This is a genomic window from Streptomyces sp. NPDC031418, assembly GCF_055581605.1.
The window spans coordinates 56079-108371 of sequence record NZ_JBVIJC010000015.1 but is presented as its reverse complement, the minus strand read 5'-3'; the positions used below and the strand labels follow the sequence as shown (position 1 = coordinate 108371).

Here is a 52293-nt window from a genome sequence, read left to right as displayed (position 1 = left end):
TCAGACGCCCCGAAGCGACCGGCCACCGACACCACAGCCACGCCAAACGCCCCGAGCCGACCTGTCACCGACACCGCAGCCACGCCAGAAACCCCAAGGCGACCAGCCGCAGAAACGGCCGACACGTCAGACGCCCCGAAGCGACCGGCCACCGACACCACAGCCACGCCAAACGCCCCGAGCCGACCTGTCACCGACACCGCAGCCACGCCAGAAACCCCGAGGCGACCAGCCGCAGAAACGGCCGACGCCTCAGACGCCCCGAAGCGACCGGCCACCGACATCGCAACCAGGCCAGACACCCCAGGGCGACCAGCCACAGCGACGGCCGACACACCAGACACCCCGAGCCGACCAGCCACCGACACCACAGCCACGCCAAACGCGCCAAAGCGACCGGCCACGAACACGGCCGACACGCCAGACACCCCGAGCCGACCACCCACGGCGACGACCCGCCCAGCCGGCACCGCAGCCGCGCCGCCGATCACCGCCGTACGACGCCCGCTCCCGGCGCTCCGGCCACAGGCGCCCCCGCCCGCACCCACCACCCCACCGCAGCCGGTGCCACCGGCACACCCGCTCGGGCCGGCCGGGGCCGGATGCCGAGGAGGGGGTGCCGAGGGGGTAGCCGTGGGCGGCGCGGGCGCCGCCGAGTCGCCCGGCCGCCATCGCCGATGCCGCCGATGCCGTTGCCCGTCGGGGGTGCCGGGTCCCGGGAGGCGGCCGGTGCGCTGGCGCGCCGTCCGCCCCGCAGGGCTGTGCATGTCCTACCGGACCAGACCCCAGCGGAAGCCGAGCGCCACCGCGTGGGCCCGGTCCGAGGCGCCGAGCTTCTTGAACAGGCGCCGCGCGTGCGTCTTCACGGTGTCCTCGGAGAGGAACAGCTCACGGCCGATCTCGGCGTTGGAACGGCCGTGGCTCATGCCCTCCAGCACCTGGATCTCGCGCGCGGTGAGCGTGGGCGCGGCGCCCATCTCGGCCGAGCGGAGACGGCGCGGCGCGAGGCGCCAGGTGGGGTCGGCGAGCGCCTGGGTCACCGTGGCCCGCAGTTCGGCGCGCGAGGCGTCCTTGTGCAGGTAGCCACGGGCGCCGGCGGCGACCGCGAGGGCCACGCCGTCCAGGTCCTCGGCGACCGTGAGCATGATGATGCGCGCGCCGGGGTCGGCGGAGAGCAGCCGGCGGACGGTTTCGACACCGCCGAGGCCGGGCATGCGCACGTCCATCAGGATGAGGTCGGAGCGGTCGGCGCCCCAGCGGCGGAGGACTTCCTCGCCGTTGGCCGCCGTCGTCACGCGCTCGACGCCGGGCACGGTCGCGACCGCGCGGCGGAGCGCTTCTCGGGCAAGCGGGGAGTCGTCGCAGACGAGGACGGATGTCATGACCGCCCTCCGCAGCTGATGCGCGTCACCTTGAGCCTCCAGGCTGGTACGGAATCGTCACCTGTGCGGTCGACCGCCTCGGACGCCTGCCCGAGCGCTTGTGTTCTCAACCGCCTCCGCACTCTCAACGACGGTCACTCGAAAGAGTTACGGGCCCGCGTGCCGTCTTCGGCACTCTACGTGAGGGGCCCGACACGGTGCAGTCACGAGCAAGAGACCCTCAACTTTTCATCACAACCTATGCCCCATTCGGACCCTTTTCTTCCCGTTTCGTGGTGTCCGAGGCTAGATTCGCAATGAGTCATATTTTCATCTCCTTAGACCGGAGATGTACGGTCGTTGGCACCGTATCCGCCCAGAACGGCTACAAGGGGTCACGTAATGGCAGATTTCTCCCGCCTTCCCGGACCGAACGCGGACCTGTGGGACTGGCAGCTGCTGGCTGCCTGCCGCGGGGTGGACAGCTCGCTCTTCTTTCACCCGGAAGGCGAGCGCGGGGCGGCACGGAGCGCTCGCGAGAACTCGGCCAAGGAGGTCTGCATGAGGTGCCCGGTCCGTGCGGAGTGCGCGGCGCACGCGCTGGCGGTGCGCGAGCCGTACGGAGTGTGGGGCGGCCTGACCGAGGACGAGCGCGAAGAGTTGATGGGGCGGGCACGCAACCGCCTGGTGCCGGCCTCGGCCGGCTCCGGCGGCACCGCCTCGACCGCCTGAGAAGAGCTTGAAGCACGCCTGAAGGAACGTTTCTGCGAAGAAGTACGCACACAGCAGGCCGCGCAGAAGCCGCACCCGCGGCTCCGGGTTCCTCCGGCCCCTACGGCCGCCGGGCCGCGCGGGCCAGCTGCTCCAGCGTCGCCGCCACGGCCGGCACCTGTGCCAGGTCGGGCAGGGTGAGGGCGACGATCTCCCGCCGTACCGCCGGTTCCAGCCGGACCGCACGCACCCCCCTGGGCCGTACCGACTCCACCGCCAGCTGGGGCAGTACGGCGACTCCGAGGCCCGCGCCGACCAGGCCGACCACCGCCGGATAGTCGTCCGTGGCGAAGTCGATGCGCGGGCTGAAGCCGGCCCCCTCGCACACCTCCACCAGCTGGCCCCGGCAGCGCGGGCAGCCCGCGATCCAGGGCTCCTCGGCCAGCTCGCCGATGGCGACGGTCTCCGCGCGCGCGAGGCGGTGCCGTTCCGGTACGAGGGCCACCAGACGGTCCGTCAACAGGGGGCGGACGACGAGGTCGTCCCAGTCCTCGGCGACGGCCGCGCCCTCGTAGCGGAAGGCGAGCGCCAGGTCGCAGTCGCCGTCCCGGAGCAGGGCGACGGACTTCGGGGGCTCGGCCTCCTCCAGCGAGACACGGGTGCCGGGGTGGGCGGCGCGCAGGGCGGCCAGGGCGGTGGGGACCAGGGTGGAGCTGCCGCTGGGGAAGGAGACCAGCCGGACCCGGCCGGCCCTCAGGCCCGCGATGGCGGCGACCTCCTCCTCGGCGGCGGTGAGTCCGGCGAGGATGCCGGAGGCGTGCCGGACGAGGGCCTCGCCGGCCTGGGTGAGGCGCATCTCGCGGCCGCTGCGCACCAGCAGCGGGGTGCCCACGGAGGTCTCCAGGGCCTTCATCTGCTGGCTGACGGCGGGCTGGGTGCAGCCCAGTTCGCGCCCCGCCGCCGAGAAGGACCCGGTGGCGGCTACGGCGCGCAGGACGCGGAGATGACGTGCCTCGATCACCCCTTGAGCATAAGGCAGCCTTAGGGAAAGCGCCCAATAATCGCTCGACGCTTTGAGGCAGGCCCCGTACCGTACCGGCATGAAGCTTCTCTCCCTCAACCTGGGCCGTCCGCAGCGGGTGCCGTACACGAGCCAGCGGGACGGCGTGACGGGCATCGACAAGAAGCCGGTCGACGGGCCGGTGCAGGTGACGGCGCCGGGGCCCAAGGGGACCGGCGCGAGCGGGCTGGCCGGGGACGCGGTGTGCGAGCTGCGCCACCACGGCGGCGACGACCAGGCGGTGTACGCCTACGCGCGCGAGGACCTCGACGACTGGGAGCGCGAGCTGGGCCGACCGTTGGCCAACGGTTGCTTCGGCGAGAACCTCACGACGATCGGGCTGGAGGTCTCCCGGGCGCTGGTCGGCGAACGCTGGCGGATCGGCGCGGAACTGGTCCTGGAGGTGACCGCCGGGCGGATCCCGTGCCGCACCTTCGAGGGCCATTTGGGCGAGCGGGGATGGGTGAAGAGGTTCACCCGGAAGGCCGCGACCGGTGCCTACCTGCGGGTGATCGAGCCGGGTGAGATCCGCGCGGGCGACGCGATCGAGATCGTCCACCGGCCGGACCACGGGGTGACGGCGGAGATGCAGTTCCGCGCGGCCACCACGGAGCGGGAACTGCTGCCGCGGCTGCTCGCCGCGGGCGAGGCGCTGCACTCGGAGTCGCTGGCGGCGGCCCGCAAGTACGTGGCGGAACAGGCCGGCTGAGGGCCGGTCACCGGCAGCGGGCGCTGTCGGTGCGGGTCACTACCCTTGGGCCATGACAACGGCTCTGATTACGGGATCGACCGCGGGGATCGGTGCCGCGTTCGCGCGGCGGCTGGCGGCGGACGGACATGACCTGGTCCTGGTGGCCCGGGACACCCGCCGACTGCGCGAGCAGGCGACGGAACTGCACGACCGGCACGGCATCGAGGCGGAGGTGCTGACCGCCGACCTGTCCGAGGACAAGGGCATCGAGGCGGTGGCCGACCGGCTCGGCGACCGGAAGAACCCGGTCGACCTGCTGGTCAACAACGCGGGCTTCGGCAACAAGGGCCGCTTTCTCGAGGTGCCCATGGCCGACGAGCTGAAGATGCTCAAGGTGCACTGCGAGGCGGTGCTGCGGCTGACCTCGGCGGCGGTCGAGGGGATGCGGGAGCGCGGCCGGGGCGGGGTCGTCAACGTCGCCTCGGTGGCGGCCTTCGTGCCCCGGGGGACCTATGGCGCCTCCAAGTCGTGGGTCGTGCAGTTCACCCAGGGCGCGGCGCGGGACCTGGCGGGCAGCGGGGTGCGGCTGATGGCGCTGTGCCCGGGCTTCGTGCGCACGGAGTTCCACCAGCGGGCCGGGATGGGCACGGACAACATCCCGGGCTGGCTGTGGCTGGACGCCGACAAGCTGGTCGCCGCGGCGCTCGCCGATCTCGCGCGGGGCCGGACGCTGTCCATCCCGGACCCCCGGTACAAGGCGCTTATGGGCCTGGTGAAGGTGGCGCCCCGGGGGCTGCTCGGCGGGGTCACCTCGAAGACGGGGCGCAAGTACGGGCCGCAGTAGTGCCCGAGGGCCGCACCCGTCGGTGAACGGGTGGCGCCGTCGCCCCGGTGGGAAGATGGGCCTGACGGAAACCGGGCCAGGGGGGCCGGGAGGCGGCGTCATGACCTTCGTACAGCTCATCGAGTGCAGGACGAGCCGGCTGGACGAGATGAACCGGCTCATGGACGACTGGGTCGAGCAGACCAAGGGGAAGCGGACGGCGCGGCACGCGCTGGTCGGCAAGGACCGCTCGGACGCGTCGCACATCGTGGAAGTGGTGGAGTTCTCCTCCTACGAGGAGGCGATGCGGAACTCGAACCTGCCGGAGACCGACCGGATCTTCGAGGGGATGGTCGCGCTGTGCGACGAGATGCCGACCTTCGTCGACCTGGACGTCGTACGGGACGAGCGGCTGGCGGAGGACGCCGTCCGCAGGTTCTTCGCCGCGTTGGAGCGGGCCGGCGAGCTGGCTCCGTTCAACGACCTGCTGGAGGAGGACATCCACAGCCATGACCCGGTGAACCCGCAGGACACCATCGGGCTGGACAACGTCCGCAGCGAGTTCCGGATGTGGCGGGGCGCCTTCGACTTCACCTGGTCGCTCGAGGACGTGTTCACCGAGGGCGACCGGGCCTGTGCGCGGTGGACCTGGCGGGCCACGCACACCGGCGACTTCCTGGGCATCCCGCCCACCGGCCGGAAGGTCACCATGACCGGGATGACGCTGTTCCGGTTCGGTGCCGGCGGAAAGATCGCCGAGCTGTGGTGGCAGCACGACCAGCTGGGGCTGATGCAGCAGCTCGGCGCGCTGGACGAGCTGGAGCAGTGAACGGCCGATGGCCCGGCGCCGCAAGGGCGGCACCGGGCCATCGTCAGGGTCTGCGCGTCACAGGGCGCGCGGTGACCGGTTCGCTCAGTGGGCGTGGCCGTGGCCGTGGCCCGCGGCGGCCGGCTCTTCCTCTTCCTTCTTCTCGACGACCAGGGTCTCGGTCGTGAGCAGCAGGGAGGCGATGGAGGCGGCGTTCTCCAGGGCGGAGCGGGTGACCTTCACCGGGTCGATGACGCCGGCCTTGACCAGGTCGCCGTACTCGCCGGTGGCGGCGTTGTAGCCCTGCCCCTTCTCCAGGTCCTTGACCTTGGAGACGATGACGTAGCCCTCCTGGCCGGCGTTCTCGCCGATCCAGCGCAGCGGCTCGACCACGGCGTTGCGGACGACCGCGACACCGGTGGCCTCGTCGCCGGTCTTGCCGAGGTTGCCCTCGAGGACCTTGGAGGCGTGCACCAGGGCGGAGCCACCACCGGAGACGATGCCCTCCTCGACCGCGGCGCGGGTCGCGGAGATGGCGTCCTCCAGACGGTGCTTCTTCTCCTTCAGCTCCACCTCGGTGGCGGCGCCGACCTTGATCACGCACACGCCGCCGGCCAGCTTCGCGAGGCGCTCCTGGAGCTTCTCGCGGTCCCAGTCGGAGTCGGTGTTCTCGATCTCGGCCTTGATCTGCGCGACGCGGCCGGTGACGTCCTCGGACTTGCCGCCGCCGTCGACGATCGTGGTGTCGTCCTTGGTGACGGTGACGCGGCGGGCGGTGCCGAGCACGTCGAGACCGGCCTGGTCGAGCTTGAGGCCGACCTCCTCGGAGATGACGGTGGCGCCGGTGAGGACGGCCATGTCCTGGAGCATCGCCTTGCGGCGGTCGCCGAAGCCGGGGGCCTTCACCGCGACGGCGTTGAAGGTGCCGCGGATCTTGTTGACGACCAGGGTCGACAGGGCCTCGCCCTCGACGTCCTCGGCGATGATCAGCAGCGGCTTGGAGGCGCCGGCCTGGATGACCTTCTCCAGCAGCGGCAGCATGTCCTGGATGGAGGAGATCTTGCCCTGGTTGATCAGGATGTAGGGCTCGTCGAGGACGGCCTCCATGCGCTCCTGGTCCGTGACGAAGTACGGCGACAGGTAGCCCTTGTCGAAGGCCATGCCCTCGGTGAAGTCCAGCTCCAGACCGAAGGTGTTGGACTCCTCGACGGTGATGACACCGTCCTTGCCGACCTTGTCCATGGCCTCGGCGATCAGCTCGCCGACCTGCTGGTCCTGGGCGGACAGCGCGGCGACGGCGGCGATGTCGGACTTCTCGTCGATCGGACGGGCGGTGGCCAGCAGGTCGTCGGAGACGGCCTTGACCGCGGCGTCGATGCCCTTCTTCAGGGCGGCCGGGGAGGCACCGGCGGCGACGTTCTTCAGACCCTCGCGGACCAGCGCCTGGGCGAGGACGGTGGCGGTGGTGGTGCCGTCACCCGCGATGTCGTTGGTCTTGGTCGCCACCTCCTTCACCAGCTGCGCGCCGAGGTTCTCGTACGGGTCCTCGATCTCCACCTCACGGGCGATGGTGACACCGTCGTTGGTGATGGTGGGGGCGCCGAACTTCTTGTCGATGACGACGTTGCGGCCCTTGGGGCCGATCGTCACCTTCACCGTGTCGGCCAGCTTGTTGACGCCGCGCTCGAGGGCGCGACGGGCGTCCTCGTCGAACTTCAGGATCTTCGCCATGACAGCGGGAGCCCTCTCGGAAATCTGTGGGTGAAAAACCGAACTGCGCCCCGGGCGCCCGGCTTCGTTATCGGTCGCGGGGGCCAGGGGCGCAGCTCAGAATGCTTGAGGTGGTCTTACTTCTCGATGATCGCGAGAACGTCGCGAGCCGAGAGGACGAGGTACTCCTCGCCGTTGTACTTCACCTCGGTGCCGCCGTACTTGCTGTAGAGGACGACGTCGCCGACCTTGACGTCGAGCGGCAGACGCTCGCCGTTCTCGAACCGGCCCGGACCCACGGCGAGGACGGCGCCCTCCTGGGGCTTCTCCTTCGCGGTGTCCGGGATGACCAGGCCGGAAGCCGTGGTCTGCTCGGCGTCGAGCGGCTGGACCACGATGCGGTCCTCGAGCGGCTTGATGGCAACCTTGGAGCTGGCGGTCGTCACGATCCGACCTCCCCCTTCGGAGATCTCACGGGGTTAACTGTCTGAGGTGGCGACCAGGTCGATCCGTCGTCGCGGGTGCCGGACCTGCCCGTCGCGTTTGTTGGCACTCTCCGGGGGGGAGTGCCAGAGCGAGACTATGACCGCGATTAGCACTCGGTCAAGCCGAGTGCCAATTCCGGCCGCGCGTCGCCCCACAGGTCCGGCCGAGCACACCGCGGCACGCCCCCCGTGGGCCGGCCCTAGAGGTAGTCCTCCAGCCGTCCGACCGTCAGTCCCCGTCGCTGGATGCGGCGCAGCAGCCGCGCGGTCCGCCGGCGCAGCGACGGGCCCGTCGTCCCGTCCGGGCCGACGAGGACGATGTCGCCGGGTTCGAGCCGGTGTTCGCCGTGCGTGTAGACGAGGTCGGCCGGGGTCATCACGGCCCGCCACAGCACGATCGCGGAGATGCCGCAGTCGGCCGCCGCGCGCAGGGTGACCGTGTCGTACGTGCCGTGGGGCGGGCGGAACAGCCGGGGGTGGACGCCGAGGCGGGCGGCGAGGCGGCTCTGCTGGCCGCAGATCTCGGCGCGCTGGCCGGCGTACGGCACTCCGCGCAGGGCACGGTGGTCCAGGGTGCGGTTCTCGATGCCGGCGCCGAGCCGGTGCAGCCGGGCGACGTGCGGGTAGCCGGGGCCGGCGACGCCGTCGGTGAGGAAGAGGCTCACCGGGAGCCGGAGTTCGCGGACCATGGCGAGGAAGCGGGGGTCGCGCTCGGCGCCGTCGTCGTAGGTGAGGAAGACGACCCGGTCCCGGGTGGGGACGTGGTCCAGGACGGGCGGGGTGGCGCGGCCGCCCGGGCGCGCCGCGAGCGGGCGGCCGGCGGGCGGTGCGGGGGGCCGGGCGAGCGGTTCGCTCAGCCCCCAGTGGCGGTACGGCTGGTCGGGGGCGGGGCCGTGCGGGCGCACCTCCTGGGCGGCTTTTCTGCCCAGGCGTTCGATGGGGTCGACGGACTGGGCGCAGCCGGCGAGGAGGGCGGCCGCGAGGAGGGCCGCGGCGAGGACCGCGGCCGGGCCCCGCCGCGGCCTCACAGGTAGTCCTCCAGGCGGGCCACCGCGTAGCCCTCGCGCGTGATCCGGTTCAGGAAGCGGCGCATGTCGTCGACCATCGTGCCGTTCCAGTCGGAGCGGCCACGGAAGTGGGTCAGGACGATGTCGCCCTTGCGGAACTGCTGGTCGTCCTCGCGGAACTCCCAGTGGTCGACGAAGACCTCCTCGTTCCAGATCGGCGCGTATCTGATGCCGCAGGCCTTGGCGGCGCGCAGGGTGTCCTGGTTGTAGTTGCCGTAGGGCGGGCGGAAGACGGTCGGGCGCTTGCCGAACTCCCGCTCCATGATGTCCTGCATGCCGCAGATCTCGTCCTTCTGCTCCTCGTAGGACAGACCCGGCAGGTAGGGGTGGTGCAGGGTGTGGTTGTTGAGGGTGTGGCCGGAGGACTGCATCTTCCGGAAGTAGCCGTAGTCGTCCTTCACCAGGTAGTTGCTGAGGAAGGCGGTGTACGGGATCTTCAGGTCCTGCATCATCTTCAGGAACCGGGGATCCTTCTCCGAGCCGTCGTCGATCGTGAGGAAGACGACCTTGTCGCGGGTCGGGATCGTGGTGAAGACCGGGGGCAGGTCCCAGTCCTCCTGGTGGTCGACCTCGAAGCCGGGGCGTGCGGTGATCTCCGGCTTCTTCCTGGGCGGGGCGGGCGGGGTGAGCGGGACCTCGTCCAGCCCCCAGCGCCGGGCGGCGGCGACCAGCCGGGCATGTTCGGCGGCCCGCCGGGCCTTCGGGGACAGCACGTGGGCAGGGCCGCCCTGGCCGGGGGCGGCGGGGGCCGCGGGGGCGACGGAGTCGGGACCGGCGCAGCCGGCGAGGAGCGCGGCCGAGGCCAGCGCGGCGGCGGCGCAGCCGAGGGCCGTCCGGCGGACGCGGGCCCGGGGACCGCATCGCAGTCCGGCCCGATTTTTATCGTTTTGTACGACTACTCGCATGGTGCCGGATCCTCCCAGGCCCCACCCGGCCACCCCGCCCGACACCACCCACCGCACGCGCACCATCCACCGACTGGCCCACAATGACCCGGTGAACGACCTCGCTCTCCTCCTCACCCCCGAAGGCCGTGCCCTCCTCGCCGAGGTCCGCGACACCGCCCCGGCGGACGAACTCGCCGTCGCCACCCGGCTGCGCCGCGACCACCCGGCCGAGCTGGTGTCGGCCGCGCTCGGCCAGGCCCGGCTGCGGCAGCGGGCGGCGGCGAAGTTCGGCGCGGCGGACGCCCAGCGGATGTACTTCACGCCCAACGGGGTCGAGCAGTCGACGCGCGCGAGCGTGGCGGCGTACCGGGCGGCCCGGCTGAAGGAGCTGGGCGTCACCTCGGTGGCCGACCTGTGCTGCGGGATCGGCGGGGACGCGATCGCGCTCGCCCGGGCCGGGATCCGGGTGCTGGCCGTGGACCGGGACCCGGTGACGGCGGCCACGGCGCGCGCCAACGCCGAGGCGCTCGGGCTCGCCGGGCTGATCGAGGTGCGGGAGGCCGATGTCACGGAGGTGGACACCACCGGGTACGACGCGGTGTTCGTGGACCCCGCCCGGCGCGGGGGCCGCGGGCGGATCTTCGACCCGGAGGCGTACTCACCGCCGCTGTCCTGGGCCGTCGGCAAGGCCCTGGCGGCGCCCCGCGCCGCGCTGAAGATCGCGCCCGGCATCCCGCACGAGGCGGTGCCCGCCGAGGCCGAGGCGGAGTGGATCTCCGACGGCGGCGATGTGAAGGAGGCGGTGCTGTGGTTCGGGACCGGGGCGCCCGGCACGGTCCGGGCCACGCTGCTGCCCGGCCCGCGCACGCTGCTCGGCCGGGGGCTGCCCGATCCCGCGGTACGGCCGGTGGGGCGCTATCTGTACGAGCCGGACGGCGCCGTGATCCGCGCGCACCTGGTCGCCGAGGTGGCCGAGCAGGTCGGCGGCGGACTGATCGACGCGACCATCGCGTACGTCACCGCCGACGAGCTGCGACCCGTGCCGTACGCCTCGGCCTACGAGATCACGGACGTGCTGCCCTTCAACGTGAAGAAGCTGAAGGCGCTGCTGCGGGAGCGGGAGGTCGGCACGCTGACCGTGAAGAAGCGCGGGTCGGCCGTCGAGCCGGAGGAGCTGCGCAGGAAGGTCAAGCCGCAGGGCCCGAACGCGGCGACCGTCTTCCTGACCCGGGTGGCCGGCGCCCCGACCATGCTCGTCGGCCGCCCCGCCTGATCCGAAGACCCCCTAGTCCGGCGTCTCGGCGGCGCGGCGCAGCAGCAGGGTGCGTTCGCGTGCGTTGCGGGTGAGGGCGGCCGCGCGCGTGAACTCGGCCCGTGCCTCCGTCGTACGGCCCAGCCGGGACAGCAGGTCGCCGCGGACGCTGGGCAGCAGGTGGTAGTCGCGCAGGGCCGGTTCGCCGGCCAGGGCGTCCACCAGCGCCAGGCCCGCGGCGGGGCCTTCGGCCATCGCGACGGCGACCGCGCGGTTCAGCTCCACCACGGGGGACGGAGCGCGGGCCGCGAGCAGGTCGTACAGGGTGGCGATGGTGGGCCAGTCGGTCTCCTCGTACGTGTACGCGTGCGCGTGGCAGGCGGCGATGGCCGCCTGGAGGGCGTACGGGCCCGGGGCGCCGGGGGCCAGGGCCTCGGCGCGGGAGAGGGCCTGCACGCCGCGGGCGATGAGCAGGCGGTTCCAGCGGCGCCGGTTCTGGTCCTGGAGCAGCACCGGTTCGCCGTCCGGTCCGGTGCGGGCCGCCGTGCGGGAGGCCTGGAACTCCAGCAGCGCGGTCAGCGCGTGCACCTCCGGTTCCTTGGGCATCAGCGCGGACAGCACACGGGCCAGCCGCAGGGCGTCCTCGCACAGCCCCGGGCGCAGCCAGTCGTCGCCCGCGGTGGCCGCGTACCCCTCGTTGAAGATCAGGTAGATGACGTCCAGGACGGAGCCGAGGCGGGCCGCGCGGTCCGGGCCGTACGGCACCTCGAAGGCGACGTTCCGCCGGGCCAGGGTGCGTTTGGCGCGGACGATGCGCTGGGCGACCGTCGGCTCCGGGACCAGGCAGGCGCGGGCGATCTCGGCGGTGGTCAGACCGCCGAGCAGACGCAGTGTGAGCGCGGTGCGGGCCTCGGCGGACAGCACCGGGTGGCAGGTGGTGAAGACCAGCCGGAGCAGGTCGTCGTCGATGTCGTCCGGGTCGGCGGGCTCGTCGTACGCCGGCGGGGCCGTCCGCAGGTCCCGGCCGATCTCGGCGAGCTTGCGGGCGTAGGTCTCGCGGCGCCGGATCAGGTCGACGGCGCGGTGCCGGGCGGTGGCCATGAGCCAGCCGCCCGGGTTGTCGGGCACGCCGTCCCGGGGCCACTGCTCCAGGGCCGCGACCAGCGCGTCCTGCGCCAGTTCCTCGGCGAGGCCGACGTCCCGGACGATCCGGGCGACGCCGGCGATCACGCGCGGGGACTCCAGACGGAAGACGGTCTCGATGGCCTGGGCGGTGTCGCGCCGGGCGGTGTCGTACGCGACGGGCTCGGGGTGTGCCGGGGTGGGCTGTGGTTCCACAGCCCACCATGCAACACCCCCGTACCGCACCGCGCCAGGCGCCTCAGCCCTCGGCGATCTCGCGTACCTCACAGGTCACGGTCCAGTACTCCTCGTGGGCCTTGAGGAACCGCTTGGTCCACTCGATGGCCTCGTCCATGTCCTTGCACTGCATGAGGGCGTATCCGCCGACGACCTCCTTCGACTCGGTGAACGGCCCGTCCGTGACGGTGACCTGGCCGCCCTCCCAGCGCACCCGCCGGCCCTGGCTGTGCGGGGTGAGTCCGGCGGTGTCGAGCATGACGCCCGCCTTGGTGATCTCCTCGATCAGCGCGCCCATGCGCTCCATCAGCTCGGGGCTGGGGCCCTCGGCCGGGGCGGTGGACTCGTCGACGCGCACGATCGACAGGTAGCGGGGCATGGTGCACTCCTTCGGTGGTGGGCGGGGCCTCTCCCCCGCCGCTCACCTGTGTGTCGAACGGGCCCCACCCCGAATCGACACCCCGCCGAAGTTTTTTTCCGGCTGCCGGCGACGGCGCCTGACGGTACACGTGACTCCGAAAGTTTCGACTGAGCAACCGATTGACTTCGGAGGAATGTCGGGGCACCCATCCAACCCGTCAAAACATCAACTTTCGGCCACCGGCGCCGCCGTACTCGACCGCACCACCAGACTCGTCGCCAGCTCCACCCGGCTCGCCGCCGGCTCCTGCTGCTCGCGCCCCAGCTCCAGCACCAGCCGGGCGGCCGCCTCGGCCATCTCGGTCAGCGGCTGCCGTACGGTCGTCAGCGGCGGGCCGACCCAGCGGGCCACCGGCAGATCGTCGAAGCCGACCACGCTGAGGTCCTCCGGGATGCGCAGTCCCAGCTCGCGGGCGGCCTCGTACAGCCCGAGCGCCTGGAGGTCGTTGCCCGCGAAGACGGCCGTCGGCCGGTCCGGGCGGCGCAGCAGCTCCAGGCCCAGCCGGTAGCCGGCGTCGTGGTGGAAGTCGCCGGTCAGCACGAGCGAGGGGTCGACGGGCAGGCCGGCGGTCTCCAGCGCCGCCCGGTAGCCGTCGACCCGGGCCCGGGCGCACATCATCCGGGACGGCCCGCTGAGCGCGCCGATCCGGGTGTGCCCGAGGTCGACCAGGTGCCGGGTGGCGGCGAGCCCGCCCTGCCAGTTGGTGGCCCCGACGGACGGCACGTCCGGGCCCGGGTCGCCGGCCGGGTCCATCACCACGAACGGGATGGACCGGCTGGTCAGCAGCGCCCGCTGGGACTCGTCGAGCCCGGACAGCACCAGCACCACCCCGTGCGGCCGGCGGGCGGCGACCTGGTCGGCCCAGGTGCGGCCAGGGGTGAGCCGGCCGGCCGACTCGGACAGCACCACGCTCAGCCCGGCGTCCCGGGCCACGTTCTCCACGCCCCGGATGACCTCCATCGCCCAGGCGCTCTCCAGCTCGTGGAAGACCAGGTCGATCAGCGGGGAGCGGGAGGCCTCGGCGCGTCGGCGCCGGTAGCCGTAGGCGCGCAGCAGTTCCTCGACCCGGGTGCGGGTCGCCGGGGCCACGTCGGCACGGCCGTTGAGCACCTTCGAAACAGTCGGAGCGGAGACCCCGGCCTCACGGGCGATTTCGGCGAGGGTCGCCGTCTGCGTTTCTGCGGGCTTCGAAGGCTTCATGCCCGCGATCGTATCGCCGCAGCACCCCTTGACGAAGGCCTTCGCGAGCCATAGGTTCCCGGAACATTCGCTATACACTTCGAAACATTCGTAGTCGCCGTACAGAGAACCGAACAGCCACAGCCAAGAGTCCAGCTGAGTCAGACGGGAGTTCCATGACCACCGCCCCTTGGCGCGACCCCGACCTGCCCGCCGGCGCCCGCGTGGACGACCTGCTCTCCCGGATGACCCTGGAGGAGAAGGCCGCCCAGCTGTACGGCGTGTGGGTGGGCGCCGCCACGGACGGCGACGGAGTCGCCCCCCTGCAACGCGAGATGAGCGCCGCCTACGACTGGGACGAGCTGATCACCCTCGGCCTGGGCCAGCTGACCCGCTCCTTCGGCACGGCCCCGGTCGAGCCGGACGTCGCCGCCCGGGCCCTGGCCCGCGCCCAGCGCCGGATCGCCGGGGCCGGCCGGTTCGGCATCCCGGCCGTCGCACACGAGGAGTGCCTGGCCGGGTTCACCGCCTGGCAGGCGACGGCGTACCCGGTGCCGCTCGCCTGGGGCGCCTCCTTCGACCCGGAGCTGGTCGAGGAGATGGGCCGGCACATCGGCCGTGATCTGCGCTCGGCCGGGGTCCACCAGGGCCTGGCACCGGTGCTGGACGTCGTCCGCGACCCGCGGTGGGGACGGGTCGAGGAGACGATCGGCGAGGACCCGTACCTGGTCGGCACGGTCGGCACGGCCTATGTGCGCGGCCTGGAGTCGGCCGGCGTGGTGGCCACGCTCAAGCACTTCGCCGGCTACGCGTCCTCGGCGGGCGCCCGCAACCTGGCGCCGGTCCGGGCGGGCGTCCGGGAGTTCGCGGACCTCACCCTGCCGCCCTTCGAGATGGCCCTGCGCGAGGGCGGCGCCCGGTCGGTGATGGCGGCCTACACGGAGACCGACGGGGTGCCGGTCTCCGCCGACCCGCGGCTGCTGACCGATGTGCTGCGCGAGGAGTGGGGCTTCACCGGCACGGTGGTCGCCGACTACTTCGGCATCGCCTTCCTCCAGACCCTGCACCGGGTGGCGGCGGACGAGGAGGAGGCGGCCCACCGGGCGCTGGTGGCGGGCATCGATGTCGAGCTGCCCACCCTGAAGTGCTACGGCACCCCGCTGGTGGCCGCCGTCCGCGCGGGCCGGATCCCGGAGTCGCTGGTGGACCGCGCGGCCCGCCGGGTGCTGGTGCAGAAGTGTGAACTGGGCCTGCTGGACGAGGACTGGCGGCCGGAGCCGGAGGGCCCGGTCGACCTGGACTCGGCGGCGAACCGCGCCCTCGCCCGCCGGCTGGCCGAGGAGTCGGTGATCCTGCTGGACAACCCGGGCGGCGCGCTGCCGCTGGCCCCCGACGCCCGGATCGCGGTCGTCGGGCCGCGTGCGGCGGACGCGTTCGCCATGCTCGGCTGCTACTCCTTCCCCTCCCATGTCCTGCCGCAGCACCCCGAGGTCCCGCTGGGCATCGAGATCCCGACCCTGCTGGACGCGCTGCGCGGCGAACTGCCGGACGCCAAGGTGACGTTCGCCGAGGGCTGCGGCGTCGCGGAGCCGGACACCGCCGGGTTCGCGGAGGCGGTGGCCCGGGCGGCGGAGGCGGACGTGTGCGTGGCGGTGCTCGGCGACCGGGCGGGCCTGTTCGGCCGGGGCACCTCGGGCGAGGGCTGCGACGTCGCCGACCTGAGCCTGCCGGGCGTGCAGGGGGAGTTGCTGGACGCGCTGGTCGAGACCGGCGTCCCGGTCGTCCTCGTGCTGCTGACCGGACGGCCGTACGCCCTCGGCCGCTGGCACGGGCGGCTCGGCGCGGTGGTCCAGGCCTTCTTCCCCGGGGAGGAGGGCGGCCCTGCGGTGGCCGGGGTGCTGTCCGGCCGGGTGAACCCCTCCGGCCGCCTGCCGGTGAGCGTGCCGCGCGTGCCCGGCGGCCAGCCGTGGACCTACCTCCAGCCGCCGCTCGGCCTGCCGAACGACGTCAGCAGCCTGGACCCGACCCCGCTGTACCCCTTCGGGCACGGCCTGTCGTACACCACCTTCGCCTGGGAGGACGTCCAGGCGACGGAAACAAGTGTTTCCACGGACGGCACCTGCGACCTCTCGCTGACCGTCCGCAACACCGGAGAACGTGAGGGGGCGGAGGTCGTCCAGCTGTATCTGCACGACCCGGTGGCGAGCGTGACCCGGCCCGACGTACGGCTGATCGGATACCGGCGGGTGGACCTCGCCCCCGGCGCGTCCCGCCGGCTCACCTTCCGCTTCCACGCCGACCTGTCCGCCTTCACGGACGGCACGGGGACGCGGGTGGTGGAGCCGGGCGCGCTGGAGCTGCGGCTGGGCGCCTCCAGCGCGGAGATCCGGCACACGGCGCGGCTCGAACTGACCGGGCCGGTGCGGGTGGTGGGCGCGGAGCGCCGGCTGCGCTGCGAGACGCTCCTCGACGGGTCCTGAAACGACGAGACCCGCCTCCGAAGATTCGGAGGCGGGTCTCGGATGGAGCGCCGGGCAGGCCTTGCACCTGCATCTCCCCGCAGGAAGCGGGACGTCTTTCCTTGGACCACCAACGCACTGCGTCCGGGCCGGTGTTCCGGCCGTTCGCGGTGAGATGATCATAGCGGAAGTGCGGCCCGGTCCGTCAACTCACCTGCTCGAACCGCCAGCGGTGCACCGCCCGGGTCACCAGCTCCGGGTCCGGCTCGGGCAGTTCGGGCAGCTCCGCGTCGTACGGCGCGTCCCACCAGGTGATGACCAGCACCCGGTCCTGCGGCGCCCGGAAGGTCTCCCGGCGCACCGGCTCGGCGGCGAGGGGCTGCGCGCGCACCCAGTCCAGCAGCCGCCCGCCGCGCCCCTCGGCCGCCCGGGCCTCCCACATCAGCGCGACCGTCACGAGTACAGGTTCTCCTTGCTGACCTCGTGCACATGGTCGTGGTCGTGGCCGGGCACGTGCGGCTCGGTCACCGGCAGGGAGGAGTCGGCCGACAGGTCCCAGGCGGAGGCGGCCCGGTTCCGGGCGACCATCTCGGCGCCCAGCGCGGCCACCATCGCGCCGTTGTCCGTGCACAGCTTGGGGCGCGGGACGCGCAGCCGGATGCCGGCCGCCTCGCAGCGCTCCTGGGCGAGGGCGCGCAGCCGGGAGTTGGCCGCGACCCCGCCGCCGATCATCAGGTGGTCGACGCCCTCGTCCTTGCAGGCGCGGACGGCCTTGCGGGTCAGCACGTCGACCACGGCCTCCTGGAAGGAGGCGGCCACGTCCCGGACCGGGACCTCCTCGCCGGCCGCGCGCTTGGCCTCGATCCAGCGGGCCACGGCCGTCTTCAGACCGGAGAAGGAGAAGTCGTAGGCGGGGTCGCGCGGGCCGGTCAGGCCGCGCGGGAAGGCGATGGCCTCCGGGTCGCCCTCGCGCGCGTACCGGTCGATGACCGGGCCGCCGGGGAAGCCCAGGTTCAGCACGCGGGCGATCTTGTCGAAGGCCTCGCCGGCCGCGTCGTCGATGGTCGAGCCCATGGGCCGTACGTCGGCGGTGATGTCCTCGGACAGCAGCAGCGAGGAGTGGCCGCCGGAGACCAGCAGGGCCATGGTCGGCTCGGGCAGCGGGCCGTGCTCCAGCTGGTCGACGCAGATGTGGGAGGCGAGGTGGTTGACGCCGTAGAGGGGCTTGCCGAGGGCGTAGGCGTACGCCTTGGCCGCCGAGACCCCGACCAGCAGGGCGCCCGCGAGCCCGGGACCGGCGGTGACGGCGATGCCGTCCAGGTCCCGGGCGCTCACCCCGGCCTCCTTCAGCGCGCGGTCGATGGTCGGGACCATCGCCTCCAGGTGCGCCCGGGACGCCACCTCCGGTACGACACCGCCGAAGCGGGCGTGCTCGTCCACGCTGGAGGCGACGGCGTCCGCCAGCAGGGTGGTGCCGCGGACGATGCCGACGCCGGTCTCGTCGCAGGAGGTCTCGATGCCGAGGACGAGCGGTTCGTCAGCCATTGATCTCGGTTCCTTGTACAGATGAGGCGGGGTCGGTCAGGCGCATGACCAGGGCATCCACGTTCCCCGGCTGGTAGTAGCCGCGTCTGAACCCGATGGGGGCGAAGCCGAAGCGCTCGTAGAGCTTCTGGGCACGGACGTTGTCGACCCGGCACTCGAGCATGACCTCGGTGCACTCGAAGGCGGTCGCGGCCCGCAGCAGCTCGGTCAGCAGCCGGGCGCCGAGGCCGGTGCCCTGGAGGTCGCGGGCGACGGCGATGGTCTGGATGTCACCGACCGCGGCGGAGCCGCTGTCGGACCCGGTGCCGGAGGCGGCGAGCCCGGCGTATCCGACGATCCGGCCGTCCTCCGCCGCCACCAGGTACCGGCGGCTCGCCTCGGGGCCCCGCGCGTGCGCCAGCTCGGACCAGAACATGCCCCGGGACCAGGCGTCCTCGGGGAACAGGTCCTTCTCCAGCTCCAGGACCGGGTCGATGTCCCACCAGCGCATCTCGCGCAGTCGTACCGTCACTTCGGGGTGACCACCTTGTAGTTCTTGGGAACCTGGGCGTCCGGGCGGCGCAGATACAGCGGGCGGGGCGCCGGCAGCTCCTCGCCGGCCGCCAGCCGGGCCGCGGCGAGCGAGGCGAGCGCGGCGGCGGACACGTGCTCGGGCTCGTGGACGCTCGGGAAGGTGTCCGGGTAGAGCAGCGCGCCCGCGCCGACCGCCGGAAGCCCGGCGACCTGCTCGGCGATGTCCGCCGGGCGGTCCACCGCCGGATCGGTCAGCCGGGTGTGCGAGTCGGCGTACTTCGCCCAGTAGACCTCCTTGCGCCGGGCGTCGGTCGCCACGACGAAGGGGCCGGTCTCGATGTCGGCGGCGTGGGCGAGGCCGTCCAGGGTGCAGACCCCGTGCACGGGGACGCCGAGCGCGAGCCCGAAGGTGTCGGCGGTCATCAGCCCCACGCGCAGGCCGGTGTAGGGGCCGGGTCCGATGCCGACGACGATCCCGGTGACCGCCTCCAGCTTCAGCCCGGCCTCGGCGAGCACGCGGTCGACGGCCGGCAGCAGCAGCTCTCCGTGCCGGCGCGCGTCCACCTGGCTCGACGAGGCGATGACGTCCGTGCCGTCGTGCAGCGCGACGGTGACGGCGGGTGTTGCGGTATCCAGAGCGAGCAAGAGCACGCGAACAGCCTACGGCGCCCGCGGCTCGCGCACGCCCGTCCGGGGCGCACGGTCACCGGCTGCTACGGTCTGTACGGAGTACGTCACGAAGTACGACATATGACAACTCTTGTCCGGCAATCCTGTCCGGCATTTCCTGTCCGGCATTTCTTGTCCGGCATTCGGTGCGAGCAGAGGTGGGCGCAGGTGGCAGGGACCAGCTCGGGGATCGTGGCCGCTCTCACCGCGGCGGCCGTCGGCGCCGTCGGCTTCCTCGCCTACCAGGCCCAGGCGACCGTGCCGGCGGGCCTGGGCGGCAGGCCGGCGCCGGGCGCGTCCGCGTCGGCGGCCGCCAGCAAGGCGCCCCGGGACCGGCACAACCCGACCGCCCTGCCGAGCGGCTCCGGCGCGGGTGAGCGGGTCGTGTACTCGGTGGACGACGACCGGGTCTGGCTGGTCGGCGAGAGCGGCCGGGTGGAGCGCTCGTTCCCGGTGTTCCCGGGCACCCTGGACCCGCTGCCGGGCACCTACTGGGTGTCGTCCCGCTCGAACGCGATCACCGGCACGGACGGGCTGCCCGTCGAACACGTGGTGCGGTTCACCAGCGTGGACGGGGTGGCGATCGGCTTCAGCGCGGCGGTCGGCAGCGGCGACTCCGGCTCCGGCGCGGGGCCCGAGCCGGGCGTCAAGACCGGTGGCATCCGGGAGAACCGGGAGGACGGCGACGCGATGTGGAAGTTCGCCACGATCGGGGTGCGGGTGGTCGTGATCCGCTAGGCGGCGTCACGGTGGGCACGGTCGGCAGGGTCGCGGTCCGCAGGGCCATGGTCCGCAGGGCCATGGTCCGCAGGGCCATGGTCCGCAGGGCCATGGTCCGCAGGGGGCTGCGGGGGTGTCCCGCCTTCGGGGGGTTCCGGAGCCCTCGAAATCGCGTCCGCCGCCGCGCACGACGCCAGCAGGTCGCTCATCGACACGTCGGTCATGGACGCCTCCTGAGGTGCGGGGGCGGGCGCGGTTAGGCATACCTAACCAAGGGCTGGATACCATGTCATCACGCCCGGAGGTCCCGCGCAACAGGTTGCCGACGGCCTGTCGGAAAAGGTCGGACGCCGAAAGGGTCGGACGCCGAACGGGTCAGACGGTCAGGGCGGCCAGGTCCGAGCCGGTCCACCGCGCGCCCAGCCCGGTCAGCGTCACATGCCGTACCTCGTCGGTGGTGTCGCCGACGGCACGGTGGATGACGACCTGGAGGCGGTCCTCGGTCAGCTCCTCGACCTTGCCCTCGCCCCACTCCACGACGATCACCGAGTCGGACAGCGAGACATCGAGGTCCAGGTCCTCCATCTCGTCCAGGCCGCCACCGAGCCGGTAGGCGTCCACGTGGACCAGCGGCGGACCGTCGCCGAGCGAGGGGTGCACCCGGGCGATCACGAAGGTCGGCGAGGTGACCGCGCCGCGCACACCCAGGCCCTCGCCGAGTCCCCGGGTCAGCGTGGTCTTGCCCGCCCCCAGCTCACCGCTGAGCATCACCAGGTCGCCCGCGCGCAGCAGCGCGGCCAGCCGGCGGCCCAGCTCGCGCATCTGCTCGGGCGAGGTGATCGTCAGGCGGGTCTCAGCGGGGAGGTGCGGTGCTGCTGGTGCTTCCATAGCCCATAACCGTAGCCCCTGCGGGTACCGCACCCGCGCGGGTGAGCAGGTCGGCGAGGCGGTCGGTGACCACTTCCGGGTGTTCCAGCATCACCAGGTGCCCGGCGTCCGGCACCAGCACCAGCTCGGCGTCCGGGAGCAGGCCGGCGATGGCCTCGCTGTGCTCGCTCGGCGTCACCAGGTCCTGCATCCCGGCCAGCACCAGCACCGGCAGCTCCCGGAAGCAGGCCAGCGCCTCGGTCTTGTCGTGCTCGGTGAAGGCCGGGTAGAACTCGGCGACCACGTCGATCGGGGTGGACTCGATCATCCGCTCGGCGAACCGCTCGACCGCCGGATCGACGTCCCGCCCGGCGAACGAGTACCGCTTGATGATCCCGGCGAACAGGTCGGCGGTGGCCCGGCGCCCCTTCTCCACCAGCTCCGCCTGCTGCCCGAGCGCCCTGAGCACCCCCGGGAGTATCCGGCGGATCGCGTTGACCCCGGCCATCGGCAGCCCGAAGTTGACCTCGCCCATCCGGCCGGAGGAGGTGCCGACGAACGCGGTGGCGACGACCCGGTCCCGGATCAGCTCGGGAAAGTGCGCGGCGAGCGCCATCACCGTCATCCCGCCCATCGAGTGGCCGACCAGCACGATCGGCCCCTCCGGTACGGCGGCGTCCAGGACGGCCTTCAGATCGCGGCCGAGCTGGTCGATGGTGACGGGCACCCGGTCCCGGGTCTGGGCCACGCCCCGCCCGGAGCGCCCGTGGCTGCGCTGGTCCCAGTGCACGGTCCGGACCACCCCGCGCAGCGCCGCCCGCTGGAAGTGCCAGGCGTCCTGATTGAGGCAGTAGCCGTGGCAGAAGACGACGGTGACCGGGGCGGGCGCCTTGCGGCCGAACAGCCGGCGCCGGCGCGGCGAGACCTGCGCGCCGGAGTCGGGCTCGACCTCGTCGACCTCGTAGTACAGCTCGGTGCCGTCGTCGGCGACGGCCTTGCCCGGGGTGCCGCGCAGGGTGCCGTACGGCCCCGCCGAGTCCAGCGCCAGCCGTGCTTTGCGGCGCACCCCGCGGCCGACCGTCATCCGCTCCAGGGCGACACCGGCCGCCGCTCCCGCGGCCAGCACGCCGATCGCGGCTCCGGCGAGGCCGGTCGCCCTGCGCCAGCTCCCGGCCGCCCCCGCGGCGGAGGCGGCGGCCGCCGAGGCCACGACGTCCGCCACGGCCTCCGCACTGCTCTCGCTCACGTACCGCTCCTCTTCGCCGTACCGCAGTTCGCCCGGACGGGTTACGCGTGCTCGTTCACATAGACGCGCGGAACCCGGGTTCCGATGCGCGTCACGATCTCGTACGCGATGGTGCCGCAGGCCTGCGCCCAGTCCTCGGCGGTGGGCTCACCGCGGTCCCCGGGCCCGAACAGCACGGCCTGGCTGCCCACCGCGGGCTCGTCGCCGCCCAGGTCCACCACGAACTGGTCCATCGCGACGCGCCCGGCGACCGTCCGCCACTTGCCGTCGACCAGCACCGGGCCGGTGCCGGAGGCGTGCCGCGGGATGCCGTCCGCGTACCCGACCGGGACCAGGCCGAGGGTGGTCTCGCCGGGGGTGACGTAGTGGTGGCCGTACGACACCCCGTGGCCGCCCGGGACATGCTTGACCAGCGCCAGCGAGGCGCTGAGCGTCATCACCGGGCGCAGCCCGAAGTCGGCGGGCGTGCCCAGCTCCGGGCTCGGCGCGATGCCGTACATCGCGACGCCCGTGCGGACCAGGTCGAAGTGGGTCTCGGGGAGGGTGAGCGCGGCCGCGGAGTTGGCGATGTGCCGCACCTCGGGGCGCACGCCCTGCCGCTCGGCGTACGACACCATCTCCCGGAAGCCGGCGAGCTGGGCGGCGATGGACGGATGGCCCGGCTCGTCGGCGCAGGCGAAGTGCGACCACAGGCCGGTGACCCGGACCAGCCCGGCGGCCTCGGCGCGCAGCGCCTCGGCGACCAGTTCGGCCCAGTCGGCGCCGGGCTGGCAGCCGTTCCGGCCGAGCCCGGTGTCCGCCTTGAGCTGCACCCGGGCGACCCGGCCGGCCTGCCGGGCGGCCGCCACGACCTCCTCGAGGGCCCACATCCCGCTCAGCGACACGTCGATGTCCGCCTCGATCGCCTGCCGCCAGGGGCCGCCGGGCACCCACAGCCAGCACAGGATCCGGCCCGGCAGCCCGGCCGCGCGCAGCGCCAGGGCCTCCTCGGGCGTGGCCGTGCCGAGCCAGGTCGCACCGGCCTCCAGGGCCGCGCGGGCACAGGGCACCGCCCCGTGGCCGTAACCGTCGGACTTGACGACGGCCATCAGGGCGGCGCCGTTCACCCGGGCGCGCAGGGTCCGCACATTGGCGCGCAGGGCGCCGAGATCGATCTCGGCGCGGGCGCGCAGGGGGGCGGTCGGCACAGCTGCTGTCTCACTCATCGCGCCCCCAGTCTCTCAGAGGCCCGAACGGGGCCTCGGGTGCCGTCTCAGGTACCCGGGCGCCGCCCCCACACATACACGTGGTCGCCCTTCTTCGTGACATCCCACAGCTTGCGCGCGTCGGCGAGCTTGAGGTTGACGCAGCCCATGGAACCGACGGTGGTGTAGATGCTGCCGTAGACGGCGTGGAAGGCCTGGCCGCCGTCGAAGAACTGGGCGTACGGCATCGGCTGGTTGTAGAGGGTCGAGACATGGTTCTTGTGCCGCCAGTAGATGGTGTGCCAGCCCTTGCGGGTGACATATCCCTTGCGGCCGCTGCGGATCGGCACCGGGCCGAACACCACCTTCGACCCCTTTTGCACCCAGGTGAGCTGACGGTCCAGATCGACGCAGGCGACCCGGTACGACCGCACCGGGCACTTCTTGGCCGCGTTCGGGTTCTTCTTCGCCGAGAGCAGCATCATGGTCGACCAGGTCACCGGCCCGGCGAAGCCGATCGCGGGCTTGATCTTGTAGGTGATCTGGAAGGCGCGGATCGCCTTGCAGTCGGAGGCGGACTGCTTGCCGTCCACCTTCAGCTTCAGCCAGCGCTCGACCTGGCGCTGGTAGGGGCCGGCCTGTTTGCTGCACGTCACCTTGGCGACGGCGTCGTTCAGGGGCACGTACTCGATGAGGTCGTACGTCCCCGGCGCCGCGTCCCTGGGCTCTACGGCGTCCTCCTGCCGGCTCGGCGTGTACACCTTCGGCGGCAACGCCTGGTCGGGCGTGTCGATCTGCCAGGGCTGACCGGGACGGGGGGCGACACCCGGGACGAGGTCGGTGGTGGGGGTCGGGGAGACGGGGTGCGCCGCCGCGGGCTCGGCGGCTGCGGTGAGGGCCCCGGCGGGAAGGGTCACCGCTGCCGCGAGCAGCACGGCGAGGCCTCGCTGTGCGATTTGTCTGCTGATCACCTCTTCAGCCAAGCGTGGGGCTCCGCCGGTTCAGCGGTGGCGCGCGGGAAGGTCACCCGGGTGGAGCGGAGCCCGAGCTGCGGGCAGTCGTGCCGCTGGGGCGGCACGGGTGGGCGCAGCGGCACCTCTCAGCGAGCAGCGCCCTGTCCCACCCCCGCCCAACCACAGCACCGCGCACACCCTCACACGCCCCGCACATCACGCCACGCCTCCGGGATGCGGTCCGAGACGTCATGCGCCCCCACCGGCGCCCCCGCCGCCGCGAACCGCCCCGCCAGGCCGTGCAGATACGCGCCCACACTCCCCGCATCCCGCGCCGACAGCCCCGCCGCCAGCAAGGAGCCCGCCAGCCCGGACAGCACATCCCCGCTCCCGGCCGTGGCCAGCCACCCCGTGCCCGTGGGGTTCACCCGCACCGCCCCGGCGCCCCCCGCCTCGGCGACCAGCGTCGTCGACCCCTTCAGCAGCACCGCCGCCCGGTACCGCGCCGCCAACTCCCGTACCGCCGCCAGCCGGCCGCCCTCGACCTCCTCCCGCCGTACCCCCAGCAGCGCGGCCGCCTCCCCGGCGTGCGGCGTCATCAGGGTCGGCGCCGTACGCCCCCGTACCGACTCCGGCTCCGCCAGCCGCAGCCCGTCCGCGTCGAGCAGGACCGGCACATCCGCCGCCAGCACCTCGGCCACGGTCGCCGCGTCCTCGCCGGCCCCCGGTCCGACCACCCACGCCTGCACCCGCCCGGCCTTCGCGGGTCCGGCGTCGGACACCAGCGTCTCGGGGAACCGGGCGATGACCGCGTCCCCGGCCGGCCCCACATAGCGCACCGCCCCGGCCCCGCCCCGCAGCGCCCCGGAGACGGCGAGGACCGCGGCCCCGGGATACCGCGCGGATCCGGCGGCGATGCCCACCACCCCGCGCCGGTACTTGTCGCTCTCCGCCGCCGGCACCGGCAGCAGCCGCGCCACCTCGGCGTGCTGCAAGGCCTCCAGCTCGCCCTCGGCGGGCAGTTCGAGCCCGATGTCGACGAGCCGTACGACACCGGCGTACTCCCGCGCGGGATCCACCAGCAGCCCCGGCTTGTACGTCCCGAAGGTGACGGTCACATCGGCCGCGAGCGCGGCGCCCCGCACCTCGCCGGTGTCCGCCTCCACCCCGCTGGGCAGGTCCACCGCCACCACCGCCGCCCGGGACCGCGCCACCACCCCGGCCAGCCGCTCGGCGTCCGGCCGCAGCCCGCCTCTGCCGCCGATCCCGACGATCCCGTCCACCACCAGATCGGCCCGCAGCAGCAGGTCCTCGGCGCGGTCCGGGGAGGTCACCGTCCCACCGGCCCGCCGCAGCGCGGCCAGGCCGCCGGCGTGCGTCCGGTCCGGCGCGAGGAGCACGGCGGTGACCCCGGCGCCGCGCCGGGCCAGCCGGGCTCCCGCGTACAGCGCGTCCCCGCCGTTGTCGCCGCTGCCCACGAGCAGTACCACCCGGCTGCCGTACACCCGCCCGAGCAGTTCGGCGCAGGCGGCGGCCAGCCCGGCGGCGGCCCGCTGCATCAGCGCGCCCTCCGGCAGCCGTGCCATGAGGGCCCGTTCGGCCGCCCTTACCGTCTCCACGCTGTACGCAGTACGCATGGAACCGAGTCTGCCCGGTATCCCCCGCCCGCCACACCCGGTCCGGGCCGCTCAGCCCTCCGCGACCACCACCGCGGAGGCGACGCCCGCGTCATGGCTCAACGACACGTGCCAGGAGCGCACTCCCAGCTCCGCCGCCCGGGCGGCCACCGTCCCGCGCACCCGCAGCCGGGGCTGCCCGCTGTCCTCCACGTACACCTCGGCATCGGTCCAGTGCAGTCCCGGCGGCGCCCCCAGCGCCTTGGCCAGCGCCTCCTTCGCCGCGAACCGCGCCGCGAGCGAGGCGATGCCGCGCCGCTCCCCGCCGGGCAGCAGCAACTCCCGCTCCACGAACAGCCGGTCGGCCAGCCCCGGCGTCCGCTCCAGGGACGCCCGGAAGCGGTCGATCTCGGCGACGTCGATGCCCACCCCGATGATGCTCATGCCGAGAACCCTAAGGCGCGACCGGGCAACGCACCCTCGGCGCGGCGCCGTAGAGTGACCGGATGTCCGAGCCCTCCCGTCCGCCCGCCGACCCGGGCACCGCCCCGGAGCAGTTGTACGAGCTGGCCCTGGCCGCGCCCGACCGGTACCGGACCGCCGAGCTGTCCCGCGCCCTCGCCGAGCACTACGCGCAGGAGTCCGCCGACTGGGCCGTACGGCTGGCCGCGGATCTGGCCGCGGTGCGGGACCCGGAGTCCTGGCGGCGGCTGGTACGGCAGATCGCCTGGCAGCTGTCCCGGCGGACCAGCCTCGTCACACTCCGGCCGCTGTTCGAGACCCACTCCCCCGTCGCCCTCGACGACCCGGCGACCGAGGCCCGCGCCTGTCTGCTGTACGAACTGGCCCTGCGCTCCGGCTTCCACCACCCCCGCCACCACGCGGCCTACCTCGCCTACGGCGCCGGGCTGCGCGACCTCGGCCACCCGCTGGCCTGGCTGCCGCTCACCTCGTACCGCTTCGAGCAGGTGATGCGGCTGTCCAGCCGTACCGAACACGGTGCCGTCGGCTCGGACGGCCCGGAGCGCCTGCGCGCCGGCTACCCCGAGATACCGCCCACCGCCGGCGGGGCCCGCGCCGGACGGGCCGCACACCGGATCGCGGACCCGGCCCGCACCACGGCCGCGGCCGGCGGCTTCGGCCAACTCGCCCAGCAGGAAGCGGTGTTCTACGCGCTCCCGGAGCCCCTCGACCCGGCCGACTTCAACGGCGCCCTGCTCGCCGAGCTGGACGCGGAGTGCCTGGAGGCCACCACCGGCGACACCGTCACCACGGTCCACACCACCGCGGACGACCTCGCCGGCGACCTCTTCCTCGCCGATTTCGGCGGCGGCTGCTACGGCGAACCGCAGTACGGCGCCTACGCCCGGCTGCACGCCTGGCAGAGCCTGTACGCGGTACTGGACCTCGGTCCGGAAATCCCGCACGCGGAGGCGATCCGCCGCGCCGCCGACTTCCGCTTTCTGCGTTTCGCCCTCCCCCAGCACTCCGACAACCGCTGGTTCACCTGGGACTTCACGGACACCGCGTTCGCCTGTCTGGACCCGGACCGCACCCGGGTCACCGTCCTCGCGGCGAGCGAGACCGACTGACGGACCGTCCGGCCCCCTCGCCCGCACACCCCTTAGCCTGCAGGCATGACGCCGCAGACGTATCTCTCCGAGTTGTTCTCCCTCGAGGGCCGGGTCGCCCTCGTCACCGGCGGCAGCTCCGGCATAGGCCGGGCCATCGCCGAGGCGCTGGCGCTGGCCGGCGCCCAGGTGGTGGTCGTCGCCCGCGGCAAGGAACAACTGGCCGCCACCGTCGAGGAGTTGCGGGCGGCCGGCGGCCGGGCCGACTGGGTGAGCGGGGACCTGACCGACCGTGCCGGGGTGCGGGCGGCGGCCGAGGAGGCGGCCGGGGTGTTCGGCGAACCCGACATCCTCGTCAACTCCGCCGGGATCAACCTGCGCCCGCCGATGAACGAGCTGGACGAGGACGTCTGGGACACCACCATGGCGGTGAACCTGACGGCGCCCTTCCTGCTGGGACAGCGGTTCGGCCCCGGCATGGCCGAGCGGGGCTTCGGCCGGATCATCCACATCACCTCCCAGCAGGCGCACCGCGCCTTCGTACAGAGCGGTGCGTACGGCGTGTCGAAGGGCGCGCTGGAGTCGCTGGCCCGCTCCCAGGCCGAGGCCTGGTCCCCGCACGGCGTCACCGTCAACACCCTGGTGCCCGGGTTCGTGATGACGCCGCTCAACCGGCGGCTGTCGTCCGACCCGGAGCGGGTCGCGGCGCTGGCCGCGCGCACCATGACCGGCCGCAACGGCCTCGCCGAGGACTTCGCGGGCGCCGCCGTCTTCCTCGCGAGCCGCGCCTCCGCCTACCTCACGGGCCAGTCGATCTGCGTGGACGGCGGCTTCTCCGTCCACTGACCACGCACACCGACCGCGCTCCCCGCCGCTACTCCACCGTCACCGACTTCGCCAGGTTCCGCGGCTGGTCCACGTCGTTGCCCCGCGCCGTGGCCAGCTCGCAGGCGAAGACCTGGAGCGGCACGGTGGCCACCAGCGGCTGGAGCAGCGTCGGCGTGACCGGGATGCGGATCAGGTGGTCGGCGTACGGGACCACCGCCTCGTCGCCCTCCTCCGCGATGACGATCGTGCGCGCACCCCGCGCCCTGATCTCCTGGATATTGGAGACGATCTTGTCGTGCAGGACCGAGCGGCCGCGCGGGGACGGTACGACGACCACCACCGGCAGGTCCTCCTCGATCAGCGCGATCGGGCCGTGCTTCAGCTCGCCCGCCGCGAAGCCCTCGGCGTGCATATAGGCGAGTTCCTTGAGCTTCAGGGCGCCTTCCAGGGCGACCGGGTAGCCCACGTGCCGGCCCAGGAAGAGGACCGTGTCCTTGTCGGCGAGGGTGCGGGCCAGCGCCCGTACCGGCTCCATCGTCTCCAGGACCCGGTCGACCTCCTCCGAGATGCGCGAGAGGTCCCTGATCACGGCCTGGATCTCGTCGCCCCACTTGGTGCCGCGCACCTGGCCCAGATAGAGGGCCACCAGATAGCAGGCGACCAGCTGGGTCAGGAACGCCTTGGTGGAGGCGACCGCCACCTCCGGGCCGGCGTGCGTGTACAGCACCGCGTCCGACTCGCGCGGGATCGTCGAGCCGTTGGTGTTGCAGATGGCCAGCACCTTCGAGCCCTGCTCGCGGGCGTGCCGCAGCGCCATCAGGGTGTCCATGGTCTCGCCGGACTGGGAGATCGCGATCACCAGAGAGCGGCTGTCCAGGATCGGGTCCCGGTAGCGGAACTCGCTGGCCAGCTCCACCTCGCAGGGGATCCGCGTCCAGTGCTCGATGGCGTACTTGGCGATCAGGCCGGAGTGGAAGGCCGTACCGCAGGCGACGATGACGACCTTGTCGATCTCGCGCAGCTCGGAGGGGCTGATCCGCACCTCGTCCAGCGTCAGCGAGCCGGACGGGTCGATCCGGCCGAGCAGGGTGTCGGCGACCGCCTTGGGCTGCTCGGCGATCTCCTTGAGCATGAAGTAGTCATAGCCGCCCTTCTCCGCCGCCGACGCGTCCCAGTCGACGTGGTAGGAGCGGACCTCCGCCGGGCGGCCGTCGAACCCGGTGACCGTCACGCCGTCGCGGCGCAGCTCCACCACCTGGTCCTGGCCCAGCTCGATCGCCGAGCGGGTGTGGGCGATGAACGCCGCGACGTCGGAGGCCAGGAACGCCTCACCCTCGCCGACACCCACCACCAGCGGCGAGTTGCGGCGCGCGCCGACCACCACGTCCGGCTCGTCCGCGTGCACCGCGACCAGCGTGAACGCGCCCTCCAGCCGTCGGCACACCAGCCGCATCGCCTCCGCCAGGTCGGCGCAGGAGGAGAACTCCTCGGCGAGCAGGTGGGCGACCACCTCGGTGTCGGTCTCGGAGTTCAGCTCATGACCGCGCTCGGCCAGTTCGGCGCGCAGCACCGCGAAGTTCTCGATGATGCCGTTGTGGACGACGGCGACCCGGCCCGCGTTGTCCAGATGCGGGTGGGCGTTGGCGTCGGTGGGGCCGCCGTGGGTGGCCCACCGGGTGTGACCGATGCCCGTCGAGCCCGTCGGCAGCGGCCGCTCGACCAGCTCCTTTTCCAGGTTGACCAGCTTCCCCGCCTTCTTGCCCGCGGCCAGCCCGCCGTCGGCCAGCACGGCGACGCCCGCCGAGTCGTACCCCCGGTACTCCAGCCGCTTCAGCCCGGCCATCACGACATCGAGCGCCGACTGCGATCCCACGTATCCCACGATTCCGCACATGCGCCGCAGCCTACGGTCCACACGGCGCCGGAAACCGCTTCCGCGTGCCCGAATTCGGAAATTCCCACCGCCATACGAGCGCTCCGGCAGGCGTGACGGACCCCACCTCCCCGCGCCGTACAAACTCCGTTAACAATGGAATGTGATCTCACCGGTCTCCTCGATGCCCCGGAGCGCCCACCGGCACAGGCCGGAGGCGACTCCCTACGTCGACCTCACCCGCGCCGAGTGGAGCGCGCTGCGTGACAAGACGCCGCTCCCCCTCACCGCCGAGGAGGTGGAACGGCTGCGGGGCCTGGGCGATGTGATCGACCTGGAGGAGGTGCGGGACATCTACCTCCCGCTCTCGCGCCTGCTGAATCTCTACGTCGGCGCCACCGACGGCCTCAGAGGCGCGCTGAACACCTTCCTCGGCGAGCAGGGCTCCCAGTCCGGCACCCCGTTCGTCATAGGGATCGCCGGCTCCGTGGCCTGCGGCAAGTCGACCGTCGCCCGGCTCCTCCAGGCGCTGCTGTCCCGCTGGCCCGAGCACCCGCGGGTGGAGCGGGTCACCACCGACGGCTTCCTGCTGCCGACCAAGGAGCTCCAGGCCCGCGGCCTGATGTCGCGGAAAGGTTTCCCCGAGTCCTACGACCGCCGCGCCCTGACCCGGTTCGTCGCCGACATCAAGGCCGGCAAGGACGAGGTCACCGCCCCCGTCTACTCGCACCTGATCTACGACATCGTGCCGGGCGAGAAGCTCGTCGTCCGCCGCCCCGACATCCTGATCGTCGAGGGCCTCAACGTCCTCCAGCCCGCCCTGCCCGGCAAGGACGGCCGCACCCGGGTCGGTCTCGCCGACTACTTCGACTTCAGCGTGTACGTCGACGCGGCCGCCGACGACGTCGAGCGCTGGTACCTCAACCGCTTCCGGAAGCTGCGGCAGACCGCCTTCCAGGACCCCAACTCGTACTTCCGCAAGTACACCCAGGTGTCCGAGGAGGAGGCCCTCGACTACGCCCGCACCCAGTGGCGGACGATCAACAAGCCCAACCTGGTCGAGAACATCGCCCCCACCCGCGGCCGCGCCACCCTGGTCGTCCGCAAGGGCCCCGACCACAAGGTGCAGCGGCTGAGGCTGCGCAAGCTGTAGTCCACAGGGTTGGATGGGCGCCATGCTGCATCTGCGCCTGATCACCCCCTCCGACACGACGGACGAGGTGGTGCGGCTGATCGAGAAGACGGTCGGCACCGCCCACCTCGTCGTCCTGCCGGGAGCCGCCCGCAATCCCGTCGGCGACGTGGTGCTCTGCGACGTCGCCCGCGAGGCCGGCGACGAACTCCTCACCGAGCTGCGCCGCCTGGAGCTGGACCGCACCGGCTCCATCGCGGTGGAGAACATCGACCTGTCGCTGTCCCGCCGGGCCGACAAGGCGGAACAGGAGGCGCCGGGCGAGGGCGCGGACGCCGTGCTGTGGGAGGGGCTGACGGACGCCACGCACGAGGAGTCCACGCTCTCCGTCACCTACGTCGCGTTCCTGGCCGTGGCCACCATGCTCGCCGCCTGCGGTGTGATGCTGGACAACGCGATCCTGATCGTGGGCGCGATGGCGGTCGGCCCGGAGTTCGGTCCGCTCGCGGGCATCTCCACGGCCCTGGTGCAGCGGGCCCCGGCCCTGGTGGCGCGGTCGCTGTGGGCGCTACTGGCCGGATTCGCCGCCGCGATGGTGCTGACGGCGGGCTTCAGCTGGCTGATGGACCAGCTGGGGTACTTCGACCGCTCCATGGTGGAGGCGGCCCGCCCGAACACCGGGTTCATCTGGAAACCGGACGCGATGTCCTTCGTCGTGGCCTTCCTGGCCGGCATCGCCGGAACCCTGTCCCTCACGTCCGCGAAGTCCGGTGCGCTGATCGGCGTGGCGATCTCGGTGACCACGGTTCCGGCGGCGGCGAACGCGGCGGTGGCCCTCAGCTACACCGACTACTCCCAGACCTGGGGCTCGACCTGGCAGCTCCTCGCCAACCTCGGCGGCATCGTACTGGCCGGCACCCTCACGCTGCTGGCCCAGAAGTGGTTCTGGGCCAGGCAGCGGGCACGTACCGCGAAGACCGGGAGCTTCTCGTAGTGCAGCGCGCGGTCCGGGCCGATGCGGCCACCGGGCCGTCACTGCCCACCGAGTCACTCCATGCCGGCTAGCCCAGCGCCGACTTCACCGCATCGGCCAGCCGGCCGGCGACCGAGCGGGCCTGCTCGATGTCCGCGGCCTCGACCATCACCCGCACCAGCGGCTCGGTCCCCGAGGGACGCAGCAGCACCCGCCCGGTGTGGCCCAGCTCCCGCTCGGCCTCGGTGACGGCTGCGGCCAGGTCGCCGGACGTCTTCACCCGCGACTTGTCCACGTCCGGCACGTTGATGAGCACCTGCGGCAGCCGCTCCATCACCGACGCCAGCTCGCGCAGCGACCGCCCGGTCTCCGCGACCCGCGCCGCCAGCAGCAGCCCGGTCAGCGTGCCGTCCCCGGTCGTCGCGTGATCGAGGATGATCACGTGCCCGGACTGCTCGCCGCCGAGCGCGTACCCGTGCTCCTTCATCTCCTCGAGCACATAGCGGTCGCCCACGGCCGTCTGCACCAGCTGGATCCCGGCCCGCTCCATCGCCAGCTTGAAGCCCAGGTTGGACATCACCGTGGCGACGACCGTGTCGCTGCGCAGCGCCGACCGCTCCCGCATCGCCAGCGCCAGGACGGCGAGGATCTGGTCGCCGTCCACCTCGGCGCCGGTGTGGTCCACGGCCAGGCACCGGTCGGCGTCACCGTCGTGCGCGACCCCGAAGTCCGCGCCGTGCTCCACGACCGCGGCCTTCAGCCGGTCCAGATGGGTCGAACCGCAACCGTCGTTGATGTTGAGCCCGTCCGGCTCGGCGCCGATCGTCACGACCTGGGCACCGGCCCGCGCGAACACCTCCGGCGAGACCCCCGAGGCCGCGCCGTGCGCTTCGTCCAGGACGATCTTCAGTCCGTCGAGCCGGTTGGGCAGCACCGACAGCAGATGGCCGACGTACTGCTCGAAACCCTCGTCGTAGGGCCGGACGCGGCCCACCCCGGCGCCCGTCGGGCGCTCCCAGGGCTCACCGTGGCGGTGCGACTCGTAGACCGCCTCGATCCGGTCCTCCAGCTCGTCGGCGAGCTTGTGGCCGCCGCGGGCGAAGAACTTGATGCCGTTGTCCGGCATGGCGTTGTGGCTGGCGGACAGCATCACGCCCAGGTCGGCACCGAGCGCACCGGTCAGGTACGCGACCGCCGGGGTCGGCAGCACGCCGACCGTCAGGACGTCGACGCCCGCGCTCGCCAGACCGGCGACCACGGCCGCCTCCAGGAACTCCCCGGACGCCCGCGGGTCCCGTCCGACCACGGCTTTCGGCTTGTGGCCCGCGAAGGTGCCCGCCTCGGCCAGCACATGCGCCGCGGCGACGGAGAGGCCGAGCGCCATCTCGGCCGTCAGATCCGCGTTGGCGACACCGCGCACGCCGTCCGTGCCGAAGAGTCGTCCCACTTGTCCTCCATCCGATCACACAAGCCGGTCACACAAGCCTCTGAGCGCCTGAACGTCTTGTGTCGTTATACGCCCTTGGCTTGGATAAACGAACGCCCCGACGGCACAAGTGGCGTGCCGCCGGGGCGTTCGGAGTACGCAGGGGCCGAAGCCCGTACACGTACGAGCAGGCAGCGAAGCTTAGCGCTTGCTGTACTGCGGAGCCTTGCGGGCCTTCTTCAGACCGGCCTTCTTGCGCTCGACCGCACGGTCGTCGCGCTTCAGGAAGCCGGCCTTCTTCAGCGGGCCGCGGTTGTTGTCGACGTCGGCCTCGTTCAGCGCACGGGCGACACCGAGACGGAGCGCACCGGCCTGACCGGAGACACCGCCACCCGCGATGCGGGCGATGACGTCGTAGCGGCCCTCCAGCTCGAGCACCTTGAAGGGCTCGTTGACTTCCTGCTGGTGCACCTTGTTCGGGAAGTAGTCCTCGAGGGTGCGGCCGTTGATCTTCCACTTGCCGGTGCCCGGAACGATCCGGACGCGGGCAATGGCGTTCTTACGGCGGCCCAGGCCGGCAGCCGGCTGGGGCTCACCGAAGCGCGAGGCGAGGGACTCGGAGGTGTACTCACCCTCCACCGGAACCTCGGACTCGGTGGTGTAGCTGTCGATGTCAAGCTCTTCGAGCGGCTGCTCGGCAGTGGTCTCGGCCACGATTCTCCTCAGATTCTCTTCAGTCTTAGGGGGTGGCCGGACTTACTGCGCGACCTGGGTGATCTCGAACGGCACCGGCTGCTGGGCAGCGTGCGGGTGCTGGTCACCCTTGTAGACCTTCAGCTTCGAGAGCATCTGACGGCCCAGGGAGTTCTTGGGGAGCATGCCCTTGACGGCCTTCTCGATCGCCTTCTCAGGGTTCTTGTCGAGAAGCTCGTCGTAGCGGACGGAACGCAGACCACCCGGGTAGCCGGAGTGGCGGTACGCCATCTTCTGGGTCCGCTTGTTGCCGGACAGGTGCACCTTGTCGGCGTTGATGATGATGACGAAGTCACCAGCGTCGACGTGCGGCGCGTAGATCGGCTTGTGCTTGCCCCGGAGGAGGGTCGCAGCAGTGGTGGCGAGACGGCCCAGGACGACGTCCTGAGCGTCGATGACGTGCCACTGGCGCGTCACATCGCCGGGCTTGGGGCTGTACGTACGCACGGTTCGTAGCCTTCGCTTCGAGTGAATGGTCCTGAACAGGTCACCGAAACGATCACGACAGCCTTGACCGCACTGCGGTGACGCAAACCGCGTGCTGGTCGCTGGTCATCGGCCCGGTGGACCGGTGTAAGGGCCCGTCCCGTGAGAATGAGCAAGCCAATACACAACGAAGAAGCAGGTTACCTGGCTGGCCCCGGACGGGTCAAAACGAGGCAGGCCGTACGACGGACCCCGCACCACACGCCCCCCGTCTAAGATGCGCCCCATGAGTTACGGGCAGGGGGGACCCCAGTCTCAGTGGGATCCCTGGAAACCTCAATCCCAGCAGCCGTGGAACAGCGGCGGCGACGACGGGACTCCCGACTGGGCCGCGCTGGCGGAGGCCTCGGAGACCCGCACCAAACGCCGCAAGGTGCTGTTCATAGCCGGCGGCGCGCTCGCCACGGTCGCCATCGGCGCCGTCGTGGCCATGGCCGTCGTCAACGCCAACAAGCACGACGACCCGGTGGCCGGCCCCACAGGCGGCCCCCATGGAGGCTCACTGCCCAGCGGCTCGGCCACCCCCTCCTTCGCGCCCACCAGCGCCCCGCCGCCACTGGACCCGAAGGAGTTCATCTCCAGCGCCAAGAAGGACACCGCCCCGCTCAGCGCCGACACCCTCTTCCCGGGCACCCGGCTGACCGAGAACGGGACGGTGTACAAGAAGGGCCTCACGGCCGACACCACCCGCTGCACCACGGCCGCCGGCGGCACCCTGCCCAAGATCCTCACCGCCAACGGCTGCACCCGGCTGCTCCGCGCCACCTACACCGACGGCTCCGGCATCGCGGTCACCGTCGGCGTCGCCGTCTTCGACGACCAGGCGCAGGCCACCAAGGTCAACAAGCAGGCCACCAAGAACGCCATGGTCCGCTCCCTGCCCGGCAAGGGGGTCAAGGACTTCTGCGACTCCGCGGTCTGCCTGACCACGACGAACGCCGTCGGCCGCTACGCCTACTTCACCACCAGCGGCTTCACCAGCGGCAAGAACGTCACCGACAAGGACACCAAGGTCTTCCGCGTCAGCAAGGACCTCCAGCAGTTCATCTTCAACCAGATCTACCGGCGCGGTCAGGCCCAGGCCTCGGCGGCCGCCAACCAGTAGGTCAGCAGCACCCCGCCGACGGCAGCGAGCGCTTGTTCCGCGCCTCCCTGCTGCGCGCCGCCAGCAGCTCGTCGGCGGGGTAGCCGACCTCCTCCAGGGTCAGCCCGTGCGGCCGTACGACATGGACGGCCGAGTCCCGCACCCCCGCGGCCAGCACCTTCCCGGGCCACTCGGGATCCCGGTGCCCGTCCCCCACGAACAGCAGCGCCCCGATCAGCGAGCGCACCATGTTGTGGCAGAACGCGTCGGCCCGCACGGTGGCGGTGACGATCCCGTCGGCGCCCCGCTCCAGGCTCAGCTGCTGCAAGGTGCGGATGGTGGTCGCGCCCTCCCGCTTCTTGCAGTACGCGGCGAAGTCGTGCTCCCCGAGCAGCGCCCGCGCGGCCTCGTTCATGGCGTCCACGTCGAGCGGCCAGTCGTGCCACAGGACGTGGTTGCGCAGCAGCGGGTCCACTCCGCCGGGGTTGTCGGTCACCCGGTACGCGTACCGCCGCCAGATCGCCGAGAAGCGTGCGTTGAAGCCGCTGGGCGCCTCCCGCAGCGCCCACACCCGCACATCCTTGGGCAGCCGCCCGGCCAGCCGCTTGAGCAGCTTCTCGTGATGCTCGCGCCAGACCGCCTCGGGCAGATCGACATGCGCCACCTGCCCCCGCGCATGCACCCCGGCATCGGTCCGGCCGGCCACGGTCAGGTCGTAGTTCTCCCGGGACCGGGTGACGGTCCGCAGCGCATCCTCGATCTCGCCCTGCACCGTCCGCTTGCAGCCGGCCTGCTTGGCCCAGCCGTGGAAGTCCGTGCCGTCGTAGGACAGGTCGAGGCGGACACGTACGAACCCGGGCTGTACTTCTTCGCTCACGTGCACATCCTCTCAAGTACGCGAAAGCGGGCCCGCCCCGTAGGGCGGACCCGCTCAGGCGTCAGGCAGAGCCTCAGGCCTCGGTGGCCTCGTCCGCGGCCGGAGCCGCGTCCTCGACCTTGGTCTCCTCGACCTTGGTCTCCTCGGCCTCCTTGACCGCACGCTTGGTGGCGGCCTCGGCCTCACCCACGGCGGTCTGCTGCACCGTCAGCGCCTCGACCAGCTCGATGACGGCCATGGGCGCGTTGTCGCCACGGCGGTTACCGATCTTGGTGATGCGGGTGTAACCACCGGGACGGTTCTCGTAGCGCGGGCCGATCTCGGCGAAGAGCGTGTGGACGACGCTCTTGTCCGTGATGACCTGGAGCACCTGACGGCGGTTGTGAAGGTCGCCCTTCTTCGCCTTGGTGATCAGACGCTCGGCGTACGGGCGCAGGCGGCGGGCCTTCGCCTCGGTGGTGGTGATATGGCCGTGCTCGAAGAGGCTCTTCGCCAGGTTGGCGAGGAGCAGCTTCTCGTGCGCGGCGCTGCCGCCCAGACGGGCACCCTTGGTGGGCTTCGGCATGTTCATTCTCCTGTGTGTCTGCCCCGGCCGTGTCAGGTACCGGGGTCAGGAACCCGATGAGCGGATGCTCACCGGCAACGACCGGTCAGTACGGTCAGTACTGCTCGGTCTCCACGAAACCCGCGTCCGCGTCGTCGTCGGCGCCGAAGGCGTCGGCAGCGGCCGTGGGGTCGAATCCGGGCGGGCTGTCCTTCAGGGCCAGGCCCATGCCGGCCAGCTTCGCCTTGACCTCGTCGATGGACTTCGCACCGAAGTTGCGGATGTCCAGGAGGTCGGCCTCGGAGCGGGCGACGAGCTCACCCACGGAGTGGATGCCCTCACGCTTGAGGCAGTTGTAGGAGCGGACCGTGAGCTCCAGCTCCTCGATCGGCAGCGCGAGGTCGGCGGCCAGGGCGGCGTCCGTCGGGGACGGGCCCATGTCGATGCCCTCGGCGTCGATGTTCAGCTCGCGGGCGAGACCGAACAGCTCGACCAGGGTCTTGCCGGCCGACGCCATGGCGTCACGCGGGCGCATGGCCTGCTTGGTCTCGACGTCGACGATCAGCTTGTCGAAGTCGGTGCGCTGCTCGACACGCGTGGCCTCGACCTTGTACGTGACCTTCAGCACCGGCGAGTAGATGGAGTCGACCGGGATACGGCCGATCTCCTGGCCCGCCTGCTTGTTCTGCACGGCAGAGACGTAACCGCGGCCGCGCTCGACCGTCAGCTCCATCTCCAGCTTGCCCTTGCCGTTGAGCGTGGCGAGGACGAGGTCGGGGTTGTGCACCTCGACACCGGCCGGGGGCGCGATGTCGGCGGCGGTGACCAGACCCGGGCCCTGCTTGCGCAGGTACATCACGACCGGCTCGTCGTGCTCCGAGGAGACGACCAGCTGCTTGATGTTGAGGATCAGGTCGGTGACGTCCTCCTTGACGCCCGGCACGGTGGTGAACTCGTGCAGGACGCCGTCGATGCGGATGCTGGTGACAGCAGCGCCGGGGATCGACGACAGGAGGGTGCGGCGGAGGGAGTTGCCGAGGGTGTAGCCGAAGCCCGGCTCCAGCGGCTCGATCACGAACCGGGAGCGGAACTCGTCGACGACCTCTTCGGTCAACGAGGGACGCTGAGCGATCAGCATGTGTGGATCAGATCCTTCATTCGTGGACGCCCGCTATTTGACGTCCGACGGAAACCGCGCCCATGAAAAGCGCGGGTACTGCAAGGGTACGGGCGATACGGCCCTTTTACGGAGCCGTACCGCCCGAAAAGCCCTGAAGCAGCCGGTGCGTCAGACGCGGCGGCGCTTCGGCGGGCGGCAGCCGTTGTGCGGGGTCGGGGTGACGTCCTGGATGGACCCGACCTCGAGGCCCGTGGCCTGGAGCGAGCGGATCGCGGTCTCACGACCGGAACCCGGGCCCTTCACGAACACGTCGACCTTGCGCATGCCGTGCTCCTGGGCGCGGCGGGCAGCCGACTCGGCGGCCATCTGCGCGGCGAACGGCGTGGACTTCCGGGAGCCCTTGAAGCCGACGTGGCCGGCGGAGGCCCAGGAGATCACGTTGCCGGACGGGTCCGTGATGGAGACGATCGTGTTGTTGAACGTGCTCTTGATGTGCGCGTGGCCGTGAGCGACGTTCTTCTTTTCCTTGCGGCGCACCTTCTTGGCAGCGCCCTGACGACCCTTGGGGGGCATCTATAACTCCTACGGGAGGTGGTCGGTCCTACAGCGAAGACCGCTGGACGGCGAGTCCGCTGCGGACTACTTCTTGCCCGGCTTCTTCTTGCCGGCGATGGCGCGACGCGGGCCCTTGCGGGTGCGGGCGTTGGTGCTGGTGCGCTGACCGCGGACCGGCAGGCCGCGACGGTGACGGAGACCCTGGTAGCAGCCGATCTCGACCTTGCGGCGGATGTCGGCCTGGATCTCGCGACGGAGGTCACCCTCGGTCTTGATGTTGTTGTCGACGTACTCGCGGATCGCGACCAGCTGCTCTTCGGTCAGGTCACGAACGCGGGTGTTCGGGTCGACGCCGGTCGCAGCCAGCGTCTCCTTCGAGAGGGTCCGGCCGATGCCGAACACGTAGGTGAGGGCGACCTCCACGCGCTTTTCGCGCGGGATGTCAACACCGGAAACGCGTGCCATTCAATGGCTCCTGGTGATTCTTCGGAGGTCTTCCGCAGAACCGGATTCCCAGCCGCCGTATCAGGTACGAACTGGGTCCCCGGCCTCCGAACCGGGGGTGTCGAGCCATCTTCCGGCTCGGGTTCTGCGTATGAACATATTCAGCTCGCGTCGCGCGAATCTCTGCGATAGAGGTGCAGAGGGTTCAGGTCGTGCGTCAGCCCTGGCGCTGCTTGTGGCGCGGGTTCTCGCAGATGACCATGACCCGGCCGTGACGGCGGATCACCCTGCACTTGTCGCAGATCTTCTTGACGCTCGGCTTGACCTTCATTGGGTGAGGTTCTCCGGGTCAGTTGCCGGCGGCCCCGCGTCACCGCGGGACTGTGGGCAAGATCTACTTGTAGCGGTAGACGATCCGGCCACGCGTCAGGTCGTACGGAGACAGCTCCACCACGACCCGGTCGTCAGGGAGGATGCGGATGTAGTGCATACGCATCTTGCCGCTGATGTGTGCCAGGACCTGGTGGCCGTTCTGGAGCTCGACCTTGAACATGGCGTTCGGCAGAGACTCGACGACAGTGCCCTCGATCTCGATGGCACCTTGCTTCTTGGCCACGCTTCGCCCTTCGAATCGACTACCTTGATCGACTTTTGTCCCACTCCCACGCACGAAGGCATGAGGGTGCACAAGAGCCGACGAGTCAGTCTACGTCGGCACCCCGAGAAAGGCGAATCGAGAAAGTCTGCCCTACCCGGAAGATCACTAAGCGAGCGGATGTTCCCTTTGAGCGGCTGCGCCGACCGGCGGTCCCGGTCGGGCTCCCGGTCGGGCGGCGGATCAGGCCAGCGGGTCCGGTGCTGCCGTGACGCCGTACTCCGCCAGCTTCGCCTTGCCGCCGTCGGGGGCGGTCAGGACCAGGGGGCCTTCGTCGGTCAGGGCGACGGAGTGTTCCCAGTGGGAGGACCAGGTGCCGTCGGTCGTGATGACCGTCCAGTCGTCCTCGAGGACCTCGGTGCGCGGGGTGCCGAGGGAGACCATCGGCTCGATCGCGAGGCAGAAGCCGGAGACCAGCTTGGGGCCCTTGCCGCGGCGCCGGTCGACGTAGTTCAGCAGATGCGGGTCCATGTGCATCTCGGTGCCGATGCCGTGGCCGCCGTAGTCCTCGATGATGCCGTAGCGGCCGCCGCCCGGCTTGGGCTGGCGGCGGATGTAGGTCTCGATGGCCCGGGAGATGTCGACCAGGCGGTTGCCCTGCTTCATCGCCGCGATGCCGGCCCACATCGATTCCTCGGTGACACGGGACAGCTCGATCAGCTCCGGGGCGTGGCCCGAGCCGACGAAGGCCGTGTACGCGGCATCCCCGTGCCAGCCGTCCACGATCGCGCCGCAGTCGATGGAGATGATGTCGCCGTCCTTGAGGACCACCTCGTCGGACGGGATGCCGTGCACCACCACGTCGTTCACCGAGGTGCAGATGGTCGCCGGGAAGCCGCCGTACCCGAGGAAGTTCGACTTCGCGCCGTGCTCGGCGAGCACCTTGCGGGCGACCTCGTCCAGGTCCTTGGTGGTGGCGCCGGGCACCGCGGCCTCGCGGGTGGCCGCGTGGATGGCGGCGACGACCAGACCCGCCGCACGCATCTTGGCGATCTGCTCGGGCGTCTTGATCTGCACCATGGGGGCCTGCGCTCTCCGTCACTCACGTCGACTGGGTTACGTACACGAACACGTACGCACACAACACTACGGCCGCGGCGCCCGGGAGGGCACCGCGGCCGGAAGGACCGCGAACTGCTAGTGCTGGGCCTTCTCGCGCTTGAGCGCCTCCAGCGCCCGCTGCGTGATCTCGTCCACCGGGCCCAGGGCGGAGATCGTGACGACCAGGCCCTGCGCCTTGTAGTAGTCGATGATCGGCTCGGTCTGCGTGTGGTAGACCTCCAGCCGCGTGCGGACCGTCTCCTCGGAGTCGTCGTCACGCTGGTACAGCTCGCCGCCGCAGACGTCGCAGACGCCCTCCTGCTTCGGCTTGCTGTAGGTCACGTGGAAGACGTGCGAGGAGTCGTTGCGGCAGATGCGCCGGCCGGCGATCCGCTTGACGACCTCGTCCTCGGGGACCTCCAGGTCCAGCACCGCGTCCAGCGTGATGGCCTCGGTGCGGAGCAGCTCGTCCAGCGCCTCGGCCTGCTGCACGTTCCGCGGGAAGCCGTCCAGCAGGAAGCCGCCCTCGGCGTCCGGCTGCTCCATGCGGTCCTTGGCCATCGCGATGGTGACCTCGTCCGGGACCAGCTCACCCTTGTCCATGTAGGACTTGGCCAGCTTGCCCAGCTCGGTCTGCTGGCTGATGTTGGCGCGGAACAGGTCTCCCGTGGAGATGTGCGGGATGGCCAGCTTCTCGGCGAGACGGACGGCTTGCGTTCCCTTACCGGCGCCCGGCGGCCCGACGAGGACGATACGCATCAGCGGAGGAACCCTTCGTAATTGCGCTGCTGGAGCTGGCTCTCGATCTGCTTCACCGTCTCAAGACCCACACCCACGATGATCAGGATGCTGGTCCCGCCGAAGGGGAAGTTCTGGCTCGCCCCGAAGCCAACCAACGCCATCGTCGGTACGAGAGCGATCAGTCCCAGATACAGCGAACCCGGCCAGGTGATCCGGTTGAGCACGTAGCTCAGGTACTCAGCGGTCGGTCGGCCAGCCCGGATGCCCGGGATGAAGCCACCATACTTCTTCATGTTGTCGGCGACTTCCTCGGGGTTGAAGGAGATCGCCACATAGAAGAACGCGAAGAAAACGATGAGCAAGAAGTACAAAGTGATGTAAATCGGGTGGTCGCCCTTGGTGAGGTTCGTCTGGATCCATTGCTTCCAGTTCGAATTGCCCCCCGCGAACTGCGCCACGAGCGCCGGGATGTAGAGCAGCGAGGAGGCGAAGATGACGGGAATCACACCCGCCTGGTTCACCTTGAGCGGGATGTAGGTGGACGTACCACCGTAGGAACGGCGGCCGATCATGCGCTTCGCGTACTGGACCGGGACACGGCGCTGGGCCTGCTCGACGAAGACCACCAGCGCGACCATGACCAGGCCGACCAGGATGACCGTGCCGAACTCGATCCAACCGCCGGCCAGGGTGCCCTGCTTCTTGATGGCCCACAGCGCGGACGGGAAGGTCGCGGCGATCGAGATGAACATCAGGATCGACATGCCGTTGCCGATGCCGCGGTCGGTGATCAGCTCACCGAGCCACATCACCACGGCGGTGCCGGCGGTCATGCAGATGACCATGGTGATCGTCGTGAAGATCGCCTGGTCCGGGACGATGCTCGTGGCGACCGAGCAGCCGTTGAAGAGAGCGCCGCTGCGGGCGGTGGCGACCAGGCCGGTGCCCTGAAGGATCGCGAGGGCGACCGTCAGGTACCGGGTGTACTGCGTGATCTTCGCCGTACCGGCCTGGCCCTCCTTCTTCAGGGCTTCCAGACGCGGGATGACCACGGTCAGCAGCTGAAGAATGATGCTGGCCGTGATGTACGGCATGATGCCGAGCGCGAAGACCGTGATCTGGAGCAGGGCGCCACCACTGAACATGTTCACAAGGCCGAACAGGCCCTGGTTGCCCTGTGCCTCGGTCACACACTGCTGGACGGCCTTGTAGTTGACGCCGGGGATCGGGATGTGGGTACCGACCCGGTAGACCACGATGATGGCCAGCGTGAAGAGCAGCTTCTTGCGCAGGTCGGGCGTCCTGAACGCCCGGGCGAACGCGGTGAGCACGGTGCCTCCTGCGACCCCCGCGCAACTGCGTCAAGGGTGACGGTCTGAGGTTCGACGAATACGAAGAAAGAACAGTGCAGGCCACCTTACCGGCGACACTGCCCCCCTAGGAACGACCGACCGGGGATACCTCATTGTGAGGTATCCCCGGTCGGGTTCGTTTACGTCATCAAGCCGACGCCTGAGGGTGTCAGACGAGCTCGGTGACCGTGCCGCCGGCGGCGGTGATCTTCTCCTTGGCGGAACCGGAGACGGCGTCGACCGTCACCTGGAGCGCCACGGAGACCTCGCCCTGGCCGAGGACCTTGACGAGGCTGTTCTTGCGAACGGCACCCTTGGCCACCAGACCCTCGACGGTGACCTCGCCACCCTCGGGGTAGAGCGCGGCCAGCTTGTCGAGGTTCACGACCTGGTACTCGGTCTTGAACGGGTTCTTGAAGCCCTTCAGCTTCGGGAGGCGCATGTGGAGCGGCATCTGGCCACCCTCGAAGCGCTCCGGAACCTGGTAGCGGGCCTTGGTGCCCTTGGTACCACGACCGGCCGTCTTACCCTTCGACGCCTCACCACGACCCACACGGGTCTTGGCGGTCTTGGCGCCCGGGGCGGGACGGAGGTTGTGGATCTTCAGCGGGTTCTGCTCCGCCATGATCAGTCGACCTCCTCGACCGTCACGAGGTGGCGGACGGTGTGCACCATGCCGCGGAACTCGGGGCGGTCCTCCTTGACGACCTGCGTGTTGATGCCCTTGAGACCAAGGGACCGCAGGGTGTCGCGGTGGTTCTGCTTGCTGCCGATGTAGGACTTGACCTGCGTGATCTTGAGCTGCGCCATGATTACGCACCCGCCCCGGCACGCGCACGCAGCAGAGCCGCGGGAGCGACGTCCTCGAGCGGCAGACCACGGCGGGCCGCGATCTCCTCGGGACGCTGCAGGCCCTTCAGGGCCTCCACGGTCGCGTGCACGATGTTGATGGCGTTGTCGGAGCCGAGCGACTTCGACAGCACGTCGTGGATACCGGCGCACTCGAGCACGGCGCGCACCGGACCACCGGCGATAACACCGGTACCCGGGGACGCGGGCTTGAGCAGCACGACGCCGGCAGCCTTCTCACCCTGGATCGGGTGCGGGATGGTGCCCTGGATGCGGGGGACCTTGAAGAAGTGCTTCTTGGCCTCCTCAACGCCCTTGGCGATGGCGGCCGGCACCTCCTTGGCCTTGCCGTATCCGACACCCACGGTGCCGTCACCGTCGCCCACCACGACCAGCGCGGTGAAGCTGAAGCGACGACCACCCTTCACAACCTTGGCGACGCGGTTGATCGCGACGACGCGCTCAACGTACGCGGTCTTCTCGGCGGCAGCAGCGCCGCCGTCACGGCCCTTCCGGTCCCGCCGCTCGCCGCCACCGGCACCGCTACCGCGGCGCTGGGGTCCAGCCATTGGATTACCTCTCTCTTTCCGCTAGCTACAAGCGGCTCAGAACTTGAGCCCGGCCTCGCGGGCGGCGTCCGCCAGGGCGGCGATGCGCCCGGCGTACTGGTTGCCACCTCGGTCGAACACGACGGCCTCGACACCGGCGGCCTTGGCACGCTCGGCGACCAGGGCGCCGACCTGCTTGGCCTGCGCGGACTTGTCGCCCTCGCCACCGCGGATCGAGCTGTCCAGCGTGGACGCCGACGCCAGGGTGTGGCCCTTGAGGTCGTCGATCACCTGCGCCACGATGTGGCGGTTGGAGCGGGTCACGACCAGACGGGGACGCTCCGCGGTACCCGAGATCCGCTTGCGGATCCGGATGTGACGGCGCTTGATCGCGGCGCGCTTGTAGGCGTCACCCTTGAGGATCTTCTGCCCGTATGCCATGGCTTACTTACCCGCCTTTCCGACCTTGCGGCGGATGACTTCGCCCTCGTACTTGACACCCTTGGCCTTGTACGGGTCGGGCTTGCGCAGCTTGCGGATGTTGGCCGCAACCTCGCCGACCTTCTGCTTGTCGATGCCCTCGACCTGGAAGCGGGTCGGGGTCTCCACCTTGAAGGTGATTCCCTCGGGCGCCTCGACGGTGATCGGGTGGCTGTAGCCGAGCGCGAACTCGAGGTTCGAGCCCTTGGCGGTCACGCGGTAACCGACACCACTGATCTCGAGCTTCTTCACGTAACCCTGGGTCACGCCGGTGATCATGTTCGCCACCAGCGTGCGGGACAGGCCGTGGAGGGCCTTGTTCTGACGCTCGTCGTTGGGGCGGGTCACCTGGAGGGTGCCGTCCTCGTTCTTGACGATCTCGATCGGCGCCACGACGGTGTGAGTCAGCGTGCCCTTGGGCCCCTTGACCGAAACCGTGCTGCCGTCGATGGTGACGTCCACGCCGGCGGGAACCGCGATGGGGAGCTTGCCGATACGCGACATAGCTGTTTCCTCCGTTCCCTTCTGCTACCAGACGTAGGCGAGGACTTCCCCGCCCACGCCCTTCTTGCCGGCCTGCTTGTCGGTGAGGAGCCCGTGCGACGTGGAGATGATCGCCACGCCGAGGCCGCCCAGCACCTTGGGCAGGTTGGTGGACTTCGCGTACACCCGGAGACCGGGCTTGGAGATCCGCTTGATGCCCGCGATGGAGCGCTCACGGTTCGGGCCGAACTTCAGCTCGAGGGTGAGGTTCTTGCCCACCTCGGCGTCCTCGACGCGCCAGCCCGTGATGAAGCCCTCCTGCTGGAGGATCTCCGCGATGTGAGACTTGATCTTGGAAGCCGGCATCGTCACGGTGTCGTGGTACGCCGAGTTCGCGTTCCGCAGACGCGTCAGCATGTCTGCGATCGGATCAGTCATGGTCATGAATTGGCCTGTGGCCTTTCTCGCCGGGGTTTCCTATATGCGCCATCCCTCTCCCCGTACTTCGAAGACGGGACGGGTGCGGCGCGGGGACCTACGGCGTAGTAAGTCGTTCAGGGCGGCAGAGGCCCAACCCTCCTAGCCTAAGCCATGAGGGGTGGCACCCCTGCCGTCCCGGTTGCTTACCGAGAGGTCCAGGAATCCCTAAAAAGCAGGGATTACCAGGAGCTCTTGGTCACGCCCGGCAGCTCGCCACGGTGAGCCATCTCACGAAGGCACACGCGGCAGAGGCCGAACTTGCGGTACACGGAGTGCGGACGGCCGCAGCGCTGGCAGCGCGTGTAGCCACGCACACCGAACTTGGGCTTGCGAGCAGCCTTAGCGATCAGAGCCTTCTTCGCCATCTCGCTCACGCCTCCTTGAAGGGGAAGCCGAGGTGACGAAGGAGCGCACGGCCCTCAGCGTCGTTGGTCGCCGTGGTCACCACGGTGATGTCCATACCCCGGACGCGGTCGATCTTGTCCTGGTCGATCTCGTGGAACATGACCTGCTCCGTGAGACCGAAGGTGTAGTTGCCACGGCCGTCGAACTGCTTGGGGGACAGGCCGCGGAAGTCGCGGATGCGCGGCAGCGCGAGCGACAGGGTGCGGTCCAGGAACTCCCACATGCGGTCGCCACGGAGCGTGACGTGGGCACCGATCGGCTGACCCTCGCGCAGCTTGAACTGCGCGATGGACTTGCGGGCCTTGGTGACGGCCGGCTTCTGACCGGTGATGGTGGTCAGGTCGCGGATCGCGCCCTCGATCAGCTTCGAGTCACGGGCGGCGTCGCCGACACCCATGTTGACCACGATCTTGACGAGGCCGGGAACCTGCATGACGTTCTCGTACTTGAACTCGTCACGCAGCTTGCCCGCGATCTCCTCGCGGTACTTCTGCTTCAGACGCGGAGTGGTGGTGGTAGCCATCAGATGTCCTCACCCGTCCGCTTGGCAACGCGGATCTTGTTGCCCTCTTCGTCGAAGCGGTAGCCGACACGCGTGACGACCTTCTTGCCGTCCTGCTCCACGACCAGCTGGACGTTGGAGACGTGGATCGGCGCCTCGGTCGTAACGATGCCACCGGCCTGCGAACCGCGAGCGGTCGGACCGGCCTTGGTGTGCTTCTTGACCCGGTTGACACCCTCGACCAGGACACGCTCCTCGCGCGGGTAAGCGGCAATGACCTTGCCCTGCTTGCCCTTGTCCTTACCGGTGATGACCTGGACCAGGTCGCCCTTCTTGATCTTCATGCTTACAGCACCTCCGGCGCGAGCGAGATGATCTTCATGAACTTCTTCTCGCGCAGCTCACGGCCGACCGGGCCGAAGATGCGGGTGCCGCGAGGGTCGCCGTCGTTCTTCAGAATGACGGCGGCGTTCTCGTCGAAGCGGATGTACGAGCCGTCCGGACGGCGGCGCTCCTTGACGGTGCGAACGATGACCGCCTTGACGACGTCACCCTTCTTCACGTTGCCACCGGGGATCGCGTCCTTGACGGTGGCGACGATGACGTCACCGATGCCCGCGTAGCGGCGACCGGAGCCACCGAGCACACGGATGCAAAGGATCTCCTTCGCACCAGTGTTGTCGGCGACGCGCAGTCGCGACTCCTGCTGGATCACGTCTATCTCCTGTTTGTCTGCCGGTTCCCGGCAGGGGCCCTGTTACGAGCCCCTGCCGAGCCTGGCGGAACTGACCTGCGGGTTTTCCCCGCAGGAATTACTTGGCCTTCTCGAGGATCTCGACGACGCGCCAGCGCTTCGTCGCGGACAGCGGCCGGGTCTCCATCAGGAGGACGCGGTCGCCGACACCCGCAGCGTTCTGCTCGTCGTGCGCCTTGAGCTTGTTCGTACGGCGGATGACCTTGCCGTACAGCGCGTGCTTCACGCGGTCCTCGACGGCGACGACGACGGTCTTGTCCATCTTGTCGCTGACGACGAGACCCTCACGGGTCTTGCGGAAGCCGCGGGCCTCTGCGTTCTCAGTCACGTTGCTCTCGCTCATGCGTTCTCCACCGTTTCGATGCCCAGCTCACGCTCGCGCATCAGGGTGTAGATCCGCGCGATGTCCTTACGGACGGCCTTCAGCCGACCGTGGTTTTCGAGCTGACCCGTGGCCGCCTGGAAGCGGAGGTTGAACAGCTCTTCCTTGGCCTCGCGGAGCTTCGCCAGAAGCTCCTCGTTGCCCAGCTCGCGCAGCTCGGACGCCTTGGTACCGGCCGACATCACGCTTCACCTGCCTCGCGCTTGACGATCCGGCACTTCATCGGCAGCTTGTGGGCCGCACGAGTCAGCGCCTCACGGGCGATCTTCTCGTTGGGGTACGACAGCTCGAACATCACACGTCCGGGCTTGACGTTGGCGATCCACCACTCCGGAGAACCCTTACCGGAACCCATGCGGGTCTCGGCAGGCTTCTTGGTGAGGGGACGGTCCGGGTAGATGTTGATCCAGACCTTGCCGCCACGCTTGATGTGGCGGGTCATCGCGATACGAGCCGCCTCGATCTGGCGGTTCGTCACGTAGGCCGGGGTCAGCGCCTGGATGCCGTACTCGCCGAACGCAACCTGCGTGCCACCCTTGGACATACCGTTGCGCTTCGGGTGGTGCTGCTTGCGGTGCTTGACCCTACGGGGGATCAGCATGACGGTCAGGCCTCCGTTCCGGTGCTCTCAGCCGGAGCGGCAGCGGGAGCCTCGGCCTTGGGGGCCTCGGCGCCGGCAGCCTGCTGCGGCTTACGACCACGCCGCTCGCCACCGCGGCCACCACGGGCCGGGCGGTCGGCGCCACCGCGGGCCGGGCGGTTACCCGCACGGGCGGCAGCGTTCTCGGCGCGGACCTCGGCGATGTTCTTGACGTCGCCCTTGTAGATCCAGACCTTCACACCGATGCGGCCGAAGGTCGTCTTGGCCTCGAAGAAGCCGTAGTCCACGTTCGCGCGGAGCGTGTGCAGGGGCACACGGCCCTCGCGGTAGAACTCCGAGCGGGACATCTCGGCGCCGCCGAGGCGGCCACCGCACTGGATCTTGATGCCCTTGGCGCCGGCCTTCATCGCCGACTGCATGCTCTTGCGCATGGCACGGCGGAAGGAGACGCGGGAGGACAGCTGCTCGGCGACGGCCTGGGCCACCAGCTGAGCGTCCGTCTCCGGGTTCTTGACCTCGAGGATGTTCAGCTGGACCTGCTTGCCGGTCAGCTTCTCCAGGTCACCGCGGATGCGGTCGGCCTCGGCGCCGCGGCGGCCGATGACGATGCCCGGGCGAGCGGTGTGGATGTCCACCCGGACGCGGTCACGGGTGCGCTCGATCTCAACCTTCGAGATGCCGGCGCGCTCCATGCCGGACGTCATCATCCGACGGATGGCGACGTCTTCCTTGACGTAGTCCTTGTACAGCTTGTCGGCGTACCAACGCGACTTGAAGTCGGTCGTGACACCGAGCCGGAACCCGTGCGGGTTTACCTTCTGGCCCATTACCGGGTTCCTTCCTTGCTGCTGACGACCACGGTGATGTGGCTGGTCCGCTTGCGGATCCGGTAGGCACGGCCCTGGGCACGCGGACGGAACCGCTTCAGGGTCGGGCCCTCGTCGACGTAGGCCTCGGAGACGAAGAGGCTGTCGACATCGGTGTGGTCGTAGTTGTGCGCGGCGTTGGCGATGGCGCTGTCCAGCACCTTGCCGACCGGCACGGAGGCTGCCTGCGGAGCGAATCGCAGAACAGCCTGGGCCTCCGTGGCGTCCATGCCACGGATGAGGTCCACCACACGGCGGGCCTTCATGGGCGTGACGCGGATGTACCGCGCCTGGGCCCTGGCTTCCATGGTTGTCCCTTCAGAGTTACTTACGTGTCTGAATGCGATCCGCTACTAGCGGCGCTTCGACTTCCGGTCTTCCTTGACGTGGCCCCGGAAGGTGCGAGTCGGCGAGAACTCGCCGAGCTTGTGGCCGACCATCGACTCGGTGACGAACACCGGGATGTGGGTCTTGCCGTTGTGCACCGCGATCGTGTGGCCGAGCATGGCCGGGACGATCATCGAGCGACGGGACCAGGTCTTGATGACGTTCTTGCTGCCCGCTTCGTTCTGGGCGTCCACCTTCTTGATCAGGTGGTCGTCGACGAAGGGCCCCTTCTTCAAGCTACGAGGCATCTCAACCCGTCCTTAGCGCTTCTTGTTCGTCTTGCGGCGGCGGACGATGTACTTGTTCGACGCCTTCTTGGGCGAACGAGTACGGCCTTCCTTCTTGCCCCACGGGGACACAGGGTGGCGACCACCGGAGGTCCGGCCCTCACCACCACCGTGCGGGTGGTCAACCGGGTTCATGACCACACCACGGACGGTCGGGCGAACGCCCAGCCACCGCTTACGGCCGGCCTTACCCCAGTTGATGTTGCTCTGCTCGGCGTTGCCGACCTCGCCGACGGTGGCGCGGCAGCGGACGTCGACCAGGCGGATCTCGCCGGACGGCATGCGCAGGTGGGCGTAGGCGCCCTCCTTCGCGAGCAGCTGCACGGAGGCACCGGCGGAGCGGGCGAACTTGGCACCGCCACCGGGACGGAGCTCGATCGCGTGGATCGTGGTACCGACCGGGATGTTGCGGAGGGCCAGGTTGTTGCCCGGCTTGATGTCGGCCCCGGGACCGTTCTCCACGGTGTCGCCCTGCTGGAGGTTACGCGGGGCGAGGATGTAGCGCTTCTCGCCGTCCGCGTAGTGCAGCAGCGCGATGCGCGCGGTGCGGTTGGGGTCGTACTCGATGTGCGCGACCTTCGCCGGCACGCCGTCCTTGTCGTGACGACGGAAGTCGATCACACGGTAGGCGCGCTTGTGTCCGCCACCCTGGTGGCGAACGGTCACACGACCGGCGTTGTTACGGCCGCCCTTGCTGTGCAGGGGACGGACCAGCGACTTCTCCGGCGTGGACCGCGTGACCTCGACGAAGTCGGCAACGCTGGCGCCACGACGGCCCGGCGTAGTCGGCTTGTACTTGCGGATTCCCATTTCTCAGTCCTCGTCCGATATCGGACGATCCGGACCGCCCTTAGGCGGTCGGACCGCCGAAGATGTCGATACGGTCGCCCTCGGCGAGGGTCACGATCGCGCGCTTGCTGCCGGCACGCTGACCGAAGCCGGTCTTCGTGCGCTTGCGCTTGCCCTGGCGGTTGATCGTGTTGACCCCGGTGACCTTGACGTCGAAGACCGCCTGGACGGCCTGCTTGATCTGGGTCTTGTTGGCGTTCGGGTCGACGATGAACGTGTACTTGTTCTCGTCGAGGAGCGCGTAGCTCTTCTCCGAGACGACCGGCTTCAGCAGGACGTCACGGGGGTCCGTGTACGACTTGCTCAGCGGGGTCTCGACGGTGTTCTTGCCCTCGGTGGCGTGGCGCTTCGCCTTGGCGACGCGCGCGGCCTTGGCGGCCTTGGCCGCCTTCGAGGCGATAGCGGGGTGACGGATAGCCATCAGGCCTCGCTCCCTTCGGTGTCAGCGGCCTTGGGGCCAGACACGAAGGACTCGAACGCGGCCTGGGTGAAGACCACGTCGTCCGAGACGAGAACGTCGTACGTGTTCAGCTGGCCCGGCTCCAGGATGTGGACCTGGGGCAGGTTGCGGGCGGACAGCCACGCGGCCTCGTCGGAGCGCTCGACGACCAGGAGCAGGTTCTTGCGCTCGCTGATCTTGCCGAACAGGCTCTTCGCGGCCTTGGTGGAGACCTGGCCCTCGACCACGCCGGAAACGACGTGGATGCGGTTGTGACGCGCCCGGTCGGTGAGGGCACCGCGCAGGGCGGCGGCCTTCATCTTCTTCGGGGTCCGCTGCGAGTAGTCACGCGGCACGGGACCGTGCACGACGCCACCACCGGCGAACTGCGGCGCGCGGGTCGAACCCTGGCGGGCGCGACCGGTGCCCTTCTGGCGGTACGGCTTCTTGCCACCACCGCGGACCTCGCCACGCGTCTTGGTCTTGTGCGTGCCCTGACGGGCCGCGGCCAGCTGCGCGACGACGACCTGGTGGATCAGCGGGACGCTGACCTTGGCGTCGAAGATCTCCGCGGGGAGCTCGACGGAACCGGCCTTCTCGCCCGCCGGCGAAAGGATGTCAACAGTGCTCATCGGTTACCTCAGGCCCCCTTGGCCGCGGTGCGGACCAGGACGAGGCCGCCGTTCGGACCGGGAACCGCGCCCTTGATGAGCAGCAGACCCTTCTCCGCGTCAACGGCGTGGACGGTCAGGTTCTGGGTGGTGACCCGCTCGTTGCCCATGCGACCCGCCATGCGGAGGCCCTTGAACACACGACCCGGGGTGGCGCAGCCACCGATGGAACCGGGGGAGCGGTGCTTGCGCTGGGTGCCGTGTCCGGCGCCGAGGCCACGGAAGTTGTGGCGCTTCATGACGCCGGCGAAGCCCTTGCCCTTGCTCTT

At 70.6% G+C, this 52293-nt stretch carries 66 protein-coding genes (1 of these 66 cut by a window edge); 12 read left to right on the top strand and 54 right to left on the bottom strand.

The annotated features are described in order from the left end of the window. Window positions 1-419 (bottom strand): hypothetical protein (locus tag ACZ5CZ_RS23210; protein WP_468945573.1); only part of this gene is annotated, 419 nt, incomplete at its 3' end. Window positions 420-770: 351 nt separating this feature from the next. Next, complete coding sequence (locus ACZ5CZ_RS23205) at window positions 771-1382, bottom strand: response regulator transcription factor (protein ID WP_003948568.1); 612 nt, start codon at window positions 1380-1382, stop codon at window positions 771-773. Between the two features lie 381 nt (window positions 1383-1763). Between ACZ5CZ_RS23205 and ACZ5CZ_RS23200 the strand changes: the two genes are divergently transcribed. After that, a complete protein-coding gene (locus ACZ5CZ_RS23200; protein WP_385843393.1) occupies window positions 1764-2093 on the top strand; it encodes a WhiB family transcriptional regulator in 330 nt (109 codons plus the stop codon). 100 nt (window positions 2094-2193) lie between these two features. On the opposite strand, the gene ACZ5CZ_RS23195 is transcribed toward ACZ5CZ_RS23200, so the two are convergent. Then, complete coding sequence (locus ACZ5CZ_RS23195; RefSeq protein WP_450788632.1) at window positions 2194-3093, bottom strand: LysR family transcriptional regulator; 900 nt, start codon at window positions 3091-3093, stop codon at window positions 2194-2196. Window positions 3094-3172: 79 nt separating this feature from the next. Between ACZ5CZ_RS23195 and ACZ5CZ_RS23190 the strand changes: the two genes are divergently transcribed. From ACZ5CZ_RS23190 to ACZ5CZ_RS23180, 3 genes are all read left to right on the top strand, one after another. After that, the gene (locus tag ACZ5CZ_RS23190; protein ID WP_468945570.1) at window positions 3173-3841 is read left to right on the top strand and encodes an MOSC domain-containing protein; all 669 of its coding nucleotides are present in this window, start codon (window positions 3173-3175) and stop codon (window positions 3839-3841) included. Window positions 3842-3893: 52 nt separating this feature from the next. After that, entirely contained in the window at window positions 3894-4667 is a 774-nt protein-coding gene (locus ACZ5CZ_RS23185; RefSeq protein ID WP_468945568.1) for an SDR family NAD(P)-dependent oxidoreductase, read from the top strand. A 100-nt stretch (window positions 4668-4767) separates the two neighbouring features. Beyond that, a complete protein-coding gene (locus tag ACZ5CZ_RS23180; protein ID WP_468945566.1) occupies window positions 4768-5475 on the top strand; it encodes an ester cyclase in 708 nt (235 codons plus the stop codon). A gap of 84 nt (window positions 5476-5559) precedes the next feature. Here the strand turns inward: ACZ5CZ_RS23180 and groL are convergent, their stop codons facing one another. The 4 genes from groL to ACZ5CZ_RS23160 all read right to left on the bottom strand — a co-directional run bounded on the left by groL (window position 5560) and on the right by ACZ5CZ_RS23160 (window position 9621). Then, complete coding sequence (gene groL / locus ACZ5CZ_RS23175; RefSeq protein WP_385843387.1) at window positions 5560-7185, bottom strand: chaperonin GroEL; 1626 nt, start codon at window positions 7183-7185, stop codon at window positions 5560-5562. A gap of 116 nt (window positions 7186-7301) precedes the next feature. Next, window positions 7302-7610 carry a co-chaperone GroES gene (groES, locus tag ACZ5CZ_RS23170; protein WP_039652762.1) on the bottom strand — a complete coding sequence of 103 codons (309 nt, stop codon included), beginning with the start codon at window positions 7608-7610 and terminating at the stop codon, window positions 7302-7304. A 239-nt stretch (window positions 7611-7849) separates the two neighbouring features. Then, on the bottom strand, window positions 7850-8677 hold the full coding sequence (locus ACZ5CZ_RS23165; RefSeq protein ID WP_468945564.1) for a polysaccharide deacetylase family protein: 828 nt from the start codon (window positions 8675-8677) through the stop codon (window positions 7850-7852). Further along, a complete protein-coding gene (locus ACZ5CZ_RS23160) occupies window positions 8674-9621 on the bottom strand; it encodes a polysaccharide deacetylase family protein (protein ID WP_468945561.1) in 948 nt (315 codons plus the stop codon). Before ACZ5CZ_RS23160 ends, ACZ5CZ_RS23165 begins: the two co-directional genes overlap by 4 nt. A gap of 91 nt (window positions 9622-9712) precedes the next feature. Here ACZ5CZ_RS23160 and ACZ5CZ_RS23155 point away from each other — a divergent pair, with 91 nt between their 5' ends. Then, window positions 9713-10876, top strand: coding sequence for a THUMP-like domain-containing protein (locus ACZ5CZ_RS23155; RefSeq protein WP_468945558.1), 1164 nt, complete (start codon window positions 9713-9715; stop codon window positions 10874-10876). A 12-nt stretch (window positions 10877-10888) separates the two neighbouring features. On the opposite strand, the gene ACZ5CZ_RS23150 is transcribed toward ACZ5CZ_RS23155, so the two are convergent. The 3 genes from ACZ5CZ_RS23150 to ACZ5CZ_RS23140 form a co-directional block, all read right to left on the bottom strand. Beyond that, a complete protein-coding gene (locus ACZ5CZ_RS23150) occupies window positions 10889-12193 on the bottom strand; it encodes an RNA polymerase sigma factor (RefSeq protein WP_468945556.1) in 1305 nt (434 codons plus the stop codon). A 43-nt stretch (window positions 12194-12236) separates the two neighbouring features. After that, entirely contained in the window at window positions 12237-12593 is a 357-nt protein-coding gene (locus tag ACZ5CZ_RS23145) for a YciI family protein (protein WP_385843382.1), read from the bottom strand. A 207-nt stretch (window positions 12594-12800) separates the two neighbouring features. Further along, window positions 12801-13835, bottom strand: a complete 1035-nt coding sequence (locus tag ACZ5CZ_RS23140) for a LacI family DNA-binding transcriptional regulator (RefSeq protein WP_385843380.1) — start codon at window positions 13833-13835, stop codon at window positions 12801-12803. Window positions 13836-13990: 155 nt separating this feature from the next. Between ACZ5CZ_RS23140 and ACZ5CZ_RS23135 the strand changes: the two genes are divergently transcribed. Next, the gene (locus tag ACZ5CZ_RS23135) at window positions 13991-16294 is read left to right on the top strand and encodes a beta-xylosidase/alpha-l-arabinosidase (RefSeq protein ID WP_468945553.1); all 2304 of its coding nucleotides are present in this window, start codon (window positions 13991-13993) and stop codon (window positions 16292-16294) included. A 184-nt stretch (window positions 16295-16478) separates the two neighbouring features. Here ACZ5CZ_RS23135 and ACZ5CZ_RS23130 read toward each other — a convergent pair whose 3' ends face one another. The 4 genes from ACZ5CZ_RS23130 to tsaB are packed head-to-tail and all read right to left on the bottom strand — an operon-like array spanning window position 16479 to window position 18982. Beyond that, window positions 16479-16730, bottom strand: coding sequence for a hypothetical protein (locus ACZ5CZ_RS23130; RefSeq protein ID WP_385843378.1), 252 nt, complete (start codon window positions 16728-16730; stop codon window positions 16479-16481). Further along, window positions 16727-17818, bottom strand: coding sequence for a tRNA (adenosine(37)-N6)-threonylcarbamoyltransferase complex transferase subunit TsaD (gene tsaD / locus ACZ5CZ_RS23125; RefSeq protein ID WP_385843376.1), 1092 nt, complete (start codon window positions 17816-17818; stop codon window positions 16727-16729). Before tsaD ends, ACZ5CZ_RS23130 begins: the two co-directional genes overlap by 4 nt. Next, window positions 17811-18308: a ribosomal protein S18-alanine N-acetyltransferase gene (rimI, locus tag ACZ5CZ_RS23120; protein WP_385843564.1), complete on the bottom strand. Its 498-nt coding sequence runs from the start codon at window positions 18306-18308 to the stop codon at window positions 17811-17813. The genes tsaD and rimI overlap by 8 nt, the downstream gene beginning before the upstream one ends. Before the next feature lie 17 nt (window positions 18309-18325). Further along, window positions 18326-18982, bottom strand: coding sequence for a tRNA (adenosine(37)-N6)-threonylcarbamoyltransferase complex dimerization subunit type 1 TsaB (gene tsaB / locus ACZ5CZ_RS23115; protein WP_385843375.1), 657 nt, complete (start codon window positions 18980-18982; stop codon window positions 18326-18328). A 186-nt stretch (window positions 18983-19168) separates the two neighbouring features. Here tsaB and ACZ5CZ_RS23110 point away from each other — a divergent pair, with 186 nt between their 5' ends. After that, window positions 19169-19738 (top strand): hypothetical protein, encoded by a 570-nt coding sequence (locus tag ACZ5CZ_RS23110; protein WP_468945548.1) that lies wholly within the window; start codon window positions 19169-19171, stop codon window positions 19736-19738. 357 nt (window positions 19739-20095) lie between these two features. On the opposite strand, the gene tsaE is transcribed toward ACZ5CZ_RS23110, so the two are convergent. From tsaE to ACZ5CZ_RS23080, 6 genes are all read right to left on the bottom strand, one after another. Then, window positions 20096-20608, bottom strand: a complete 513-nt coding sequence (gene tsaE, locus ACZ5CZ_RS23105; RefSeq protein ID WP_385843372.1) for a tRNA (adenosine(37)-N6)-threonylcarbamoyltransferase complex ATPase subunit type 1 TsaE — start codon at window positions 20606-20608, stop codon at window positions 20096-20098. Further along, a complete protein-coding gene (locus ACZ5CZ_RS23100) occupies window positions 20574-21833 on the bottom strand; it encodes an alpha/beta fold hydrolase (RefSeq protein WP_468945544.1) in 1260 nt (419 codons plus the stop codon). The genes tsaE and ACZ5CZ_RS23100 overlap by 35 nt, the downstream gene beginning before the upstream one ends. 41 nt (window positions 21834-21874) lie before the next feature. Continuing rightward, window positions 21875-23038, bottom strand: coding sequence for an alanine racemase (alr, locus tag ACZ5CZ_RS23095; protein WP_468945542.1), 1164 nt, complete (start codon window positions 23036-23038; stop codon window positions 21875-21877). Between the two features lie 47 nt (window positions 23039-23085). After that, the gene (locus ACZ5CZ_RS23090; protein ID WP_385843369.1) at window positions 23086-23988 is read right to left on the bottom strand and encodes a L,D-transpeptidase; all 903 of its coding nucleotides are present in this window, start codon (window positions 23986-23988) and stop codon (window positions 23086-23088) included. Window positions 23989-24170: 182 nt separating this feature from the next. Next, window positions 24171-25607, bottom strand: coding sequence for an NAD(P)H-hydrate dehydratase (locus ACZ5CZ_RS23085; protein WP_468945538.1), 1437 nt, complete (start codon window positions 25605-25607; stop codon window positions 24171-24173). A gap of 51 nt (window positions 25608-25658) precedes the next feature. Further along, the gene (locus ACZ5CZ_RS23080) at window positions 25659-26030 is read right to left on the bottom strand and encodes a holo-ACP synthase (RefSeq protein WP_385843367.1); all 372 of its coding nucleotides are present in this window, start codon (window positions 26028-26030) and stop codon (window positions 25659-25661) included. Between the two features lie 62 nt (window positions 26031-26092). Between ACZ5CZ_RS23080 and ACZ5CZ_RS23075 the strand changes: the two genes are divergently transcribed. Together ACZ5CZ_RS23075 and ACZ5CZ_RS23070 are read left to right on the top strand one after the other, a co-directional pair. Beyond that, window positions 26093-27178, top strand: coding sequence for a DUF6183 family protein (locus tag ACZ5CZ_RS23075; RefSeq protein WP_468945535.1), 1086 nt, complete (start codon window positions 26093-26095; stop codon window positions 27176-27178). 45 nt (window positions 27179-27223) lie between these two features. Continuing rightward, window positions 27224-28003, top strand: coding sequence for an SDR family NAD(P)-dependent oxidoreductase (locus ACZ5CZ_RS23070; RefSeq protein WP_385843365.1), 780 nt, complete (start codon window positions 27224-27226; stop codon window positions 28001-28003). 28 nt (window positions 28004-28031) lie between these two features. On the opposite strand, the gene glmS is transcribed toward ACZ5CZ_RS23070, so the two are convergent. Next, entirely contained in the window at window positions 28032-29879 is a 1848-nt protein-coding gene (gene glmS, locus ACZ5CZ_RS23065; protein WP_385843364.1) for a glutamine--fructose-6-phosphate transaminase (isomerizing), read from the bottom strand. Between the two features lie 163 nt (window positions 29880-30042). On the opposite strand from glmS, the gene coaA reads away from it, so the two are divergent. Next, a complete protein-coding gene (gene coaA / locus ACZ5CZ_RS23060; RefSeq protein WP_385843563.1) occupies window positions 30043-31011 on the top strand; it encodes a type I pantothenate kinase in 969 nt (322 codons plus the stop codon). 22 nt (window positions 31012-31033) lie between these two features. Continuing rightward, entirely contained in the window at window positions 31034-31984 is a 951-nt protein-coding gene (locus ACZ5CZ_RS23055; RefSeq protein WP_385843363.1) for a DUF389 domain-containing protein, read from the top strand. A gap of 67 nt (window positions 31985-32051) precedes the next feature. Here the strand turns inward: ACZ5CZ_RS23055 and glmM are convergent, their stop codons facing one another. From glmM to rplM, 3 genes are all read right to left on the bottom strand, one after another. Further along, entirely contained in the window at window positions 32052-33410 is a 1359-nt protein-coding gene (gene glmM, locus ACZ5CZ_RS23050) for a phosphoglucosamine mutase (RefSeq protein WP_467546105.1), read from the bottom strand. Window positions 33411-33590: 180 nt separating this feature from the next. Next, on the bottom strand, window positions 33591-34103 hold the full coding sequence (rpsI, locus tag ACZ5CZ_RS23045; protein WP_103812805.1) for a 30S ribosomal protein S9: 513 nt from the start codon (window positions 34101-34103) through the stop codon (window positions 33591-33593). Window positions 34104-34145: 42 nt separating this feature from the next. Then, entirely contained in the window at window positions 34146-34589 is a 444-nt protein-coding gene (gene rplM / locus ACZ5CZ_RS23040) for a 50S ribosomal protein L13 (RefSeq protein ID WP_014674395.1), read from the bottom strand. Window positions 34590-34854: 265 nt separating this feature from the next. Between rplM and ACZ5CZ_RS23035 the strand changes: the two genes are divergently transcribed. Continuing rightward, the gene (locus tag ACZ5CZ_RS23035; protein ID WP_468945528.1) at window positions 34855-35733 is read left to right on the top strand and encodes a hypothetical protein; all 879 of its coding nucleotides are present in this window, start codon (window positions 34855-34857) and stop codon (window positions 35731-35733) included. A gap of 1 nt (window position 35734) precedes the next feature. On the opposite strand, the gene truA is transcribed toward ACZ5CZ_RS23035, so the two are convergent. The 30 genes from truA to rplC form a co-directional block, all read right to left on the bottom strand. After that, complete coding sequence (truA, locus tag ACZ5CZ_RS23030; RefSeq protein ID WP_468945525.1) at window positions 35735-36589, bottom strand: tRNA pseudouridine(38-40) synthase TruA; 855 nt, start codon at window positions 36587-36589, stop codon at window positions 35735-35737. Between the two features lie 73 nt (window positions 36590-36662). Next, entirely contained in the window at window positions 36663-37154 is a 492-nt protein-coding gene (gene rplQ, locus ACZ5CZ_RS23025; RefSeq protein ID WP_468945522.1) for a 50S ribosomal protein L17, read from the bottom strand. Window positions 37155-37248: 94 nt separating this feature from the next. Next, entirely contained in the window at window positions 37249-38271 is a 1023-nt protein-coding gene (locus tag ACZ5CZ_RS23020; protein ID WP_024755423.1) for a DNA-directed RNA polymerase subunit alpha, read from the bottom strand. 150 nt (window positions 38272-38421) lie between these two features. Then, on the bottom strand, window positions 38422-38826 hold the full coding sequence (gene rpsK, locus ACZ5CZ_RS23015) for a 30S ribosomal protein S11 (protein WP_003956432.1): 405 nt from the start codon (window positions 38824-38826) through the stop codon (window positions 38422-38424). A gap of 66 nt (window positions 38827-38892) precedes the next feature. Continuing rightward, entirely contained in the window at window positions 38893-39273 is a 381-nt protein-coding gene (gene rpsM / locus ACZ5CZ_RS23010; RefSeq protein ID WP_023547369.1) for a 30S ribosomal protein S13, read from the bottom strand. A 196-nt stretch (window positions 39274-39469) separates the two neighbouring features. Beyond that, entirely contained in the window at window positions 39470-39583 is a 114-nt protein-coding gene (gene rpmJ / locus ACZ5CZ_RS23005; protein ID WP_003998809.1) for a 50S ribosomal protein L36, read from the bottom strand. 63 nt (window positions 39584-39646) lie between these two features. Next, a complete protein-coding gene (gene infA, locus ACZ5CZ_RS23000; protein ID WP_003948620.1) occupies window positions 39647-39868 on the bottom strand; it encodes a translation initiation factor IF-1 in 222 nt (73 codons plus the stop codon). A gap of 222 nt (window positions 39869-40090) precedes the next feature. Beyond that, window positions 40091-40927 (bottom strand): type I methionyl aminopeptidase, encoded by an 837-nt coding sequence (gene map / locus ACZ5CZ_RS22995; protein WP_385843358.1) that lies wholly within the window; start codon window positions 40925-40927, stop codon window positions 40091-40093. A gap of 117 nt (window positions 40928-41044) precedes the next feature. Then, window positions 41045-41707, bottom strand: a complete 663-nt coding sequence (locus ACZ5CZ_RS22990; protein ID WP_385843357.1) for an adenylate kinase — start codon at window positions 41705-41707, stop codon at window positions 41045-41047. Continuing rightward, window positions 41707-43020, bottom strand: a complete 1314-nt coding sequence (gene secY / locus ACZ5CZ_RS22985) for a preprotein translocase subunit SecY (RefSeq protein ID WP_385843356.1) — start codon at window positions 43018-43020, stop codon at window positions 41707-41709. Before secY ends, ACZ5CZ_RS22990 begins: the two co-directional genes overlap by 1 nt. 190 nt (window positions 43021-43210) lie before the next feature. Beyond that, complete coding sequence (rplO, locus tag ACZ5CZ_RS22980) at window positions 43211-43666, bottom strand: 50S ribosomal protein L15 (RefSeq protein ID WP_030745257.1); 456 nt, start codon at window positions 43664-43666, stop codon at window positions 43211-43213. A gap of 2 nt (window positions 43667-43668) precedes the next feature. Further along, window positions 43669-43851 (bottom strand): 50S ribosomal protein L30, encoded by a 183-nt coding sequence (gene rpmD, locus ACZ5CZ_RS22975; RefSeq protein ID WP_003974250.1) that lies wholly within the window; start codon window positions 43849-43851, stop codon window positions 43669-43671. A gap of 2 nt (window positions 43852-43853) precedes the next feature. Further along, window positions 43854-44459, bottom strand: a complete 606-nt coding sequence (rpsE, locus tag ACZ5CZ_RS22970; protein ID WP_019753099.1) for a 30S ribosomal protein S5 — start codon at window positions 44457-44459, stop codon at window positions 43854-43856. Between the two features lie 36 nt (window positions 44460-44495). Further along, window positions 44496-44879, bottom strand: coding sequence for a 50S ribosomal protein L18 (rplR, locus tag ACZ5CZ_RS22965; RefSeq protein WP_028420764.1), 384 nt, complete (start codon window positions 44877-44879; stop codon window positions 44496-44498). Window positions 44880-44882: 3 nt separating this feature from the next. Further along, on the bottom strand, window positions 44883-45422 hold the full coding sequence (gene rplF, locus ACZ5CZ_RS22960) for a 50S ribosomal protein L6 (RefSeq protein WP_385843355.1): 540 nt from the start codon (window positions 45420-45422) through the stop codon (window positions 44883-44885). A 24-nt stretch (window positions 45423-45446) separates the two neighbouring features. Next, window positions 45447-45845: a 30S ribosomal protein S8 gene (gene rpsH, locus ACZ5CZ_RS22955; protein ID WP_100827756.1), complete on the bottom strand. Its 399-nt coding sequence runs from the start codon at window positions 45843-45845 to the stop codon at window positions 45447-45449. A gap of 215 nt (window positions 45846-46060) precedes the next feature. Next, a complete protein-coding gene (locus ACZ5CZ_RS22950) occupies window positions 46061-46246 on the bottom strand; it encodes a type Z 30S ribosomal protein S14 (RefSeq protein ID WP_003948630.1) in 186 nt (61 codons plus the stop codon). A 5-nt stretch (window positions 46247-46251) separates the two neighbouring features. After that, complete coding sequence (gene rplE, locus ACZ5CZ_RS22945; RefSeq protein WP_019753095.1) at window positions 46252-46809, bottom strand: 50S ribosomal protein L5; 558 nt, start codon at window positions 46807-46809, stop codon at window positions 46252-46254. Continuing rightward, the gene (gene rplX, locus ACZ5CZ_RS22940) at window positions 46809-47132 is read right to left on the bottom strand and encodes a 50S ribosomal protein L24 (protein ID WP_385843354.1); all 324 of its coding nucleotides are present in this window, start codon (window positions 47130-47132) and stop codon (window positions 46809-46811) included. Before rplX ends, rplE begins: the two co-directional genes overlap by 1 nt. Window positions 47133-47134: 2 nt before the next feature. Continuing rightward, entirely contained in the window at window positions 47135-47503 is a 369-nt protein-coding gene (gene rplN / locus ACZ5CZ_RS22935) for a 50S ribosomal protein L14 (RefSeq protein ID WP_003998823.1), read from the bottom strand. Window positions 47504-47600: 97 nt separating this feature from the next. Next, complete coding sequence (gene rpsQ / locus ACZ5CZ_RS22930) at window positions 47601-47885, bottom strand: 30S ribosomal protein S17 (RefSeq protein WP_385843353.1); 285 nt, start codon at window positions 47883-47885, stop codon at window positions 47601-47603. Continuing rightward, complete coding sequence (gene rpmC / locus ACZ5CZ_RS22925; protein WP_007494763.1) at window positions 47882-48106, bottom strand: 50S ribosomal protein L29; 225 nt, start codon at window positions 48104-48106, stop codon at window positions 47882-47884. Before rpmC ends, rpsQ begins: the two co-directional genes overlap by 4 nt. Beyond that, entirely contained in the window at window positions 48106-48525 is a 420-nt protein-coding gene (gene rplP / locus ACZ5CZ_RS22920) for a 50S ribosomal protein L16 (RefSeq protein WP_009190136.1), read from the bottom strand. Before rplP ends, rpmC begins: the two co-directional genes overlap by 1 nt. Window positions 48526-48530: 5 nt before the next feature. Next, window positions 48531-49352, bottom strand: coding sequence for a 30S ribosomal protein S3 (gene rpsC / locus ACZ5CZ_RS22915; RefSeq protein ID WP_014674374.1), 822 nt, complete (start codon window positions 49350-49352; stop codon window positions 48531-48533). Then, a complete protein-coding gene (rplV, locus tag ACZ5CZ_RS22910; protein WP_030778516.1) occupies window positions 49352-49699 on the bottom strand; it encodes a 50S ribosomal protein L22 in 348 nt (115 codons plus the stop codon). Before rplV ends, rpsC begins: the two co-directional genes overlap by 1 nt. Window positions 49700-49744: 45 nt before the next feature. After that, window positions 49745-50026 carry a 30S ribosomal protein S19 gene (gene rpsS / locus ACZ5CZ_RS22905; protein ID WP_095748093.1) on the bottom strand — a complete coding sequence of 94 codons (282 nt, stop codon included), beginning with the start codon at window positions 50024-50026 and terminating at the stop codon, window positions 49745-49747. A gap of 12 nt (window positions 50027-50038) precedes the next feature. Beyond that, a complete protein-coding gene (gene rplB / locus ACZ5CZ_RS22900) occupies window positions 50039-50875 on the bottom strand; it encodes a 50S ribosomal protein L2 (RefSeq protein ID WP_030601203.1) in 837 nt (278 codons plus the stop codon). Window positions 50876-50915: 40 nt separating this feature from the next. Then, window positions 50916-51335, bottom strand: a complete 420-nt coding sequence (gene rplW, locus ACZ5CZ_RS22895) for a 50S ribosomal protein L23 (protein ID WP_385843352.1) — start codon at window positions 51333-51335, stop codon at window positions 50916-50918. Further along, window positions 51335-51985, bottom strand: coding sequence for a 50S ribosomal protein L4 (gene rplD, locus ACZ5CZ_RS22890; RefSeq protein ID WP_385843351.1), 651 nt, complete (start codon window positions 51983-51985; stop codon window positions 51335-51337). The genes rplW and rplD overlap by 1 nt, the downstream gene beginning before the upstream one ends. An 8-nt stretch (window positions 51986-51993) precedes the next feature. Next, on the bottom strand, window positions 51994-52293 hold the 3' portion of the coding sequence (gene rplC / locus ACZ5CZ_RS22885) for a 50S ribosomal protein L3 (protein ID WP_014674369.1). 345 nt of this gene lie beyond the right edge of the window; 300 of the gene's 645 nt are visible here — the last part of the coding sequence; its start codon lies beyond the right edge, outside the window; the stop codon is at window positions 51994-51996.

Coding starts and splice junctions, on each gene's coding strand:
- rplE (WP_019753095.1), bottom strand. CDS start 46,809: ATGGCTACCACCACCACTCCGCGTCTGAAGCAGAAGTACCGCGAGGAG.
- rpmJ (WP_003998809.1), bottom strand. CDS start 39,583: ATGAAGGTCAAGCCGAGCGTCAAGAAGATCTGCGACAAGTGCAGGGTG.
- ACZ5CZ_RS23020 (WP_024755423.1), bottom strand. CDS start 38,271: ATGCTGATCGCTCAGCGTCCCTCGTTGACCGAAGAGGTCGTCGACGAG.
- rpsQ (WP_385843353.1), bottom strand. CDS start 47,885: ATGAGCGAGAGCAACGTGACTGAGAACGCAGAGGCCCGCGGCTTCCGC.
- rplX (WP_385843354.1), bottom strand. CDS start 47,132: ATGAAGATCAAGAAGGGCGACCTGGTCCAGGTCATCACCGGTAAGGAC.
- ACZ5CZ_RS23190 (WP_468945570.1), top strand. CDS start 3,173: ATGAAGCTTCTCTCCCTCAACCTGGGCCGTCCGCAGCGGGTGCCGTAC.
- rplV (WP_030778516.1), bottom strand. CDS start 49,699: ATGGAAGCCAGGGCCCAGGCGCGGTACATCCGCGTCACGCCCATGAAG.
- rpsC (WP_014674374.1), bottom strand. CDS start 49,352: ATGGGCCAGAAGGTAAACCCGCACGGGTTCCGGCTCGGTGTCACGACC.
- ACZ5CZ_RS23200 (WP_385843393.1), top strand. CDS start 1,764: ATGGCAGATTTCTCCCGCCTTCCCGGACCGAACGCGGACCTGTGGGAC.
- rpsK (WP_003956432.1), bottom strand. CDS start 38,826: ATGCCCCCCAAGGGTCGTCAGGGCGCTGCCAAGAAGGTGCGCCGCAAG.
- ACZ5CZ_RS23070 (WP_385843365.1), top strand. CDS start 27,224: ATGACGCCGCAGACGTATCTCTCCGAGTTGTTCTCCCTCGAGGGCCGG.
- rplR (WP_028420764.1), bottom strand. CDS start 44,879: ATGGCATACGGGCAGAAGATCCTCAAGGGTGACGCCTACAAGCGCGCC.
- ACZ5CZ_RS23185 (WP_468945568.1), top strand. CDS start 3,894: ATGACAACGGCTCTGATTACGGGATCGACCGCGGGGATCGGTGCCGCG.
- tsaE (WP_385843372.1), bottom strand. CDS start 20,608: ATGGAAGCACCAGCAGCACCGCACCTCCCCGCTGAGACCCGCCTGACG.
- rpmD (WP_003974250.1), bottom strand. CDS start 43,851: ATGGCGCAGCTCAAGATCACGCAGGTCAAGTCCTACATCGGCAGCAAG.
- rimI (WP_385843564.1), bottom strand. CDS start 18,308: ATGCGCTGGTGGGACATCGACCCGGTCCTGGAGCTGGAGAAGGACCTG.
- ACZ5CZ_RS23140 (WP_385843380.1), bottom strand. CDS start 13,835: ATGAAGCCTTCGAAGCCCGCAGAAACGCAGACGGCGACCCTCGCCGAA.
- tsaD (WP_385843376.1), bottom strand. CDS start 17,818: ATGGCTGACGAACCGCTCGTCCTCGGCATCGAGACCTCCTGCGACGAG.
- ACZ5CZ_RS22990 (WP_385843357.1), bottom strand. CDS start 41,707: ATGCGTATCGTCCTCGTCGGGCCGCCGGGCGCCGGTAAGGGAACGCAA.
- alr (WP_468945542.1), bottom strand. CDS start 23,038: ATGAGTGAGACAGCAGCTGTGCCGACCGCCCCCCTGCGCGCCCGCGCC.
- rplD (WP_385843351.1), bottom strand. CDS start 51,985: ATGAGCACTGTTGACATCCTTTCGCCGGCGGGCGAGAAGGCCGGTTCC.
- rplW (WP_385843352.1), bottom strand. CDS start 51,335: ATGGCTATCCGTCACCCCGCTATCGCCTCGAAGGCGGCCAAGGCCGCC.
- groL (WP_385843387.1), bottom strand. CDS start 7,185: ATGGCGAAGATCCTGAAGTTCGACGAGGACGCCCGTCGCGCCCTCGAG.
- ACZ5CZ_RS23135 (WP_468945553.1), top strand. CDS start 13,991: ATGACCACCGCCCCTTGGCGCGACCCCGACCTGCCCGCCGGCGCCCGC.
- ACZ5CZ_RS22950 (WP_003948630.1), bottom strand. CDS start 46,246: ATGGCGAAGAAGGCTCTGATCGCTAAGGCTGCTCGCAAGCCCAAGTTC.
- rpsH (WP_100827756.1), bottom strand. CDS start 45,845: ATGACCATGACTGATCCGATCGCAGACATGCTGACGCGTCTGCGGAAC.
- ACZ5CZ_RS23035 (WP_468945528.1), top strand. CDS start 34,855: ATGAGTTACGGGCAGGGGGGACCCCAGTCTCAGTGGGATCCCTGGAAA.
- rpsS (WP_095748093.1), bottom strand. CDS start 50,026: ATGCCTCGTAGCTTGAAGAAGGGGCCCTTCGTCGACGACCACCTGATC.
- glmS (WP_385843364.1), bottom strand. CDS start 29,879: ATGTGCGGAATCGTGGGATACGTGGGATCGCAGTCGGCGCTCGATGTC.
- ACZ5CZ_RS23180 (WP_468945566.1), top strand. CDS start 4,768: ATGACCTTCGTACAGCTCATCGAGTGCAGGACGAGCCGGCTGGACGAG.
- rplQ (WP_468945522.1), bottom strand. CDS start 37,154: ATGCCGAAGCCCACCAAGGGTGCCCGTCTGGGCGGCAGCGCCGCGCAC.
- ACZ5CZ_RS23055 (WP_385843363.1), top strand. CDS start 31,034: ATGCTGCATCTGCGCCTGATCACCCCCTCCGACACGACGGACGAGGTG.
- rplO (WP_030745257.1), bottom strand. CDS start 43,666: ATGGCGGAGCAGAACCCGCTGAAGATCCACAACCTCCGTCCCGCCCCG.
- rpsE (WP_019753099.1), bottom strand. CDS start 44,459: ATGGCTGGACCCCAGCGCCGCGGTAGCGGTGCCGGTGGCGGCGAGCGG.
- ACZ5CZ_RS23080 (WP_385843367.1), bottom strand. CDS start 26,030: ATGAGCATCATCGGGGTGGGCATCGACGTCGCCGAGATCGACCGCTTC.
- rplB (WP_030601203.1), bottom strand. CDS start 50,875: ATGGGAATCCGCAAGTACAAGCCGACTACGCCGGGCCGTCGTGGCGCC.
- rplP (WP_009190136.1), bottom strand. CDS start 48,525: ATGCTGATCCCCCGTAGGGTCAAGCACCGCAAGCAGCACCACCCGAAG.
- rplF (WP_385843355.1), bottom strand. CDS start 45,422: ATGTCGCGTATCGGCAAGCTCCCCATCGCGGTTCCCGCCGGCGTGGAC.
- rpmC (WP_007494763.1), bottom strand. CDS start 48,106: ATGTCGGCCGGTACCAAGGCGTCCGAGCTGCGCGAGCTGGGCAACGAG.
- coaA (WP_385843563.1), top strand. CDS start 30,043: ATGCCCCGGAGCGCCCACCGGCACAGGCCGGAGGCGACTCCCTACGTC.
- ACZ5CZ_RS23205 (WP_003948568.1), bottom strand. CDS start 1,382: ATGACATCCGTCCTCGTCTGCGACGACTCCCCGCTTGCCCGAGAAGCG.
- map (WP_385843358.1), bottom strand. CDS start 40,927: ATGGTGCAGATCAAGACGCCCGAGCAGATCGCCAAGATGCGTGCGGCG.
- ACZ5CZ_RS23085 (WP_468945538.1), bottom strand. CDS start 25,607: ATGCGTACTGCGTACAGCGTGGAGACGGTAAGGGCGGCCGAACGGGCC.
- ACZ5CZ_RS23160 (WP_468945561.1), bottom strand. CDS start 9,621: ATGCGAGTAGTCGTACAAAACGATAAAAATCGGGCCGGACTGCGATGC.
- ACZ5CZ_RS23145 (WP_385843382.1), bottom strand. CDS start 12,593: ATGCCCCGCTACCTGTCGATCGTGCGCGTCGACGAGTCCACCGCCCCG.
- ACZ5CZ_RS23075 (WP_468945535.1), top strand. CDS start 26,093: ATGTCCGAGCCCTCCCGTCCGCCCGCCGACCCGGGCACCGCCCCGGAG.
- rpsM (WP_023547369.1), bottom strand. CDS start 39,273: ATGGCACGCGTTTCCGGTGTTGACATCCCGCGCGAAAAGCGCGTGGAG.